Source organism: Peptoclostridium litorale DSM 5388 (assembly GCF_900141635.1).
Classification (GTDB): Bacteria; Bacillota; Clostridia; order Peptostreptococcales; family Peptostreptococcaceae; genus Peptoclostridium; species Peptoclostridium litorale.
In genome coordinates, this window is sequence record NZ_FSRH01000015.1 from 1 (window position 1) to 57,671 (window position 57,671).

Consider the following 57,671-nt stretch of genomic DNA (forward strand, 5'->3'; position numbering starts at 1 on the left):
AGAAACACAAACGCTTGCAAATTCAAATCCGCAAAATCCGAAATCCTCCTCCGGAGTGGATGCTGCACTGCGAATCTTCCTGATCCAATATCTTAGAGTACTGACCTTGATGTCATTTTTTTCGCACCAGGCTTTTTGAGTGAGATTGCTTGACTTGAAGTCGCTTACGCGGCTAGTCCAAATTTCTCTACTTTCATCTATTTTCATAAAAACACCTCCGATTTAATATCTTTGGTGTATTATCTCATTTCTTACTTTTGGAGTCCATGTGGGTTGTATTTGACGGATACTTCTATTTTGAAATTTGGCGGTTTTTGGGAGTTTTTGTCCCGGGTTTCACTTTGCAGGAATATTTTTATGTTACAGTTCCATTAAAAGTAAAGAAAAAAGTCGGTTTTTCCGATAAAATATATGTAGCGCATTTAATATAGATGCTGAAGGGGGGAGGGTCCGCAAAATGATTTGCGGACATGCCAAATGAACAATAAGAGACATGAATCAGATAGATCAAAAATTGAAACCAGGGACATAGCATGTTCAAACAGCCACAAAAGATGGGGCGGCATTATTTCAAACAGAGCCGCAAATGCGGCGGTTTCAATGGTGCTTGCAGGGGCCATTGCACTGTCCCCTATGGGAAGCCTTATGCCGTACTATATGGCAGACCTGGAAGGTTCAGCAGTATACGCCCAGTCCCAGACCTCGCAAATGAGCATAAAGCTTACGGGGCAGGACGGAGATGACGGTATAATAAACGACGCCGAGGCGGGAGTAAGCCGCGCGATGAGGGAGATGGCGCTGGAAATAGGCGATAATTTCGAGGAGAGCAGGAGCGGCTCGTCATCTGGAATAAGGATATACGCAAACGGAGCTGACGAGACATACAAGTTCGAAATCCAAAAGGACAGCGAGCTCGGAGGCAGGTTCAAAATAAAGCTCAGGGAAACCGCGGTGGGCTCTGAAAGCGCGTACAAGTTGCAGAAATTCGCCCTCTACACGCTGTACATACCGGAAGGCACGTTTGTGACAAAGTCGGGGGACATACCCTGCAGGGCCGTGTCCCAATCTTTCATAACGGACACTGACGAGGAGAGGATAAGCCCGACCATAAAGGCCTCATGGCCCAAGGACGACGACAAGAAGGTGGCGTCTGAAGGCGGCCTTGTGGCATTTGAATTCCCGTATGACGTTGAGTTTGCGGAAGGCACCATGGTGGTCGACGGTAAGCTCCAAAACGCATCAGACTTCATCCGCATAGCAACGACTCCAATAAGCCCGTACATACCTTCGTACAACATACCGCCGAGCTACGACCAGAGCGACTCGGCAGAAAACTTCAACGTGTACATACTGGGAAGGACACTTGTCATAGAGCCCAAGGTCGGCAAGCTGAAGGACTTTGCAAACTACACAGTGGAGCTTAAAAACAGGACCGTTTACTTCAAGGGGAGCGAAGCGGGCAAGAAGATATACAACACGTCTCCCGGAAACTACTCCGAGTGGACGGAGCTTGACTTTTCAACGGGCGACATGGTGGAGTCCTCATATCCCCAAAACGACCAGGAAGGGGTCCACGTGGAGCCGACTATAGAGATAGACTTCAAATACCCTGTGGAGTTTGTCGAAGAGTTTAAAAAGCTCGGCAGCATAAGACTTACTGAAGACGGGTCTGAAAAGATATCGCTTGGATACGAGGACATAAGGATAGAAAACGACGAGAAAAACAAAAAATACAAGCTTATAATAGACGTGAACGACGAGGGGGAGACCCAGCACAGGCTCAGGAGAAACACTCTTTACAAGCTTGCGATAGACCCCGACACTGTAAGGTTCAGGGACTACCCGATATACAATGAAATGACCGAGATTTCATTCATAACCGGAAGCGATGGGGAAAGCCCCCACGTCAGCGCGTACACATCTGGAATATCCGCAAATGACGACATAACAAATCCTGAAAGCGGCCTCAGGCCCGACGGCTCCATATACGTAATGATGGACAGGCCTGTTTCATGGGACAAGAAATTCGACCCTGAAAAGCTTGAAAAGGCGGTAAAGCTCTACAAGATTCCAAAGGCATCTGAAAAGGACTACGACAGCGAAGGAGTGCTTTCAGACATAAGGTTCGAGTATGAGTATATGGAAGACTACGGAATGGTGTTTGTGGATGAGCTCATGGAGGAGATCCCGCTTGAGTCGGTCGAGATTGGAGAGGCCGCGGGGACGCAAAACGCAATAAAGGTAACACCCAAGGCTCTGTCTGGCAAAAGGCCTGCCCTTGACCCGTTTTCGAGATACAAGATATTCATATCCAAAGAGTATGTAGAGGATGAAAACGGATACAACATGAAGGAAAACATAAGCGAGTACATATGGACCGGGGCGAAAAGCGATTCGTATTCCGCAGACTGGGACCTTTCGAAAATATCGGCAAGCTCCATAGAAAAGGGGGAAAGCGCCCCGTATACGGACCAGTACAAGCTCCACGGAGTTCCGGCGTACCTTCCTTACGAGGGAGGGGATGACAATCCTATAGTTCTGTACATAGATTCCAAGGCTTATTTGAACCAAAGCGAGTCACAGATAATAAACGTAAAGGGAGAGGGCTTTGCAAAGGACACTTTAAGGTCTATGGCTCTCGAAAATGTTCAGCTGAGAAGCGGATACTACCCTCTAAAGTCGAAGATACTCTACGAAGGCCAAAACATAGACACTATGCTTGCAGGCCAGCAGATGCAAATAGAGCTTGACGACGTTATAGCGGGCTCTGGAACTAGGTTTGAAAGCCAGACGCCTCAGACGGCCTCCGTGACTGAGGACGGCAGGATAAGGGCTCTTTCGGAGGGGAACGCGAGAATAAACGTAATAACATCCGGCGGAGAGCTGGCTGCATGGGTGGAGATGGAAATAAGCCAGACCGACGTATACGCAGAGCACATAAGCGTTGAATACGAGGGATCCGGGTCAAACCAGAAGACAAAGATTTCGATATACCCCGACAAGAAGCTCAGAAGCGGAACATCTTACATGCTCACGGTGCCAAGGGGCACATTCGTATCGGCCTGCGGGGAGGATGTCAAAGAGCTCCAGATAGAATTTGCAATTGCAGGAGACAGAAATGGAGAGGTTGGGATATACGAATTGCAGCCTTCCAAGATAAACTTCCTCGACATAGCTGCGGGGGAGGCGAAGTTCTATATAGAAGGGTACAACTTCTACGAGGCCGTTGACTCGGTGCTCATTTCCAAGAAGGACGATGAGAGCACAAAGTTCACGATATCCCAGGAGGACATATACTTCAAGAGCGTGAACAGGCTCGAAGTGGCCATAAGGGGAAGCGTGCGAGACGAGATACTCTCCGACAGGGGAAGGTACACCGGGCTTTATGGAGTGCAGCTCAGGTTCAAGGACGGAAAGGACTGCTCCAGCGCAGACGACGCACTTGAGCTTTCGGTTACAAACAGGCCTTATGTAAAGGAGAAATACCCGCTTGAAGACGGATTTGACGAGAAGGGCCTTTCACACCCGATAAAAGACGAAAAGACACAGGGGCTGAGCTTTGCAAGGGTTGTATTCGACGAGTCCATGGACAAGGTGTGGGTGAATTCGGACATAGGGCTTTCAGCGCTAATGCTCAGCAGCGTAAAGTCAAAGGGAAGCTCTACAAACCTTGTGGACATAAGCTTCATACAAAAAATAAAGGACATGGGGGAATACGACAGGCAGAAGGAGATAGAAAAATACCTCCTTATAAAGGACGATGAGAAAAAGACTGCTACGCTGTACATCCCGGTAAGAGGAATGCTTTCGGACACGGAGTACGAATTCACACTCAAAGAAGGGGTCATCACGAACAACCCTTCTGGAATAAGCGCCGACGAGGACGAATTCAACGAGCAGATATCGTGGAGTGCAAGGTCTCAGGGCGAGCCCGTGATAGGAAAGGTCATGATAGGAAGCGCGCCGCAGGACTATGACGACGACCAGCACATGCTCATAAGCGGAAACTTCGGACAGGACGCAAGGGTGTACTTCGGTGATGAAGAGGCGCAGCGCGTTGAGATTTCACAGGACGGAACCCAGATGAAGGTCTACCTTCCGCACGGTTCGGGAAGGCTCGACCCGGGCGTTTACGACGTTCGGATAGTGAACGATTCCAACCACGAATTCACGATATACTCGGGATTCACAGTGGTAAAGCAGACCGACCTTCAGGTGGGCTCCCAGGAGAGGGTCGTGGAGGAGGACTCCAAGGGAGACATAGTCCAAAGCGTGCTTTCAAGCCAGGGGATAATAAGGCTAAAGCCGAGCTATTCGGACGACAAGAGGCTAAAGCTAAAGGTATCCGAGCTTCTTTTGGACCCAAGGTCCGTGAGGCTGGAGCTTGACGCCGACGAGGGCGAAGGAATAGGCGAGCTTGAGCTTGAATACGACGATTCGAGGTCTGTGAAAATATACGGGCTTAGGCTTTTGGAGGATTCTGACGACATGCCCACAAGCATTTCAATAGGAGAGGCCGACCCGGCTGCAAGGGACATCGTAAGGAAAAAGATACTCATGCTCACGCCGAAATCGGAGTTTTTCCAGGTCAAATGCGAAAACGCCGGGATAGGCGGGGCCGACCTGGCAATCCCTTACACGGCATCGTATGGAAGGGACCTTATAGTGCTGAGGTACGACTTCAGGACAAGGGGAATATACGAGGAGATTGACGTCTACATCGACGAGTCCGAGTCGGTTGCGAAGGTCATGAGCGAAAGCCCAGGAGTATTCGTGGTAGTGGAGAAGAACTAGAGCGCGATATAAGCGTTGACGATAAAATCATGAGGCGGTGAAGACGTGTACGACAAAAATGACAGAAGATCATGCAATGCCCTGTTCAAAAGGCTCGTTGCGGCCATTCTCTCGATATCCATGGTGCTTGGAGTGCTGCCGTGGGATGAAATAGCGGGAATATACGCGTATGACGAGGAGAGCTACTATGTAAACAAGGTAATAGTGACAAAGATATACGGAAGCGGACTTTACGACGTGACCCACACTAAGATAGCCCTGAAGGGTTCAAACCTTAAGGACATATCCATAGTGGCCGAGACGTCTCAGGGTCTTAGGACGTACTCGAATCCGGAAATAAACACGTCGAGCGCCGTGGAATTCACAATAGACGGCAATGTCGTGGGAGAGACCATAACAGTCGGTTCGGCCGACATATCCATAGACCAGGCCAACATACCTACAATGTCCAAGATAGACAAAAGGGTGGTCAAGGCGGGCCAGGAAGGGATATCGATACAAGGTGCCAACCTCGACAGGGTGGGAACCGTTGATGAAGGAGTGTCATACGGAGCGTATTTCGAGGACAACTCGGGATCTTCAGGGCAAAAGAGCCTTCCGGTTACTTCAAACAGCGAGGGATCGCTTTCCACGGGAAGCATAAACGGAACTCTGGGCCTCCAAAACATCATATTCAAGAAGCAGTACTCCAAAGATGTCAACTTCAATAACGACAGCGGGACCAAGACTGTCGAAGTGACAATACAAAACACATACAACGACCAGTTCAGGCTTATAGACGGGATAACAATGAGCGGCCTCAACATGAACCCCAACAGGGGCCAGGTCAAAGACGACATAATATTCACAGCCGACAGCGGGCTTGACGATTACGACGTGTTCCTTATAAAGGACCTCACCGACAAGTTCACGGACTACAACAAGTGTACAGACCCGGTATTCAAGCCGGATGTCGACGAAAAGCAGACGCTTACCGTCAAGGTTCCAAACTACAAGCTTGGATATATAGAAAACGGCGAGTACTATGTCGTTATAACCAACAAGATTCCAACAGGGGCCGACCCGGAAAAGTCAATAAACAAGCAGTACGTGCTTTCGGAGAAGTTCACAATAATAGACGCCAGCCAGAAGATGAAGATACTTGCTCCGCTTCAGCCGGACAAGGGACCGGACTCTGGAGCTAGGGTCGAGGTATCGGGTGTGTTCTTCGGATCGCTAAACATAAGTGAATTCAGGCCGGTGAACAATAATATAACTGTCAAGGAGCCTTCGGGAATAGACGAGGAGATGACAGTCGAGTACTCCGCAGGGAAGTACAAGGAGCAGAATGTTACAAGCGCCAAAAGGACAATAAAGGTTCTTGTCGGAGGGGTGGCCAAATTCGCCAAAAAAGAGGACGGGAGCTCATACGAGTATTCTTTCGAGCCCCAGCTTGACAAGCTCACCATAATAACTCCCCAGGTCACAGACGCGGAGACCGACCCTGTAAAGGACGTTGTTGTGGAGACTGTTACCACAATAACCCTTGAAGGCGGGGAAAAGGTGATAATAAAGGAAAGGGCTGAGCTTGAAAAGGGGTATACGTACGAGCCGAGCAAGGTGACTCCTAATGTCTCGAGCATAACGCCTCAAAAGATTTATGTTGAAAAGGCCGCAGACGGATCATACGAGATAAACCAGGATACGATGGTTGCCGTTTACGGCTCAAGCATACTGATATACAAATACACAGACTCGGAGGGCGTGGAAGAGGTAAGGTATCCGATAGTGGAGCTTGGAGCGGATGTCAGGCTCAACAAGAACAACAACCTTGACGAGTCAAATCCAGAACTTTTCCTAAAGATTTTCGACAGCTCGGACAGAGAGCTTGATGGAAGCAGTTCAAGCCAGCTGGGCTCCAAGATACTTACGATAATACCGAAGGGAACCAAGGTTCAAAACCTCGGAAAGACTTTCATAAAGATAATAAACCCCGTGAAAAACGACGTCATAGAGGGCAGGTCGGGTTCGCTGCAGTATGCGGTTGAATTTGTAAGCCCTGACGTATCGAAGATGCCGGTTATAGAAAGCGTAACTCCAAACACAGTGACAACTGAAGGAGGAGAAGAGGTTGTAATAGAAGGTTCCAACTTCCAGGTAGGAGCCGTAGTTATAATAGACGGAAAAGAAGTTGCCGGAATTACGAGGCAGCAGGACGGAAGAAAGATTACTTTCAAGGCTCCAAAGGGCAGGGAAGGACTTACACAGATACAGGTTGTCAATCCTGAAGGCGGTATTGCGATAGCTGAGTTCAGGTATGTAAAGACCTATACGGACCCCAAGATAGTCAGCTTTTCGCCCAAAAAGGGATCGTCGGGAACCCTCGTGGTCGTAAAGGGTGACAACTTCGTAAAGCCGGACCCTACGGCGGGCGAGTCTGACATACTCAAGCTCGTTGGAACAAGGGTGCTTCTTGGAGGAAAGGACATAAACAGCTACAACAGGGACCCCGTTACAAAGAACATAGTCCTAAAGGGTTATGTGGCTCCAGGAGGGCAAAACGAAGATGAAACAGGAAAACTTGTGAGAATAGCCCAGGACACGCAGAAGCTGAAGCTTGAGGACTACTACCACAGCGTTGTGATGAAGGACACAGGCACGGGCAGGTATTTTACAATAGATTTCGACTCGAAAGGCGACGTTCAGCTTTCGAACGGAACAGAAAGATTCACAATATTCAAATCGGCTGATTCAATAAAGGCGAGAAGGGAGTCTGGTCAGGAATATGTGGTTTCCATAACCACAGATCCGGAAGGCGCAAACGACAGGAGCGACTACCTTGAGATGGACCTTGTCGGCAGCGAATCTGGAGCCGAATACAAGCTCAAGCTCATGACTCCGTTTACAGTCGATTCGGGTACGATGATAATAGACGGAGACAAGGTGAAGGTAAAGGGAATAGACGAGCTTTACTTCTGGGTTCCGGTGCTGGAGGCGGAAGGCTATTACGACCTTACAGTCCAAAACCCGGACACCAAAAAGGATTCAAAAGAGGGCCAAAGCGGATTCTACTACTACAAGCAGCCGTATTCGGACCCCAACATAACCCTGATATATCCAAAGGAAGGCTCCGTTGAAGGCGGATACAGCATAACCATAAGCGCCGACTCGAAAGACGGAAGGGAGTGCTTTGTCGACAACGGAGAGGAAAAGACAAGGGTCTTCATAAACGGAGTGGAAGTCGAATCGGACAATATAACCGTGTCGACTGACGGATTTTCAATAGACGCTGTGGTTCCCCCTCTTGGATTCGACCTGCAGCAAAAATACGGGGTAGGAAGGCTGACAGTTCCGGTGGTTGTTACAAACCCGGACGGAGGAACTGACGGCGTAGAAGAAGGATTCACATACGTGGTTCCAACTTCGCATCCAAAGATAACAAAAATGGTTCCGGGAGAAGGAAGCGCAGCCGGGGGGAACATCGTAGAGATAACCGGAAGCGACTTCAGATTCTTCGAGCCGTACACGGACTCGAACGGTGACGGGGCGTGGAACCCCGGAGAGCCGTACCTTGACCTCAACGGACACAAGGTAAACAAGACTGACTGGACAAAGCAGGTGGACGACGGAACTCTCGGACCTGACGATTTTTCTGGAAGAGACATTCAGTTTCTCCGTGAAAATCTTGAAGGCGAGTATGACAGCCTGATAAATCCTGTGCTTCCAAAGGTGTTTTTCGGCAAGAAGCAGGCCGAAATAAGCGAGCTTTCAGCCGGATACATAAAGATTACGGCTCCGCTTGGAACTCCAGGGAATGTCGATGTTTACGTTGTGAACAACGACTCTGGAATATCAAACAAGGCGACATACAAATACAGCTCTTCAAAGCCGGCCATAGACCAGATAATACCGGCGAAGGGTCCCAAATCGGGAAAAAACGACATTGAGATATTCGGAAGCGGGTTTTCAAGCAGCACTATAAGCGTATACGAAGAAAACGAGGCAGGCGAGATTTCAAAAGCGGACAAGAAAATGCCTGTCATAAGGTTCGGTGACGTGTCCAACAGGGACATCCCGAGAGACCAGCAAAACTCGGGAAGGATAGACAGCTCGAGAACCACTGTCGAGCTTGCGGGCGGACTCAGGATAGAGTATGACGGAAAGGCGGACAGGCTGAGCATTTCGTCTTCAATAGACGAAAAGACTTTCTCGGTGGAGCTTGAATATACAGACGACAAGGTCTACATCCCGCTTTGGCTGATGGAAGACGAGCATGGAATCCCGTACAGCGCGTATGAGATGATGAGCGTCGAGGTTACAGACAAGAGGCTTATCGTGGACAAGGGCTTCTCGCCTTGGGCCCAGATTGTGGACTCGAACCACATAGAGGCGAAGGCGGCTTCATACCACACCATAGGAGAGGTAAGCCTCAGGGTCATAAACCCTGACAAAGGGGAAGTCATAGGAAAGTACGAGTACAAGAATCCGGACAGCAGTCCCGAGATAATCAGCATCGAAAAGGATTCAAGGCCGCCCGAAAGGACTCTTTACGACTTCGGGGCAAACCAGAAGATGATAAAGCTTGTAAAAGTGACATACAAGGGCGGAAACACCATAACCATAACAGGAAGCGACTTCAGGGAGAGTGCAGGAGTGCAGATAGGCAATGTAGTCGGCATAGCGCCGTCGGACATAGACTACACCCTTCCTTCGAAGATAACATTCACAATGCCTTCTGTCAGCGAAGAAGAGGTGGGAAAACTCCTCAAGGTGATAGTGATGAATGAAGACGGTGCGAGCGCTTCTTCCGAAGACTCAAAGCCTGAGGCCATATACATCATGTTCATAAGCGGAGAGACGGCTCCGAAGGTTGAAAGCGTCAACCCTTCAAAGGGCTCAAGCATAGGAGGCGAAGAGGTCGTGATAAAGGGTAGCGACTTCAGGGCCGGAATAAGCGTGTTCTTTGGCGAGAACGCGGTAAGGCAGCAGGACATAACCCTCGTGGACTACAAGACGCTGAAGGTCATAACTCCTGCGGGAGCCTCGGGGACTGTGGATGTAAAGGTTGAAAACACCGACGGAGAGCTTGGGGTTTTGAGCGACGGGTTCACATATATAAGCAGCCCCATAGTTACCAATGTCTTAGACTTTGAAAAGCAAAACGAGAAAAAGAGAAACATAAACATAGACGGCGGCGAGGTGATACTCGTAAAGGGATCGGGATTCGAGGAGGGCTCGGCGGTATACTTCATGCCTGTGCTCGAAGAGCTTGAAGACGATGCCCAGGCGGACCTCTACATAGGGACGAAGGGATACAAGTTCAAGGACTCTGCGGAGGCCGCAAAGGTCGAGTACATTGACGGCGAGACCCTCAAGGTCACAACTCCTGAAGGAAGGCTTGGAGAAGGCGGCCTGATAGTCGTAAACTCCGACAAGGGTTCAAGCGAGATATACAGTGGAATAACATACGGCCTCGAGGAAATAGATGCGCCTGAAAACGCAAAGGCCGAGATAATATACGACAGGTATATAAGAATAACCTGGGATGAAGTCGACGGGGCGACAGAGTACGAGATATACGTTTCGGAAGACGGAGGCTCGTACAATTTTGCGGCGACCACGGGCGAGACGAGCTTCATATACCAGGACTTAGAGGAAAACACGGACTACAGGTTCAAGATAAGGGCCGTTGGAAACATTTCGACGTCAAACCCTTCAACTGAGACCAACGAGGTCACAACCGGAAGCGACGCGGGATACGAGGACAAGGACGGAGAGCTTGCCGAAAAAACAACCATAAGCCTCATGGGAGACTCGGTTCAGGTCGTTATAGGAAAGGACAGCTACAGGGACAAGACCGTTATAGACCTCACATCCACAAAGCTTTCGTCGGCGAAAAGGGCAGTGATAAGCATACCGCTCGAGGTTGCAAACTCTTCGAGGGCTGCCGACATAGAGGTCATAGGAAGGGATTTCGCGCTCCAGTTCAACCCCAGTGCATTCAGCCAGAGCGCAGTGGACGAGGACGGCGCAGGGGTGAAGTTCACCATAAGCCCGTCAAGCGAGGGTGCGGGCTTCGGGCAGACGTCGCTTTCAAATGAGTACGTCATGGAGGCGCTAGTGTACAGCGCAGGCTCTCAAAGCCAGATATACAATGCAAGCGGCCCTATAAGCCTGACAATGGACTATGACAGCGCAAAGTATGCCATGAGGAGGATGGAAAGCGCATATATAGCCTCTTACGACTCGTATTCGGGAACGTGGAGAAAGATAAGCGACGCGTCTTCGGGCTACTCGTCATCGGCTTCAGCCATTGTTTACAAGATGGGAAGGTACATGGTTGTAGGAGCGAGGCGCTAGTTCAAAAGCATAAAAGGCAGTGCATTATTGCTCGCACTGTGGAAAGGCATTTGCATTTCATTTGAATCGGCCCGCGAGGGCGGAATAACCGGCAATCACTTTTGCTTGGGATTTTCCACAGGCTCGCACAAAGACAACAAGGAAAAACATATTGAACCATATACAATTTTTTATAAGGAGGTGCTTTGGAAATGGCGGATTCAAAGGGTTTTAGAAGATTTATCTCATCAGCTGCCGTGCTGATAATGGCGGTTTGCATGCTGGCCTATCCTGTTGAAGGATTTGCCGCGGCGAAGGCGCCTGCGGGAAGCCTTGAAGGATTCATAGTCAGCATATTCGGGAACACTGTGACTCTTGAGGACTACGACGGGGACGTCCACACGCTCTTCACGGACGGGAAGACCCAGCTTTCGATGGACATGGAAACCGTCTACAATCTTTCGGAGTTCAAAAGGGGAATGGAGGTCTACATTGAATACAAAAGGGACACCATAACCTACATGGACGGATACTCCACCGAAAGCTTCGGGCAGATAGACGCAGGAAGCAGATGGAGAAGCGGGCAGGTCACAATGATAGACCGTGACAGGCTTGAGATAATGGACCTTCTTGGAAACAGGGAGATATACAGCATCAGCCCGGCCTGCATAGTGACAAGGGGCGGAATAAGCATAAGACGTGAAGAGATAGGCGAAGGAGACAGGGTAAAGCTCTATTTCGACACGTACGACACGATGACCGCCGGCAGGATTCAGGTCCAGGGCAGGTCGGTTCTGCTAAAGGGCATATACAAGGGCCAGCTGGCCATCTCGGACAGGTATGACGACTCTCTTTCATTCGAAGGGCTCAAGATGCTCAAAAACGGGAGCTGGGAGGATGCATATTCTTCCAACATGAAGCTTTCTCCGGACTCGAAGATATACATTTCGGGAAGCTCCGTAAGTCCTGAAAACCTGAAATACTACAGGGGAAAGACGGCATATCTTGCGGTAAAGGACTTTTTCGGATCGGACTCGGTGGAGAAGATGGTTCTAAAGGACAGGTTCGAAAGGCTGTATTCCGAGAGGATAGACGAGAAGAGCCCCTACAGCTCACAGGTGGAGCTTTCAAACAAGACGAACATAAACATAACGCAGGGAAGCATAGTGGTCAAGGGCGGAAGGCTTGTCGAGGATTCCACGATATCGCAGGGCCAGACAGCCCTCATAGTGGCGGATTCGTCGTATGCCGGCGAGAGCGCCAATGTGGTGATGGTGGCGGGAGAAGGAAACGCGCCTTCAGGGCTTAACGCAAGCTATATATACAGCGCAAGGCTTGGAATGGTTCTTCCCTACTCAGTAGAGACGGAAAACCTTTATGTGCTCCAAAACCACGACTGGGCGGCCATGGAAAACATGGCTTTTTACTACGACGAGGACACGTTCATATACGATGTGGACGAAGAAGAGGTGATAAGCGTTGAGGACTTCTCTTCCGGAAAATACGCCCCTGGAAAGGCCAAGGGAAAACATGCGTACATATACGGGGACGGGGACAGGATATCATTCATTTCAATAAAGGATGAAATGGACTCGCTCGGAGCGATAAGAACAACATCGGGGCTTGCGGACTCTGTATATGAAAGCTCGAAGACTGGCTGGATGGTGGAAATGAGGGATGCGAGCGACTACAGCGCAAAAAAAGAAAAGTGGATGCCAAAGAATAATTCTGTTAACATAATATTAGAGGACGCCCTCATAATAAAGGGCTCGAAAAGTATAGAGCCAGGGGATATTCTTCCGGGCGACAACCTTTACATTGTAAGGGATGGAGCTTTTGCCAGGGTCGTTTACATAAGGCCGTAAACCGACAAAAAAAGTGGAAAGGTGATTCGATGAAGAAAATTTTTTCAGCGCTAATTAGCATGTCTCTTGCATGCATGCTCGTCACCCAGAGCGCATTTGCAGTTCCGCCGGGGTTTTCAGGCGGAGTAAACAACGAATATGAGTACGAGGAAGTGCTTTTCATAACGGGAAAGCCCATAAGATTCGTGGGGGAGATAACGATATCGGAAAGCAAGAAGGACGAATCCGGAAAGCTTTCCTACAAGTTCAAGCTAGAGCCCAAGGACAGGTCAATAGACGCCAAGCTTTCAAGGTCCATAAGCATAGACACCCAGTACACAAAGCGTGATGACAAGGGGCAGACGATAGGGGACGCCGTGATAGGAAGCTACAGCGAAAAAATAGAAGTCGGCGAAGACAAATACGAGCTTGAGGACTTCCAGTTTTCAAAGTCTGACATAATAGACAACAGGGCGGCGTCGGATTTTCTTTCCGGGAACTTCAAGGGCAGAAAATACTACAAGATAAACAAGACGGAAGGCAGCGTGACAGTGGACATATCAGGCGGGGACGTGGGATATGAAAACTTCTGGGGAGCTACCGGAACAAACATAATAGACTACAAGATAGACTACAAAAGGACCATAGCCGGAGAAGACGGGGCGGACGACGAAAATGTCGACTGGAGCGGAACTGCAAGGGCGACGGTTTCGGACAGCACGTCGAAATCCCTCAGATACTCCGCGAACGAGGCTGGATTTTCAAGCTTCAACGGAGGCCATATGAGGGTTACAAACAGGGAAGTCACATCGAGATACAGCTACAGCCTCCCTGACATGGACGACGAGAGCGTTGGGATAGACCAGGGGGACGGCGAAAAGACCGCTCCGGACGGAGGAAGCGACACGGGAAGCATAGAGATTTCAAGGGAGATGTCTCCTAAAATAGAAAGGCTGATAGTCCCTAAATTCAGGGACCTTTCAGGCCACTGGGCGCAGTCGGACATAGAAAAGCTATATTCCCTCGACGTTTTGGAGGAGAGCGGGGACTTCTTCAGCCCGGACGTTCCTATAACAAGGATGGAGTTCATAAAGGGAGTGATGAAGGCCTGCAACATAAGGCCTGAAATGGAAGACGGCAAAAAGAGCAGCTCTAGGTCGAGAAGGCAGCCTGCCGAAGAAGCGGTGTTTACGGACATAGACGTGAAGGACGAGGACTACGCGTATATAAAGGACGCCTACCAAAAGGGAATAATAAAGGGGGAGCAAAGCGGAAAGTTCTATCCCGACAGCCCCCTTACAAGAGCCCAGGCAGTCACGATACTGATAAGGGCGCTTGGGTTTGAAAACAAGGCTCCTACCCCGGGATACTACAGCGGCTTTTCAGATGACAGGCAGATACCGTCATGGGGAAAGGCCAGCATATACATGGCCAGGGAGATAGGGCTAGTTCAGGGCGACGAGCAGGGAAGGTTCAATCCGAATGCCGTAATGACAAGGTCTCAGGCCAGCGTCATGATAGTCAGATTCCTCGAATTCCTCCAGAGGGACCTTCAGAGGGACTACAGGGAGAACATAGTATATTACAACTAAAGACAGAAAATAAAAATTTATACAGTCAATATGGAACTCAAAACGTTGGAATACAGCGGAAATTGTGGGATGGCTGAAACATATTACAAATAATGGATGTGACAAAAGACCTACATTTCTGCTATAATATAGCATAAATAATACAAAATTGAACATCAAGTGAATTATATTTGCATTCCCTGCCAAAGGAGAGGCTCAGGCCCCTTTTGGCAGGGAATGTTTGCGTTTTAGGGGGATGTCGAAAAAAGCTGCATAATATCAAATGCTGTACAGAAAAGTAAAACATTGGAATATGCTGGCGAACCCCCCTGCAAAGGCTTTGCGGCGGGACTTTACGAATCTGATGTAAAAACATTGAAAAAAAGAGAAAAAATGTATTGCGCTAAAAATAATTAATAAGGAAGGTGTGGCGATTTGGAAGAGACTATTGATATCAGGGAATACTTCGAGATGGTGAGAAAGAGGATTTGGATGATAATCGGGATATCGGCGTTTTTCATGGCTGTCAGCGCTGCGGTCAGCTTTTTAGTGCTGGAGCCGGTATATCAGACGAGCACGACCCTGATGGTGAACAAGGCTAAAGACGACATAGACAAGATAATAGACTATCAGGATGTCATGCTCAGCCAAAAACTTGTCAACACATACGGGGAGATAGCCAAGTCGAAGGTGGTAATGAGCAAGGTGGCGGGAAAGTTGAATCTTAAAATGAGCACAGGACAGCTCATGGGCAAGGTCAGCGTCACTCCTGTGAAGGACACTGAAATAATGAGAATAACAGTTTCGGACAATGACCCTGCGCTTGCCGTGAGCATTGCGGACATCACTGCCGACGTGTTCATGGAAGAGGTCTCGAGGATAATGAATGTTGAAAACATCCAGATAATAGACAGGGCTGAAGTGCCTGCAGGGCCTGTAAAGCCGAATAAAAACATGAACGTGGCGATAGCTGGAGTTTTGGGAGTAATGCTCGGGCTTTTCATAACTTTTATGATCGAGTATCTGGACAACACAATAAAAACGCCTGAAGACGTCGAAAAAAATCTGGGGATACAGGTTATAGGAATGATTCCGGTGTTTGAACAAATAGAAAAATAGGAGGGCAATATGAATCTGCTAAATGAGCTTATAGTTTATCAAAAGCCGAAGTCGCCAATATCGGAGGCTTACAGGAGCCTCAGGACCAACATAGAATTTGCGAACGTGGACAATGACAAGAAGCTGATACTAATAACCAGTTCCAAGCAGGCGGAGGGCAAGTCTACGACTGTCGCAAACCTGGCGGTGACAATGGCCAACATGGGCAAAAAGGTTGTGATTGTGGATGGGGATCTTAGAAGGCCCAGAGTCCACAAAATTTTCGGACACACCAAAATAGGGGGGGTGACGGAAATACTTCTGAGCCACTGCAGCTATAAGGGATGCGTCAAAAAGACCGAAGTGGAAAATCTCGACATAATAACGTCGGGGCAGACTCCGCCGAACCCTTCAGAAATGCTAAGTTCAAACAGCATGAAACAGATTCTTGAAGAGGTGAGAAACGACTACGACTATGTTTTCATAGATTCGCCGCCCGTTGCCGCCGTTGCGGACGCCGTCATACTGTCTGGAATGGCGGACGGGGTCGTGCTGGTTTGTGCATGCGGCCGCGTGGAGGTGGACATGGTTAGAAACACCCTTCAAGCCCTTGAAAACGCAGGGGCGTATGTAATCGGAAGCGTGATAAACAATATAGATGTGCATGACAAGAAGTCGGGTTACTACTATTATTCTCCATCTTATTACGGATACTGCGAAGATTCAAACGAAAAGAGAAAAAGGAAAAAGCGAAAAAAAAAACAAGCCCAGTCAGGGCTGAAGGCGGCGTCGGGAAATGATTGATATGCACTGCCATATACTTCCCGAAGTGGACGATGGATCAATTAGCATTCATGAAACCATAGAGATGGCGAAAATAGCATATGCAGATGGAATAAGGGAGATAATAAACACATCGCATTTTCACAGCGAATCTGACGATGTGACGGGACTCGAGCTTTTGAAGACTGCAAAAATGGTAAACGAAGCACTCGAAAAGGAGGGGGTGGGAGTCAGGGTGCACGTTGGAAATGAGCTTTACTGGAATGAAGGGCTAATGAAGAATCTGGACAGCGGAGGTTTTTACACGCTGGCGAAAAGCGACTACGTGCTTGTCGAATTTCGTCCGGACAAAATCCCCCCCGACATTGAGGACGTGGCGTATGAATTCATTATAAGGGGATACAGGCCCATAATAGCCCACATAGAAAGATACATCCAGGTGGTAGATGACATAGAAGTTGTGGCAAAGCTTATAGATTCGGGATTTCTGATACAGATGAATTCAAGGCCCATAACGCTTGGGACGGGGGGCAGGGTCGAGAGCTTTTGCAGGGAGGCCCTCGAAAGAAATATGGTCCACTTCGTGGCAAGCGACGCCCATGACAGGAGCATTAGGACTCCGAGTCTTGCCGCGGCGTATGAAAAGGTCAAAGCCATAACGGGAGAGGAAATTGCCAGGGAAATATTCTTGGCAAACCCTGAAAAGCTCCTGAAAAACGAAGATATAGATCCTTTTGAAATAATCGGGCAAAAAAAAGGGGGACTGAGGAGGTTTTTCAAAAGACACAAAAAGCAAAAGGGAGGTGTCCTTGTATGAAGCTGAATTTAAAAGCATGGAAAAGGCCGAAGCTGCTGCGGTTATATACAGGTGCATTAACTACGGGCGAAAAAATGAAATTCAATACAAAAATTAAAGGGGGGGCAATCAAATGAAAGAAAAGCTGACTGCCGTATTTCTACTTCTTGTAATGACGATTCTCACTCCGCTTTCGGAGTACGGTGCATACGCATATGACAGCAACTATATATTCGACGCAAGCGCAAGCCTTTCGGATTCAGACAGGGCGAAATTCTTCAGGATAATAGCAAACGCCATATCGGACGATTACACCAGCGAGATACGGGATGCGGTTTCAGACATTTCGTCTTCGGGAAAAGAGGTTTTGGAGGAAAACGGCTTCATAAGCGGATCGAATGTTGCCCCCATGGAAGAGGTGTTCCTGGCCATAAGCCAGATAATGGATCCCGGGGGAGACTACAGGGACGGATATGACGGAGACAGCTTCTTCTGGGTCGGCGTGGACATAGGAAAAGACGACGACAGCTCAAACGAGGCCAGGAAAAAATGCATAGAGATAAGCGAATACCTTTTTGAATCGCTTCCGGGCGAAGTCAAAGAAGGGGACTTCGCCCGCTACGGAGGGACTGCGGAAGGAGGAAAGCTTGTAAGGGACATACTCACAGAGACATTCGGGCAGGGGGACATATGCTCCAAATACTACAAAGGCAGCGGCAGATTTGAGATAGTGCTTCCGGACAATTTCCTCGAAAGCGCAAACAGGGCGCTAAAGCAGGACGTGGACGATCCGCTTGTGCTGGATTTAGATCATGAAGAAGCCATACAGGCGTTCATAGACGTGTTCAACCAGAAGATAAACGACAACGGCGACGCCCTGGATGCAAAGGACATAGCGGCAAAGCTTCAGATTGTCGAGATAATAGGCGGAGGGTCTTCGGGCGGGGACCACGGAGCAGTAGCCGAGGACAAAGAGGAAGAAGGCATAATAACGAAATGGGAGGATGAAGATTCAGCCCATGTACAAAACAACGTAGGCTTTGTAGTTCAAAAGGACACAAGCAGCGAAACCCTCAAAGTGAATGTTGACGAGGAACAACTCGAAGACGAGGTTGCAAGGGTGATTGACACAATGGCGGCCCAGGAGCAGCAGGGAGATCTGCAGAGTCAGGGAGAACTGTTTGTGGACCTCGGAAGCGTAGAAAACGGACATACCGAAATAGGAATACCTGTAGGTGCGCTGGAGGCTGCTCTTGAAAGCGATGTGAGCCTCAGGTTCAAGGGGAACAACGTTGAAATAATAATGCCTGTTGAAAACGTGGACAGGGACTCGACAGTAATGAGAATGGAAGTCGACAAAGAGGAGGACACTGCGAAGCTGGCGGACAGCATTGCAAGGACGCTCCAGCAAAACGAAAACATGCCTCAAATAAAACAGGCCATAACACTTAACCTGTGCTGCGTGCATGCCGGCGGGCACGAGGACATGATGAGCAATTTTGAAAAGGAGATGGACATAGAGATAGACCTTTCTCACACGGGAATAGACCCCAAAAGGGCGGTTCTCGTAAGCGTATGCTGTGACGACTCAAATGAGCAGGCTATGGAGATAGTGGGAAGCAAGATAGTGGGAGGAAAGCTTGTGGCCCACGTATCAAGAGCAGGAACGTACGCCCTTATCCAAAGGGACCTTCACTTTGCGGACGTTCAAGACCACTGGAGCCATCAATATGTAGACTCGCTGGGATGCAAGGGAGTGCTCAGCGGATACAGCGGCGGATCGTTCAATCCTGACGGACTTGTAACAAGAGCTGAATTCGCCAGGATGATGGTTATGGCGACAGATTGCAGGCAGGCGGAAGGAGCAGACTTTAGCGACATAGGCAGCCACTGGGCGAAGGAATGCATAGAGACCGCACATGCAAATGGTTTCATAAAGGGATATGACGATGGAACGTTCAGGCCTGACAAAACCATATCGAGGGCTGAAATGGCGCTCATGGCGGCAAGGGCTGTAAAGGCCAAAGAAAACTATGTGGATGTTCCAGAGTTTAAAGACGGCGATTTGATTCCGGCATGGGCAGACACAGGAGTGGAAAAAAGCGTGGGAACAGGCCTTATGGAAGGCGATACAAAAGGACTGTTCAACCCTCAGGGCTATACGACAAGAGGAGAAGCTGCAGCTGTAATATACAGGATTTTCTACAAGGACATATAGAGATTGGAACAAGCACGAAATCCATATTGGAAAATGACTTTGAGCCCGGCCGAAAGGCCGGGCTTATTAATGTAAAAAAAGATTTTTTTACACATTAATCCCAAAATTCACATATTTATGAATAAAAGACATGACGATTCGACATATTTTTATAAAAACATGTCATAAATTGAGCATTAATGTGCTTAAGTCTTGAAAAATATAGGGATATATGGCAAAATAATAAGGACCGTGAAAAAAATGAGTAATTAAATGTAAATATTATTAAAAAAATGAAAAATACATTTGAACATGTACATAATTGTGAATATAAAGTTGCAGAAATTCCTTCCCGACGTAGTAATAAAATACGTCGGGAAGGAATTTCTGCGTTATGGGCAAATGTCGAAAAAAAACACCTGCTGTCAAAAAGATGATACAAAATACCTTTTTAAAATTTGAAACAAAACTAGAATTTGATTAAAACTTAAAACACGGCGTAAAAATATAAAAAGCGAAGGATGGTGCAGGACTTGGAAGTGGAAGAAACTATAGACATAAGGGAAATTTTAGGACTCATAAGAAAAAGAATAGGAATGATAGCGCTTATAACGTTGCTGGCGACTGGCATAAGCGCCGCAGTGAGCTTTTTCGCATTGACTCCCGTATATGAGACGAGCACGACGCTAATGGTAAACAAGGCCAAAGATGACGTGGACAGGGGTATAGACTACCAGGACGTAATGCTCAGCCAAAAGCTTGTAAACACATACGGGGAGATAGCAAAGTCGAAGGTAGTGATGGGAAAAGTCATAAAAAAGCTTAATCTCGACATAAGCACTACGCAGATTGCAAACAAGATAAGCATAACCCCTGTAAAGGATACGGAGATAATGAGAATAACAGTATCTGACAGCAGCCCGGCACTTGCTGTCAAAATCGCCGACACCACCGCACAGGTTTTCATGGAAGAGGTGTCGAGAATAATGAATGTGGACAACGTCCAGATGATAGACAGGGCTGAAACTCCTGCGGATCCGGTGAAGCCGAGAAAACTCATGAACGTTGCAATAGCAGCCGTGCTGGGATTGATGATGGGGCTGGGGCTGGCATTTTTGATAGAATTTTTGGACAATACCATAAAGACTCCCGAGGATGTCGAAAGACATATGGAAATGCAGGTTATAGGAATGATTCCCGTATTCGAGCAGATAGAAAAGTAGGAGGCCGAAAATGAAAAGACTAAAAGAGCTTATAGTGCACAGGAAACCGAAATCCCCGGTTTCGGAAGCGTACAGGAGCCTTAGGACAAACATAGAATTTGCAAACATAGACAAGGACATCAAAAGCATAATGGTCACAAGTTCAAAGCAGGGGGAGGGAAAGACCACAACCATATCGAACCTTGCCATAACAATGGCGAACATGGGCAAAAAAGTTGCCATTGTGGACTGCGACCTCAGAAAGCCCAGAATACATAAGATTTTTGAAGTTTCAAACATAGGAGGAATGACAGACATACTCCTTACGCACAGCGACTACAAAAGATATGTCAAAAACACCGAAATAAGGGGGCTCGACATAATAACGGCGGGAAGGATACCTTCAAATCCGTCTGAGATACTCGCCTCAAAGAGCATGAAAAAACTCCTTGGAGAAATAAAACAGGACTACGACTACATGTTCATAGACGCGCCTCCCGTTGCAGTAGTCACGGACGCGGCCATACTGTCTTCGTATATAGACGGGGTTATACTGGTTTGCTCGTCGGGAAATGTCGAAATAGAGCTTGCAAAAAGCTCGAAGGCGTCTCTTGAAAAAGTCGGAGCCAACATGCTCGGAGTGGTGCTGAACCAGCTGGATGTGGAAGGGAGAAGCTCGTACTATTCATACTACTACCGCTACTACTCCGACGACGAAAAGAAAAGGGTCAAAAAGAGAAAGGGCAGCCCCGAAGCGGCGATTCAGCCCAATGAGCCCAATTTGAAGGTGGCCGGAAATGATTGATATGCACTGCCACATACTCCCGGGAGTTGACGACGGGTCGAAAAGTCTTGAAGAATCCGTGGAGATGGCCAAAATCGCATATGCAGACGGGATAAGGCACATAATAAACACATCCCATTACCATACCGAGGCCGACTATGTCACGGGGAAAAGGCTCCTTGAGATCGCATCCGAGTTCAATGCGGTGCTTGGAAATCTGGGGATAGGGGTAAGGGTCCAGGTTGGAAACGAGCTTTACTTCAATGAAGGGCTGATGAAGGCTTTGGACGAGGGGGGCTTTTACACTCTGGCGGGCAGCAGATACGTGCTTGTAGAATTTCGTCCCGACAAAGTCCCCGAAGACATCGCGGAGGTCGCATACGAATTCAGCATAAGGGGATATGTCCCCATAGTGGCCCATGTGGAAAGGTATGCCCAGGTGCTGGGAGATATGGGCATGGCGAAGAGGATGATAGAGGCTGGATTTTTGCTCCAGGTAAATTCAAGATCCCTTTTGGGCAAAAGGGGGACACCTGTATTTGATTTTTGCGAACATGCGGTCAAAAACAGGATGATTCACTTTGTCGCAAGCGACGCCCACGACTCCAGAGTCAGGACTCCCAAGATGAGCGGCGCCTATGAAAAGGCAAAAGAGCTTGCCGGGGAGGACATCGCGAACGAGATATTCATATCAAACCCTCAAAGAATACTAAAAGACGAGGAAATTGTCCCTTTTGAAATAGTGGAGCATCAAAAAAAGGGTCTGATTGCAAGGCTGTTCAAAAGAAAATAAAATCAAAAACTAATAAAGAGGTGGATTTATGAAAATAAGAAAGATTGTTTCAGTGGCTCTTGTGGCCGCGCTTGTAGGAATGGGATCGACATCGTTTGCATCGTCAGACGTTGACTTTAGCTATCTGCTGAAAAAAATAGGGGATACTGAAAACCAGGAGAAAAAAGAGCTCGGAATAGAGATATTCAAGGAGTACATGGAAGGCGACGATCCGGATGTTGACGGCCTCAAAAAAGCCGTAAGGATGGTTACAGACAGCGAAACGAGGAAAAAGCTTGAAGACAAGGGATACGACTTTGACGAAATCCTTTCCGAGATGGACGTCATGAAGGACATGTCTTCATCGGACATAGACAAGGTTATAGTGGCCATGGAGACTAACGATTTCAGCGAGGTCGAAGAGATTGCCGAAAAATACTATGAAGAGGATAATGGCTCGTCGGGGTCAGGCGGAGGATCAGGTGATAAAACATCAGAAGATTCTGAAATGATAGGCCAAAAGGACGAAAAAGCGGTGGAAGAAGCCGTGAAGGAAGAGAAGGCATACAAATTCTCCGACATGGAAGGCCACTGGGCGAGAGAAACCGTGGAAGAACTTGCTTCAAAGGGGATAGTCAATGGAAAAAGCGAAGGAATTTTCGATCCCGAAGGGCCGGTTACAAGGGCCGAGTTTGCATCGCTTGTAGTAAGGGCGCTTGACATAAAGCCTGCCGAAGGTGCGGAGTCTTTAGCGTTTTCGGATGTAGAACAGGGAAGCTGGTACCATGAAAGCGTTGCGGCCGCATGGTCAAACGGAATAATAAACGGATATGCGAACGGAAGGTTCGCGCCGTCTGACGTTGTCACAAGGGAGCAGATGGTCAAGATAATAATAGAGGCCATGAAATCCAAGGGCATGATCGAGGAGTCTCAGATTGCACAGGATGCACTGGCAGGCTGTGCCGATGCAGATCTCATATCCGACTGGGCAAAAGAGAGCATGAAGTATGCTGTGTCGATGGGGCTGATAAAGGGAGATCCAAACTCCAACATCAATCCTTCGGCGGGAGCGACAAGGGCTCAGTCCGCTGTCATGATATCGAGGATACTGAAATAATTATGCAGTCTTAAAATATCTTTTAAAGGCCAAAATCAAACAGCATGGTGAAATATGCATGCGGGCTGCCCCTGGGAGAGATACGCCCCGGGAGCGGCAGCTTGCGCGAAGCACAACCCATTATTTTGCTTAGCAGCATATATAAAGAACAAATGGCTTTTAAAAGATTTTGAGAATAAATATTACTTAAATTCCATAAAAAACAAGGGGGATAGTTATGAAAAAGAGATTACTGGCAATTTTTTTATCAATCGCACTTATGCTCTCGCTTTCACCAGTGGGAAGCAGCTATGCTGCGTACAGTGACGACTACAGCTACATAATAGGGAAGCTGGGAGACCTTAGCACCAAAGAAAATTCTATGCTGCTAAGCCTGGTTATGGCCATGGTTCAGCATGACTACGGCGATGAAATCGATTTGGCGCTGTCTAAACTGACAGACGATGAAAAGCAGCTTCTTGAAGAAAATGGTTTTGACAAAGCGGCTATACAAGATGTATTTTTGGCATTCAGCCAGGTCATGGATCCGGACTCAGAAGATGAGTATAGAAGCGGATACGACGGAGAAAGCATGCTTGTGCTAGTCAACAAAATCAAAGATGGCGGAGACAATCTGGACGAATACAAGCAGGAGCTTGTAACGGTCTATGAATTCATGTTCGATGCGCTTCCCGACGAAGTTGTAGAGCAAGATTTTTCGGGTTATGGAAGCAGAATGGACAAGGCAAGGGTGTTTAGGGACGTACTTAAATCAGTATATGATGAAGGTGACATATGTGCGAGATACTATGAAAAAGACTCTCGTTTTGAACTGGTGCTTCCTTCGGACTTCATTTCAAAAGCAAACGACGCTCTTGATGTGAGCGGGGTTGAAAAGCCTATTGAACTGACACAAGACCATGCCGGGGCAATAGGAGCCTTTCTTGATGTTTTGAGCCAGAAAATAAACGCAACGTCAAAATATGCAGAAGATGCAAAAGCTTTGGCGGACAAGCTGGGACTGCTTGAAACAGTAACAGGAACAGTAGACAAGGTTGTTGATGTATTAAAAGACGAGCCTAAAGAAGTGGTTTTCGGCGAAGGTTCAACGGCCAAAACCATAGAACTTGACTTTTCAAACTTCACCGGCATTTCAGGTCCCGTAAAGGTTGAAATGAGCAACGTAGAGGGAGAAATAGACCTGGGAGCAGGCATGGAGCCGGCTGGCCCGGTAATAGATTTCGAGCTCAATCCAAAGCCTACTGGAGGTACAGCAAGGATAGGAATAGAGCTTGACAGCACGGCATCTACAAGCAAGTCTGCAATATACTACTACAACCCTGAAACAGGCAAATGGGAAAAACAAGAAGAAGGCAGCGAGGTTAAAGACGGCATAGCTTACGCTACCGTAAGCCACTTCTCAATATACGGGGTGTTCGAGGACACATCGTCAGGTGGAGGAATCACGCCACCAATACCACCTGTTGAAGAAGACAAGGATGCTCCGACAGAAGTGAAAGTGTCGGCTTCAAAGGTCACAGACAGCAGCGTAACCCTTTCGCTTTCGGCAAAGGACGAGTCTGGAATAGCGAAATACTACATCTACAGGGACGGAGTTGCGGTTGGAACAAGCACGTCTTCAAGCTACACTGACAGCGGCCTGCAGCCTGATACGACATACAAGTACAAGATAATGGCTGAAGACACCAAGGGGAACAAATCGGACTTCAGCTCGCAGGTAAGCGTGAAGACTGAAAAGGAAGAAGCGCCTGAGCCTGAAGACAAGGAAGCTCCGACAGACGTGAAAGTGTCGGCTTCAAAGGTTACGGACAGCAGCGTGACACTTTCGCTTTCGGCAAAGGACGACTCCGGAATAGAAAAATACTACATCTACAGGGACGGCAAAGAGATAAAACAGACTGCAGCCGGCACTTATGAGGACAATGGGCTGCAGGCTGAGACCGAGTACTCATACAATATAAAGGCTCAGGACAAGGCGGGCAACATGTCTGGCTTTAGCTCGCAGATAAAGGTTACAACGCTCAAAAAAGGAGAAACACCGCAGGACAAGGAAGCTCCAACGGATGTAAAAGTCACTTTGAAGAAAAAGGATGACGACACGGTTTATCTGAACCTTTCGGCAAAGGACGAATCCGGAATAGCCAAGTACCACATATACAGGGACGGAAAGAAAGTGGGAACTTCGGCAAAAGACACTTACAAGGACGAAGACCTCAAGGCGGATACGAAGTACACATACAAAGTAAAGGCTGAAGACACGAAAGGAAATGTTTCAGACTTCAGCAGCGAGCTGTCTGTTACTACCGACAAAGCCTCATCAGGAGGCGGCGGAGGCGGCGGAAGCTCCTCTGGCGACTCGGACGAGACGGATGACAAAGACAGCATAAATAAAAAGGAAGACAAGGACAAGGTTGAAGTCGAAGACAAGATAGACGAAGATGCGATCAAAAAAGAGGAAAAGGACGGAAAGACAGAAGTTGTCATAGACGGGGACAAGCTTGAAAAAGAAGTGGACAAGATTGTGGACGCCATAGACGACATAAAGACGGAAAAGGGACAGGAAAAGGGAGGAAAGATAGTTGTAGACCTTGGAAAGGTCAACTCTGAAAACTCCCACATAAGCATACCTGTAAAGGCAATAGAAAAGGCGAAGGGCAAGGGCGTTGAAGTGGTGTTCAGGGCAAACGACATAGAAGTGAGCCTTCCTGCCGACAACCTTGTTCAAAAGGCCGACAGCGTGAAGCTTGAAATCAAGGAGATAAAGCAGACTCAGGACATGATGGACAAGATACAAAAGAGCCTTGAGCCTGGAATGAAAGCTCCTAAGGTCGCGAAAATAGTATCGTTTGAACTTTACAAGGTGGACGCTGGAAAAGAGGAGAAGATAGACTCTTCTTTCAAAAAGAAAGTCAAAGTCCAAATAGACATATCTGACATGAATGTCGACAAGGACAACGCAGTGCTTGTATTCGTGGACGACGAGGGTAAAATGACAATAGTCGGAAGAAAGGTAGTAGACGGAAAGATAGTGGCAGAGCTTGAACACTTCAGCTACTATGCGGTAGTGGAGAGAGATGTCGAGCTTTCAGACGTTTCGGGCCACTGGGCTAAAGACTACATCTTCTCGATGGCATGCAAGGACATAGTAAGCGGATATGAAGACGGTTCGTTCAGGCCTGAAAACAGCGTTACGAGGGCGGAATTCGCAAAACTGATAGTGGAAGAGATGGAACTTGAAATTGAATCTCCAAGTGGAAGATTCAGCGATTCAAACGGCCACTGGGCTGAAGGCTTCATAGAAACCGCATACAAAAACGGAATACTAAGCGGATATGAAGACGGCACGGTAAGACCTGACGAGAAGATAACCAGAGCTGAAATGGCTGTCATGATATCGAGAGCCACAGGTGAAGACTCGGATGGAAAATCAGTGAATTTCAAGGATGAAGGCATAATACCGAATTGGGCAAAAAGCGGAGTGGAAAAAGCCGCGAAGCAGGGTCTGATGAAGGGCGACCCTAACATGAACTTCAACCCTGGAAGCTCTACAACAAGGGCACAGGCGGCAACGGTTATATACAGGCTTTTCAACAAGCAAGCATAAAGTAGTCGGCGGTCCGGCCCTTTGGCCGGACTGCTTTTAAAAGGCGATATGACATTTTCAAACCGCCTTTTAAAAGCAAAACCTCAAAATTAGTGAAAGGAATGGATTGAAAGGTGAAAAAGAAAATAATTGCAGCACTTTCCATAGCCCTCCTTGCGGCTGCGTTTTTGATAATGTGTACAAAGCCGGGGGAGATAGCAAGATATGCCGTTGTCACAATGACAAGCAGCAGCGAGCAGGAAAAAGAGGACATAAAAAAGCTTGAAGACGAGCTTGAAAAGCAGATCCAAAAGGCACAGGAGGAAATCGAAGCCCAAAATTCAGGCGAATCCGGGGAAGGCGAAGCGGCAAGCTCGGCGGAGACGGGACAAGAGGGCGCAGAAAAAGGCAGCAAAACGGGCATTGAGGAGGGAAAGCAGGAGCCGGGCGATAGGGAAGTAAAAGGCGGCTCCAAAAGACATAAGATATCGAGGGGGCAAATAGAAGAAAAATACAGGAGCATAGTGGGGGCCCTTCGGGTGGCGTCATACGCCCACATAAACTCCCTAATAGGCCAGGCGAAAGGCGAATACCTTTCATATCCGGAAGATCAGAGGGAGGATGTCAAATACAAAATAGGCCTTAAATACTTCAAAATAGCAAAATCGGCAGAAAAAACGTGCGACAAAAAATTCTATTCCATAATGGAGCAGTTCGAATCCGAGCTGGAGGGAAACGGATACGACGCAGACATTGTCGAAAGGGCAAAAGCTCAGTATGAAGCCGAAAAAAAAACAAAGAGGGAAGAATACCTTTCTAAAATGAGCAGCTAGGGGACAAAAATCGCTAACGATTTAAAATATAAAGCAAAAAAATATTTACATGGCTCGGGAGAAATATAGGTCTAAATGTCGCAATAAGGTGTATTTTAACGAACGAAAGTCCTGTTTGAAGCGTTGAAAATACAGGATTCCAGGGGTATAATTAAAAATGTAAAGATATATACTTCAGTTCGGAAATAAAAGGGTTAATTCGAAAGGGTGATTATTTTGATTGAAGGAGGTATTACACGAACGACAAGCCGAAAATATTTTTCATCTAGAAAGCTTGTGCTTCTCATAGTGGACATCATACTCATAAACGTGTCGGCCTATCTCACGCTGAATCTGCGGTTTGATTTTGACATCCCAAAGACATACATTGGAATATACGAAGAAAGCATGCTCAGGTACACGGCAGTGGTTATAGTCACATACTATGTGTTCAAGGCGTACAAGAGCCTTTGGAGGTACGCGAGCATAGAGGAGCTTCTTGCGATAGGAGTTGCATCCGTGGTGTCGATGGTTGCGCTGTACGGGATAGACGTGTCGCAAGGGCAGGTGCTTCCAAGGGGATTCTACTTCATAAACGCGCTGGGACTGATGTTCTTCTCGGGAGGGGCGAGATTTTCATACAGGGCTGCGAGAAGGGTGAAAAACCGCCTTTCCTTCAACAGCTGCCAAAAGAGAGTGCTGATAGTGGGAGCCGGAAAGGCCGGATACACTGTGGTAAAGGAGCTTCACAGAAACCCCGAGCTTTCGATGGTTCCGGTCGGAATAATAGACGATGACAGGGAAAAGCTCGGAAGGAGCGTAAGGGGAGTCCCGGTCATAGGAGACAGGAGCGACATAGTAAGTCTTGCACGGGAAAAAAATGTAGACGAGATACTCATAGCACTTCCTTCCATATCCAGGGAGGAGAGGAGCTCAATAATAGATATATGCAAGGAGACGGACTGCAAGCTCAAGACACTTCCCGGAGTGTTCGAACTCATAGACGGAAAGGTCGACATAAAATCCATGAAGGACGTGGATATAGAGGACCTTCTGGGAAGAGACCCCGTGAGGCTTGAAATGGAGCAGATAACGGGATACCTCAGGGGCAAGACCATACTTGTGACCGGAGGAGGGGGGTCCATAGGATCGGAGCTTTGCAGGCAGATCGCGCCTTTTTCCCCCCAGAATCTTATAATTTTGGACATTTATGAAAACAATGCGTACGAGATAGAGCAGGAGCTAAAGCGCCAGTACGGGGAAGTCCTGAGCCTTGAGACAATAATAGCCTCGGTGAGGGACCAGGGCAGGATGCGGAAGATATTCGAACAGTACAGGCCTGACGTGGTGTTCCACGCGGCGGCCCATAAGCACGTTCCGCTCATGGAAAAGAGCCCGCTCGAGGCGGTCAAAAACAACATATTCGGAACGCTAAATGCGGCAAGGCTTGCGGACGAATACGGATCCGAAAAGTTCGTACTCATATCCACTGACAAGGCCGTAAACCCTACGAACATAATGGGGGCTTCAAAGAGGGTGTGCGAGATGATAGTGCAGACTCTAGACAAAAGAAGCGATACCGAATTCGTGGGAGTCAGGTTTGGAAACGTCTTGGGAAGCAACGGAAGCGTGATACCGCTTTTCAAAAAGCAGATAGCAGAAGGCGGGCCGGTCACAGTTACACATCCCGACATAATAAGGTACTTCATGACAATACCGGAGGCCGTGCAGCTTGTGGTTCAGGCGGGAGCAATGGCGAGCGGAGGGGAGCTATTCGTACTGGACATGGGGGACCCTGTGAAGATTGCGGACCTTGCGAGGGATTTGATAAGGCTTTCTGGGCTCCAGCCCGATGTCGACATAAAAATCGAATACACGGGACTAAGGCCCGGAGAGAAACTGTACGAGGAGCTTCTAATGGCCGAAGAGGGGCTTACCGACACAGCCCACGACAAGATATTCATAGGGCAGCCTCTTGAAATGGATCCCGAAAAGCTCACAAAGGAGTTTGAAATACTCTGGACCATAGTCCAGAAGGAGGAAAGCGCCCTGCTTGACGTAGTTATGAAAAAGCTCGTTCCGACTTACAGGAGGAATGAGGCGGGCAGGAAAGAGTGTGTGGGGTAAGATGGAAAGTTAAGGCGGGAAAAGATAAAAAAACTGGGCGAAAGCCCAGTTTTTTGACTAAATGAATGACTGTAAAAATAAGGATGGATGGGCTGGATATTCAGAAGAAAGCGATACTGGAGATGGTGGTTCATTTTTATGATTGGATGGTTAGGCCGAGGTGAGTATTTTTGTAGGATTACAACTATATACAGTGTGTAAATTTTAGAAAAGTTTGGAGGGTGGTTTAATGAACAGTTACCAGACAATTAAGAGAATCATGGATTTTATATTGTCGTTGATAGCAATGATTGTTCTTTGTCCTGTGTTTCTGATTATAGCTGTTTGGATAAAGACGGATTCAAAGGGGCCTGTGTTCTTCAAGCAAAAGCGTATTGGCAAAGATAAGAAGCCTTTTTATATATTGAAATTTAGAACCATGAGAACGGACACACCGAGTGATATGCCTACACATATGCTTCAGAATCCAGATACATTCATCACTAAGAGTGGGAAGTTTCTTAGAAAGACAAGTCTTGATGAGTTACCTCAAATTATAAATATTATTAAAGGTGAAATGAGCATCATAGGTCCAAGGCCAGCTCTTTGGAATCAGTATGACTTAATAGCTGAAAGAGACAAATATAAGGCTAATGATATTTATCCCGGACTTACTGGTTGGGCACAGATAAATGGCAGAGATGAACTTCTCATTGAAGTTAAGGCAAAGTTGGATGGGGAGTATATTAGCAGAATAGGATTTTTTATGGATGTTAAGTGTTTCTTTGGGACTATTATTAGTGTATTAAAAAGTGATGGGGTTGTTGAAGGTGGAACCGAAGCGGGAAGTAAGAAAGAAGCTGTTAGTTAGGAGACTATATTGGAATGAAGAAAATACTTATTACAGGAGCTAATAGTTATGTTGGTACAAGTCTAGAAAACTGGTTAGAAAAAGAGTGTGATAAATATAAGATAGATACTGTTGATATGAGGGATGAGAAGTGGAAAGAAAAGGACTTCTCGAAGTATGATGTTGTATTTCATGTGGCTGGAATAGCTCACGTTTCATCAGATCCTAAGATGGAAGAACTATACTACAAAGTGAATAGAGATCTTACAATTGAAACTGCTGAGAAGGCTAAGGCAGAAGGTGTAAAGCAGTTTATTTTTATGAGTAGCATTATTGTATATGGCGATAGTAGCAGGAGTAAGAGAGTTATAGATAAAAATACATTTCCAACGCCAAGAAACTTTTATGGTAATAGTAAGCTCAAGGCAGAGGAAAGCATCAAGCATTTAAAATCTGATAATTTCAAGATTGTGGTGTTAAGACCACCTATGATTTATGGGAAAGGTTCAAAGGGAAACTACCCTAAATTGTCGAAGGTAGCTCAGAAAACACCGCTGTTTCCTGAAATTAACAATGAACGCAGTATGCTTCATATAGACAATCTTTGTGAGTTTATAAAGGTCATGATTGATCATGAAGAGACAGGGTTGTTCTTCCCGCAGAACAAAGAGTATGTAAAGACAAGTGAGCTGGTTAAAACGATCGCAGAAGTGCATGGAAAGAAGATATGGATGACCAGATTGTTTAATCTTGTTTTGAAATTGATGTTTGGAATCAGGACTGTGAATAAGGTATTCGGCAATTTAGTTTATGAGAAGTCCATGAGTGAATATGATAAGGCGAATTACCGAATAAGATCATTTAGAGAATCTATTGAGTTGACGGAGAGTGTAGATTGATGAAGACAAAATATAGTGTATTAATGTCAATATACAAAAAAGAAAAACCCGAGTACTTTGTTCAGAGCATAGAAAGTATGATCAATCAGATTCTCGAGCCAGATGAGATTGTTATAGTTAAAGATGGTGAATTGACAAAGGAATTAGAAGAAGTAATAGAACAATATGTAGATAATTATCCAAGTATGTTTAACATTGTACCTCTTAAAGTAAATATAGGGTTAGGGCGAGCATTGGATGAAGGCCTAAAGCATTGTAGGAATGAACTTGTAGCAAGAATGGATACAGATGATATTTCGTTACCTGAACGTTGTAAGCTACAAGTTAAGCAATTTAATGAAAACCCCGAACTATGTATTGTTGGCACAATGATTGATGAGTTTTATGATGAACCTGAAAATATAATTTCCTCTAGAGTTGTACCGACAACAAATGATGAGATATATAAATTTATGAAGCGTCGAAGTCCTTTTAATCATCCAACTGTGATGTACAAAAAAAATGAAGTGATTCGATGTGGTGGATACGGAAAAATGAGAAGAAAACAAGACTTAGATCTGTTTTCTCGCATGATTAATAATGGGTGCGTTGCTCAGAATATTGACCAATCACTTTTATTGTTTAGATCAAATGAAGATAACTTCAAACGAAGAAAAAGCTGGTCGTATTGTAAGAGCTATATAGAAGTTCAGTTTGAAATATGGAAAAGAGGCCACTGTGGTTTTAATGACTTAGTTTTTGTTACCGCAGGACAGTTAGTAATGTTTTTAGCTCCGATGGGACTGCTTAAGAAAATTTCTAACAAATATTTGAGAAAAAAAGTTTATTGAATATCTGATAAAAGGGGGTATGAAAATGCAAGATAAAATAAAAGAAATAATTAAAGTTATTATAAGAAACCCCAAAAGGTTAGCTGTATGTATTATTGATAACAAGTATTTTAAATGGATATCTGATGAGAAATTTATTAGATTTGTTTATTATTGTAGAACAGGAAAAAAACTTAATTTAGAAAAGCCTAATACTTATAACGAAAAACTACAATGGTTAAAATTGAATGATCATAATCCGAAATATATAAAACTGGTGGATAAATATGAAGTTAGAGAATATATAAGAAAAGAGATAGGGGAAGAGTATTTAATTCCTCTTTTGGGGGTTTACGAAAAATTTGAAGATATTGATTTCAAGAAACTACCAGATGAATTTGTAATTAAAAGTACACATGATTCAGGGGGAGTTGTTTTATGCAATTCTAAATCTGAATTTAATATTTCAAAAGCAAAAAAGAAAATAAATAGGAGTCTTAACCGGAATTATTACTACAAGGGTAGAGAATGGCCATATAAAAATGTAAAACCAAGAATCGTATGTGAAGCTTTAATGATTGATGAATCTGAGAAAGAATTAAAAGATTATAAGATATTTTGCTTTAATGGTGAACCTAAAGCAATACAAGTTGATTATGATAGATTTACTAATCATAAAAGAAACATTTATGACATCGATTGGAACTATATTCCGATGACTTTACATTATCCTACAGATCCGACGGTACATATTAAGAGGCCTTCTAAATTAGGCGAAATGTTAGATATTGCAAAGAAATTATCCTCTGGATTTCCACATGTACGTGTGGATTTATATTCAATTGCAGATAAGATATATTTTGGAGAATTAACATTTATACATGGTTCTGGTTTTGAAAAGTTTGATCCAGCTGAGTTCGATGAAAGATTTGGGAAATGGATGAGTTTACCACTATGACTTGTATCAGTAATATAAAAACTTATGAATGTTACTTAAAATAAACTAATAATAAGGAGTTAGCTATGAGAATTGCCTTTTTGGGAGATATTGGATTCTTGGGGGGTTACACATTTAATAATAACGGGGGCGAAAAGTTAAAGTCAATTGCTAAATTGCTTTCTAGTTATGACTATGTTGTAGGAAATCTAGAAACACCTTTTACATCTAAAAATCAAACAGTGGTGCCTAAATCTATGCATCTTAAAGCTGATAAAGATAATATTGAGTTATTAAAATTGTTAAATGTTAAAGCGGTGACATTGGGGAATAATCACATATGTGATTATGGAATTAAAGGTTTAGAAGATACGATAGCTGTATTAGAAAAAAATAATATAGATTATTTTGGTGTTAATAATAAAAATTTAAGACTTAAATATAATGGAAACAAAATATCGTTTAGTGGTTTTTGTTGCTACAGTGCAAATGGTTCTAATTACATAAATGGAAAAGGTGTTGGGATTAATGCTTTGACAAATAAGAATATCACTCAACAAATGGAAAGTGATGAGAAAGATAAGTATTTAAGTGTATTAAGTTTACATTGGGGAGATGAACATACAAATTATCCAAATAAGAATCAAATTCAATTGTCTAGAAAAATTGCTGAGAATAAGAATATTATAATTCATGGCCATCATACACATACAATTCAAGGAATTGAACAAATACATGGATCATTAATCGCTTACAGTTTAGGCAACTTTTGTTTTGATGATTGCACTTCACCTTTTGTGAAAAATTTTACTGTAAAGAAAAATGAGGACAATAAAGAATCATATATTTTATCGATAGAAATTGAAAATAATTCAATAGTTAAATACGAAGCAATCGGTATATATGATAGCGAGAGAGGAATAGTTTTAAAAGATAATTCGAGAAAAATTGATTTAATTTCTCGGGAAATTAAAAATTATAATCGTGAAGAATATGAAATAATGCGTTCTAAGCAAATATCTGACACTCGCAAAGAAAAATTTGGGAAAAGAGATTTTAAATGGTTAATGAGTAAGATGAATTATTATTCAATTGGTTCAAGATTAGGTACATTTTTAAATGCTAAAAGAAGCAATAAAGTTTATAAAAATGGTTATTAAGGATTTTAGCAATTTGAGGAGGAATATGTCATTGAAAAAGACAATTGTTTATATAGGTGATTTTCTTTTTCCGCATGGCAATGCTGGTGGACAATTAGTGTTTGCGAATGGAAATGTTTTTAAGGAAATGGGTTATAATGTTATATTTATTGGGAATTCAAAAACAATTGATTCCAATATAAAACTTTCTGATACAGAAAAAGAAATCTCAGGATTCAAGAGTTATACAATACCTTTTAAAAAACAGATTTCTGATATAAAAAATATTAGTAAAATTAATGCACAGATTATTAATTTGTTTAATTCATATAATGATGACATTAAAGCCGTGATTTGTTACGGATCACCAACATTAGCAATCACCATTTTATCTATTAGGAATTGGTGCAGAAAAAATAATGTCCCTTTTATTGGGAACCTTGTTGATATATCAGCTTTATCACATGGTTCTATACCTAACAGAATTTTGAAATGGACTGACAAGACCTTTTTACGTTCAATATTTAAGTATAGTTCTGATGGAGTAATTGCAGTGAGTGATTATATTAAACAGTATTTTGAGTATGGAAATAAAGCAATGATTATTTTGCCACCATTAGTCGTTACAGAGCGCCTGCCTCAATATATTTATAATTCAAGAGATAAACTTAATATTGTGTATGCAGGTATCCCATTTCCGGTTGATGGTAGAAAAGTTGATGAATCGTCATATAAGGATAGACTTGATATTACCATCGATCTCTTGGGGGAAGTTTGCAGAATCAACAAAAAATTCACATTTAATATATATGGAATCACAAAAGATGAATATTTAGGGGTTGTTGGAAAACATAAACAATTATTAAGTGAGTTATCTGACACTATACTTTTTCATGGAAATACTAAAAATGAGGATGTTCTTCGAATTATATCTAATGCAGATTTTACAATTAACTTAAGGAATGTAAATAGAATGACAACAGCTGGTTTTTCCACTAAATTTGTTGAGAGTATTAGTTGTGGTACGCCTGCAATTACGACCAATACAAGTGATTTATCAAAATATTTAATAGACGGTAAGAACGGCTTTTTTATTAATATTGATGATAGAAAAGAAGCTGTGAATAAACTTCAGGAAATATTGAATTTGAATCCTGAAAGAATTCAACAAATGAAAAAACAATGTTATGAATCAAGACTATTTGATTATAGGAGATATACAGATGAAATGAAGCAGTTTTTAGATTGCATAACTAATAACAAATAAATGCTTAGAAAATATAGTAAACTTTTCAATAAAAAATTCGAGGAATGATATGAATATGAGTAAAGAAATTGAATACGCTTTTTTAGGGGGAATATTTCCTAAAGACCTACAAAGCGAAGTAAAAGAGAAATCAATAGGGAATATTCAGTATGCAGCAAACACTCTACAATGGAATTTAATAAATGGTATAGAAAGCAATATTTCTGGGCCAATTAAATTATTTAATAGAATGTTTATCGGTTCTTTCCCAAATAAGTATAAAGATTTTTATATCAAAACAAAAGTTTTTAGCCATGAAGAAGGAGCTTGTGATATAAACATTGGTTTTATTAATGTTTTGTTTATAAAACAGCTACTAATACCAAAGGTTGCCAATAAATACTTGCTCGATTGGATAAATGATAATAATGACAAAAAAAAGGTGTTATTTGTATATTCGAGCAATTTTTTAGAAAGCATTACATTTGTAAAAAAGATAGATTCTTCAGTACATATATGTCTTATACTCCCTGACTTACCGTCTTTTATGAATATGGATAAATCCAATAGTATTCTTTATAAATGCCTTAATCGTTCTAACCAGAAAGCACTATTAAATAATATTAGGTATATAGATAGCTTTGTTATTTTAACTGATCAAATGGCAGAGGTACTAAGTATCAAAAACAAGAAACCTCATGTTGTTATTGAGGGGATGGTTTCAGATAGTAATAGCGATATCAATCAAAATGATAATGATATAAAAGTAAATACAATATGCTATACTGGGACGCTAACAAAAAAATATGGAATAATGGATTTAGTTAAAGCATTTCGGTTAATAGAGAATGAAGAATATAGACTTGTAATTTGTGGAAGTGGCGAAGCAGAAGCGGAAATTAAGAAAATTGCCTTAAATGATCCTAGGATTGAATATAAAGGAATAATTCCACGTGAAGAAGCTATAAAAATACAAAAAAATTCAACAGTTCTGGTGAATCCTAGGAAGAACAATGAAATTTATACAAAATATTCTTTTCCCTCGAAAATAATGGAGTATATGATAGCTGGAAGACCTATTGTTTGCTATAAATTAGATGGTATGCCAGATGAATATGACGATTTTTTAAATTATGTTCATGATAACTCAATTGAAAGCTTAAAAAATAAATTAGTTGAAGTAGTTTCTATGAAACAAGAAGAACTAATAAACCAAGGTATTAAGAATAGGAATTTTGTTCTAGAGAATAAGAACAACAACATTCAAGCGAAAAAAATTTTACAGATGATTGATACTACTCTTATTAAGTAGTAAAAAAATTAAATGCTGAATTGAGCGATGAAAGAAAAGTAGGTATGAATAATGTTACTATATACAAGTTTGATTTTTGTAATACTGATATATGGACTTTTTGAAAAAAAGAAATCACGGATAGCTTTACCATCAATATCAACAGTTAAAACTAAAAGGTATTTAAATGTAAATAATTTGTTTTTGCTTTTAATTTTCACGTTGATGTTCATTTTAATCGCATTTCGGGGTGATTTTTCTGCAGACTATATAAATTATGAGACACATTATCAAATTGCAAAAAAAATATCATGGAATAATATTTTTAGAAATGGGTTAAGAGTAGGAGGAGCAGGAGATGTTGAATTTGGGTTTTATGTTTTGATGAAAACCATCGGAACATTTACATCAAATTCAATTTGGTTATTTAGTATTGTTGCGTTACTTACGATTTATCCGATTTATATAAGTGTGAGGGATGAGTCAGAAATACAATGGCTTAGTATGCTATTGTTTATTGTGTTTGGATCATTTATTTCTTCTTTCAATGTTATCAGAGCAATTTTAGCATACTCGATTTTATTTTATAATCGTCAATATATATATGATAAGCGATATTTTAGATATGTTGTAATAATATTATTATCAAGTTTTATTCATTCTAGTTCACTTCTAATGATTGTGGTTGTGTTATTAGATATGCTAAGGTTGAACAATAAGATTTATATCTTCTTATGGTTACCATTATCTCTAATTATATTTATTTTTAGCCATAAACTAATATTGCTTGCAGATGGCATTTTATATGACAGCTTTTTTTCGGAAATCTATCAACATGGCATTAGTAAAGTGAGTTACGGGAATATAATCGCACCGGCATTACTTGGTATTTTCTTTATTGTAGGTAGCTTATTGATAAATAATGACGATAGAAAATATAAGATTGGTTTAATAACTACATCTTTATGGATCTTTTTTAGAATAAGTATGATAAATTTCTCTTTGATGAGGCGCTTTGCAGATATGATGTCACTCTATATGATTATATTTCTTCCATATATGATAACTAGATTGCCATTAGGCAAAAGTATAAAATTAACCACTAAAATAGTTTTAGCAATGGCAACAATAGCTTTATTTTACTATACAATGAAAGATTCTCCATATAATTCATATTATTTTATTTGGGATAGATGATTATTTAAAGTGTTATAGATGAAAAATTAGATGAGGAGTTTTTAGATGAAGAGAATCCTAAAAAGAGTGATTTTTAATTTGATAGACCGACAAAAATTTTACAAGTATAGGCGGTTATTAGCAAAATTATTATCATTTAAGAAAAATATTGTTACTAAATTTGAAATTGACTCTTATGGCGATAATGAATCGGATACTTTTTTTGGCTATTATGATATTAGCCCTTTTCAAAATGACAAATTAGCTTATATTTCGGTAAAAAAAGATGAAAAAGAAGCGGATATAATTATCAGAGATATTGAGACAGGAAAAGAAAAAACAGTTGGAGCAACATCTGCATGGAATTGGCAGCAGGGTTCTAGACTTCGATGGGTTCCAAATAGACAAGACCATGTTATATATAACGATTTTGAAAACAACCAATTTGTTACAAAAATCGTTGATATTTCGAGTGGTGAAATAGCGGTTAAACAATGGCCTTTTTATGATATTGATTATACTGGAAGGATTGGAATAACTCTTGATTTTTTAAGGTTAGGAGTTATGCGTCCCGGATATGGTTATACAAATTTACCATATGTAGAACCGCAATCATTAAATGATGAAGGGATAACAATTGTTGATTTATTAGAAGAAACTACTAAGAAGGTTATAACTTACGAATTGATATCAAAGGTTATGGGCCAAAATGAGAATACTAACAACTATGAAAATAGTTATATAAATCATTTATCATTCTCTCCATCAGGTAATAAATTTTTGTTTTTTTGGATTCAAATAGCTGAGAACAATATTCATAAAGCAAATCTTCTGGTTTATGATATTGAAAAAGCAGAATTAACTGTATTAGAAAAGGAACTTTCAGTATCGCATTATGATTGGATTGATGATGAATCAATTGTGGTCACTGCATATGACAAAAATAGAACATGTAGATACTATATTTATAATGTTAATGGCGAGAGACAAGATTTTATGCATGATATTCTTGTTGGGGATGGACATCCTACATGGATAGGTAATGGAAAAGTGATTACTGACACATATGTAGACAAAAAGGGATATCAGAAAGTCTTGTTAATTGATATTAACGGAGAAAAGGTTGATCAGTTAGTTGATATATACAGTACTCACAAACATGTAGGAGAGAGAAGATGTGATTTGCATCCTAGAGTTGATGCGGAAACCGAACATATCTGCTTTGATGCGGATGTGAATGGACATAGAAAGTTATACTTGTTGAAAGGTTGGGAGTAGGTATGAGTGAATTTGCAATTATTATTACAGCATATAATAGACCTAGGGCTCTTAAAAATTTATTGGATTCTCTAGTGAATATTAGGTATGATAAGCAAATTAAAATAGTGATAAGTATTGATAATAATGGCACAGAGGAAGTAAATCGAATTGCTAATGAATTTGTTTGGACTTATGGAGATAAAGAGGTTATAATCCATAATCATAAATTGGGGCTTCGTAACCATTTTATATGGGTTGGCGATCAAACAAAAAAATATGAAAATGTAATTTTTTTAGAGGATGATTTAATTGTTTCACCGGAAATGGTTGATTTTTCTTCTAAGGCTATTGAGTACTACAAAGATAAGCGTGATGTAGCTGGAATTTGTTTATATAATCCAATATTATGTGAATTTAACGGCTGCAAGTTCTATCAAAATCAAGATGGGTACGATGTTTATTTCCTCCAACACCCGTATTGGGGTAATGTTTGGAGTAAAGAGAAATGGGATGATTTTAAAGATTGGTTACCATCTTATGCACATAATCCGGATATAATTCCTAAAGCCGTTTCAAATTGGAAAGAATCATCGTTTAAAAAAGTATATATACAGTATTTGGTTGAAACAAATAAATATATAGTTGTACCTAGAATATCATTAGTTACTAATAACGGAGAAGCAGGGCTTCACAACGCGGATGGTTTATATCAATATCAAACAGTATTGATGAATGAGAGTACAGACTATAGATTTTGTGATTTTAATTCATCTAAGGCAAATTATGATGTTTACATGGAGATTACTACTGAGATATTGAAGAAATATAATAGCGATTTAGGGCAGTATGATTTTGAGGTTGATTTAAAAGGAAACAGACATCAATATACAAAAGAATATGTTTTAACTACAAGACCGACCAATAATAAATTAATGACTTTTTCATCTCTTATGAAGCCAATGGAAAATGGTGTGATTTATAAATCAAAAGGTGAGGGTATAACCTTATGCAAGGCAGAGGATGTAATTATAGATAATAATTATGATGATTCTAGGTTATTTGTAGATGTAGATATGAATTACCACGTAAGAATAAAAACAGCAATACTTATGTTAAAAGCTGCATTATTAAAGAGAATACGGAGAATATTTTAATGAGGGCAAAAAGATTAATAAAGAATATGGGCTTTTATTTTCTGGGAACCTTTTCTACGAAAATACTGCAATTCCTTTTTATACCTTTATATACAACATATATCATAACTTCAGATTTCGGTTATTATAATCTAACGATATCAATTATAAGCTTGGTAATACCATTATTGTATCAATCAATATGGGAAGGTATTCTTAGATTTACGATAGAAGATGAAAATAATAATTATAAAATTTTATCAACTACAAATATATACTGTGCTGGGACAACTGTAATATATTCGGTAATATTTGTAGTGTTAAGCGTAGTAATAGATATTCAATATGGGATTTTAATTTTGGTGATGGGATTAAGCCATATGGGGGTTTCGTATTGGCAGTTTGCAGCAAGAGCGCTAAAGAGAAATAAGATTTTCGCTTTTTCTACGGTTGTAAATTCAGTTGTAACAATTACATTAAATTTATTTTTGATTATTGTATTGAAATGGGGGTTATTGGCACTTTTTATTGCAAATACAGTTGGTAACTTATCAATGGTCGTAATCATTGAAAGTAAAATCAAGTTATTTAGTAAAACTAGAAAAGAAGGCTTCGATTCTCAATTGTTAAGATCTATACTAAAATACTCATTACCGCTTTCAATTAATGCATTGTCTTGGTGGCTTATCACATCTTCGAATAACTTAGTTATTTCTAATAGGATAAGTATTGATGCTAATGGAATTTATGCAATGGCAAGCCGTTTCGGGTCTATAATGACACTAATCACTTCTGTTATAAATATGGCTTGGCTAGAAGAAGCTTTTAGAACATACGGTGATAGTGATAAAGATCAATATTTTAATGGAGTACTCAATATATTAACTAGGATTGTTTTCAGTGGTGTAGCTGTGTTAATACCCGTAACATATATATTTTATCAATTTTTTGTTTTTGGTGACTATTATGATGGTGTATATCTAACTCCTATTATCTATTTGAGTGCGGGGTACTCTACTTTGGCAAGCCATTTGGGAAGTGGATTTTTAGCAAGAAAAGAAAGTGATATCATTTTTAAGACAACATTTATTGGAGGAATAGTTTCAGCCGTTGGAGGATTTGTTTTAGCAAAATCATTTGGAGTCATGGCTGTTGTTATCACTTCATTAGTTGGCTACATGATAATGTATTTAATTAGGATACCACTATTGAAAAAGAGAATGGATTTAAAAATTGACTTTATTACCCTAATTGGTTTAACTGGGTTTAATATATTGGTAATGGTTGCAAGTTCTATACAACCAAGAGTTTTTATATATCAATTGATCATATTTGTCTTAGCCTTGTTCATAGTGCTAATAATCAATCGAAAAGAGATTTTAATGGTTATTAGTAAAATAATCAATAGAGATAGTCAAAAGAAAATAGCTAACAAATAAAGTGAATTTAGCATAAAAGCGAAGAAAATGGAGGATAAATTCAATGTTTAAAGGAAAAACACTATTAATTACTGGTGGCACAGGATCGTTTGGTAATGCTGTTATGAAAAGATTCTTAGATACTGATATAAAGGAAATTCGTATTTTTTCTCGAGATGAGAAAAAGCAAGACGATATGAGAAAACTTTATAAGAATGATAAACTAAAGTTTTATATAGGAAATGTACGAAATCTTGAAAGTGTAAAGAATGCAATGCATGGTGTGGACTACATATTTCATGCAGCAGCGCTTAAACAAGTACCTTCATGTGAATTTTTTCCGCTTGAAGCAGTGAAGACAAATGTTCTTGGTACAGACAATGTTCTTTCTGGTGCTATTGATATGGGAGTAAAAAAGGTCATTTGTCTTTCTACAGATAAAGCAGCCTACCCAATTAATGCTATGGGAATTTCAAAGGCTATGATGGAGAAAGTATTTGTTGCTAAAGCAAAGACTGTGGATTCGGAAAAAACCCTTATTTGTGGTACCCGATATGGAAATGTAATGGCATCAAGAGGTTCTGTTATTCCGTTATTTATTGACCAAATTAAGAATGGACAGCCTTTAACAGTAACGGACCCGAACATGACTCGTTTCTTGATGAGCCTTGAAGAGGCTGTAGAATTGGTTGTTTTTGCATTTCAAAATGCAGAAGTTGGAGATATTATGGTTCAGAAGTCACCAGCATCAACGATTGGAGATTTGGCACAGGCAGTAAAAGAACTTTTCAATGCAGACAATGAAATTAGAGTAATTGGTACACGACATGGTGAAAAACTATATGAAACTCTTCTTACAAAAGAAGAGCATGTTGTAGCAAGAGATATGGGTGGTTTTTATAGAGTTCCTGCTGATAAAAGAGACCTTAACTATGATAAGTACTTTGTGGAAGGAAATCAGAAGCTCTCTTCAGAAGATGAGTATAATTCACATAATACTGAAAGACTTAATGTAGAACAGATTAAAAAGAAGCTATTACAGCTTGATTATGTCATAGAACAATTGGAAGGTTGGAATAGATAATGAAAATATTAGTCACTGGGGCAAAAGGTTTCATAGGTAAAAATTTAATAGCAGAACTAAGAAATAGGAAATACAATGATATCTTTGAGTATGACAAAGAGACCAATCCGGAATTTCTTGATGAGTATTGTAAAGAAGCAGATTTTGTTTTTCATCTGGCAGGTGTAAACCGTCCTAAAAAGAAATCTGAATTTATGGAAAGCAACTTTGGATTCACCTCAACGCTTTTAGATACGCTCAAAAAATATATGAACTTCTGCCCGGTGATGATTTCATCTTCAATTCAAGCTGAGATAGACAATCCTTATGGTGAAAGTAAAAAGGCTGGCGAAGACCTTCTGTTTGACTATAGCAAAGAAACAGGAGCTAAGGTACTTATCTATAGATTCCCGAATGTATTCGGTAAATGGTGTAGACCTAATTATAATAGCGCCATAGCAACATTCTGTCACAATATCGCACACGATTTACCAATTAAAATTAACAATCCAAGTGTAATTATGAATCTTGTTTATATAGATGATGTAGTAAATGAGCTTATCAACGCACTAAAAGGTAATGAAAATAAAGAAGACGCATTCTGTGTAGTTCCAGTAGTACACACTATTAAATTAGGTGAAATAGTAGACTTAATTGACTCGTTCAAGAAGAGCAGAGAAGAACGATTTATTCCAAATATGTCTGATATTTTCATAAAAAAACTTTACAGCACATATCTAAGTTATTTGCCAGAAGATCAATTTAACTATGATTTGAAGATGAATGTTGATCAAAGAGGATCTTTTACAGAGTTTATAAAAACACCTGATAGAGGACAAGTATCTGTAAATATTTCCAAGCCCGGAATTACAAAAGGAAATCACTGGCATCATACAAAAAATGAGAAGTTCCTTGTAGTAAGCGGTAAAGGTGTTATTCGTTTTAGAAAAATAGATTCTGATGACGTATTAGAGTATTTCGTGAGTGGAGAGAAAATGGAAGTTGTAGACATTCCGACAGGTTATACACATAATATAGAAAACCTAGGCGATACTGATATGGTGACAATTATGTGGGCCAATGAAGCTTATGATCCAGAGAAACCTGATACTTACTTTTTGGAGGTATAACTGATGAAGAAATTAAAAGTCATGACGGTTGTAGGCACTAGGCCAGAGATTATAAGACTGTCAGCTGTTATTAATAAATTAGATGAATCAGAAGCAGTAGAGCACATTCTTGTTCATACAGGACAGAACTATGACTATGAGCTTAATGAAGTGTTTTTCAAGGACTTTAATCTTAAAAAACCGGATTATTTCCTAAATGCCGCGACTGGTACTGCCGTAGAAACTATAGGAAACATTTTAGTGAAGATCGATCCTATTCTTGAGGAAGTTAAACCAGATACATTCCTTGTATTAGGAGATACGAATAGTTGTCTTTGTGCTATTGCGGCGAAGAGAAGGCACATACCAATCTTCCATATGGAAGCTGGTAATAGATGCTTTGACCAGCGAGTGCCAGAAGAAACAAATAGAAAGATTGTGGACCATACGGCAGATATTAATCTGACCTATAGTGATATCGCAAGAGAGTATCTTTTAAGAGAGGGACTACCTGCTGACAGAATCATTAAAACGGGAAGCCCAATGTTTGAAGTGCTAAAGTCAAGAGAAGACGATATTGAAAAGTCTGATGTGTTGGAAAGACTTAATATAGAAGAAGGTAAGTATTTCGTTGTGTCTGCTCATAGAGAAGAGAATATTAGCTCAAACCAGAACTTCGTGGATTTAGTAGATAGTTTAAATACGATTGCTGAAAAGTACCAGATGCCTTTAATTGTTAGCACGCATCCAAGAACAAGAAATATGATTGAAGCTAAAGGAGTTTCATTTAACTCATTGATAAAGACCATGAAGCCGCTTGGTTTTAATGATTATGTAAAGCTTCAGAAGTATGCAAAAGCGGTTCTTAGTGATAGTGGTACAATTAGTGAAGAATCATCAATTCTTAGATTTAAAGCACTTAACATCAGGCAAGCTCATGAGAGACCTGAAGCCATGGAAGAAGCTTCGGTTATGATGGTAGGACTTAAAAAAGAAAGAATTCTTCAGGGACTTAAAGTATTAGAAACCCAAAATAAAGATACCTTAAGGTTAGTAGCAGATTATAGCATGCCTAATGTATCTGATAAAGTGCTGAGAATAATGCTATCTTATACAGATTATGTAAATAGAGTTGTTTGGGGGAAATAGTATGAAAATATTAATAACAGGTGCAGCCGGTTTCATCGGCTTTCACCTATCAAAAAAATTACTTGATCAATCTTATCAAATAATTGGGATTGATAACTTAAATGAATACTATGATCCAGAGTTAAAAAAGTCTAGACTTGAAATTCTAGGAAAGTACAACAACTTCATATTCCAAAAAGTTGATCTTAAAGATAAACAAGCAGTAGACAATATCTTTGAAATTTATCAGCCTACGCATGTAATCAACCTGGCGGCTCAAGCAGGTGTAAGATATTCTATAGAGAACCCGTATGCTTATGTGGACTCAAATTTAACTGGATTTATGAATATCCTTGAGGCCTGTAGAAATCTCCCTGTAAATCATCTACTTTATGCTTCTTCAAGTTCAGTTTATGGTGGTAACAAGGTAGCACCATTCTCTACGAATCACAACGTAGATCATCCAGTTTCTCTTTACGCCGCAACGAAGAAGTCCAATGAATTAATGGCCCATACTTATAGCCATCTTTACGGGATCCCAACCACCGGACTTAGATTCTTTACAGTATATGGCCCATATGGAAGACCTGATATGGCTTACTTCTCATTCACAAAAGATATCTTAGCAGGAAAGACTATTAAAGTATTCAATCACGGTAAGATGGAGCGTGATTTTACTTACGTCGATGATATTGTCGAAGGAATTGTAAAGCTAATTGATAAAGCGCCTGTAGCTAACAAAGAGTGGGATGAGAGCAAAGATGATTTGAGTACAAGCTTTGCGCCATATAAAATTTATAATATTGGAAATAACAACCCAGTGCCATTGATGCGATTCATCAATGCTTTAGAATCGGCACTTGGCAAAAAAACTGAAAAAGTTTACATGGATATGCAGCCTGGAGACGTTTTAAGGACATATGCTGATGTCTCAGACCTTGAAAGAGATATTGATTTTAAACCAAACACAAGTATTGAAGAAGGGCTTGGTAAGTTTGTTGAATGGTACAAAGAGTACTATAAGATATAATATTCAGACTGGAAAGGGGTATAACAGCGATGAAAATTACAGTGGCAGGAACTGGATATGTAGGATTATCCAATGCAATCCTATTAGCTCAGCACAATGAAGTTATAGCACTTGATATCATTCAAGAAAAAGTGGACATGGTTAACAATAGGAAGTCTCCGATAGTGGATGCGGAGATTGAGGAATATCTGGCTATAAAGGAATTGAATCTTAAAGCTACAACTGATAACTATACAGCATTTAAGGATGCTGAATATGTTATCATCTCGACACCAACAAACTATGATCCGGAAAAGAATTATTTCAATACGAGAACTGTTGAAGCTGTTATAGCTAATGTGCTAGCAATCAATCCAGATGCAACTATGGTGATTAAATCAACAGTACCTGTTGGATATACTGAAAAAGTTAGAGCAATGTTTGAAACAGATAACATAATTTTCTCTCCGGAGTTTTTAAGAGAAGGAAAAGCCCTGTATGATAACTTGTACCCATCTAGAATAATCGTTGGAGAACAGTCAGAAAGAGCTAAGAAGTTTGCAGACCTTTTAGTGCAGGGAGCAGTTAAAAAGGATATTCAGGTTCTCTTTACTGAGCCAACAGAAGCTGAAGCAGTAAAGCTTTTTTCAAATACATATCTTGCAATGAGAGTTTCGTATTTCAATGAGCTGGATACATATGCAGAAGTAAGAGGCCTTAATACTAAGCAGATAATAGAAGGTGTAGGGCTTGATCCTAGGATAGGAAACCACTATAACAACCCTTCATTTGGATATGGCGGATATTGTCTACCTAAGGATACAAAGCAGTTGAGGGCTAATTATGCAGATGTACCGAATAATATTATAGGTGCAATAGTAGATGCGAATAGAACAAGAAAAGACCATATAGCGGATATGATTATTAAAAGAAATCCAAAGATTGTAGGTATTCATAGATTAACGATGAAAACTGATTCTGATAATTTCAGAGCTTCTTCTATTCAAGGGATAATGAAGAGAGTAAAGGCTAAGGGGATAGAAGTCGTTGTTTATGAGCCTGTGCTAAAGGAAGATGAATTTTTCAATTCTAGAGTAATAAGAGGTATAGATGAATTTAAGAAAATATCAGATGTGATTGTTGCAAACAGACTATCTGATGACGTTAAAGATGTTGAAGAAAAGGTTTATACGAGAGATTTGTATTGTAGAGATTAGAATTTCATTGTCATATATAAAAAGTTAAGCCCTTTTCCGCAAGGTTTAGGGCTTATTTATTAAAGTCACGAACTTACGAACTTATTGACAAGGATACAATGCTTGTCGTAGGAGATATTAGTTTTTAAAGATACGAGGGAGATTGACATGGATAAGTTTATTAAAAAGTTTAAAAAAGGCACGCAGTATGTAAATGTTGTGTCAGCAGTTACCGCAAATGAATTAACTAGTGTCAATGGAGTTAGTGATGATTACCTAAACAAAAAATGTGTCAAATTCATTCCGGCCAGCGGTGCTGCAACTAGAATGTTCAAAGATTTGTACGGATATTTGCACAGTGAAACAGAAAAGGATTCCATTGATAGTTTTTTTGATAATCTTAAACAGTTTGCATTTTATGATGATATAAAAGAATTAATTGATTCCAAGGGAATAGACAAAGACCAAATAAATGGGCGCACTGAAATTATTTACAGTATATTAAACGATAAATTGAATTACGGGGATCTGCCTAAAGCTCTCATCAAAATGCATTCATATGGAGTTTTTTCAACAACCCCTATTGATGAGCATATTTATGAAGGAGAGCATTATCTAAATAGAGATTACGTAAATTTGCATTTTACCATATCAAAAGATCATGAAGAATTGTTTAACAGATATGTCGACAAAACATTAAAAGATAAAGAGCACGTCAATATTACATATTCTTTTCAAAAGAAACAAACAGATACGTTGGCAGTTGATATGGATAACAATCCGTTCCTTCTTGAAAACGGAGATGTATTGTACAGGGCAGGCGGGCACGGTGCGCTGATAGACAACTTGAATGATTTGGATGCTGACATTATTTTCATTAAGAACATCGACAATGTCTGTCATAGAAGTTATGTGGAAGATACTATTGATGCGAAAAGAAAGCTGGCGTCTGCTGGACTTGAAGTAAAAAAGCAAATTGACAGGTATATTCTGGACATACTGTCGGATGATTATGACTTGAATGAAATAAATGCATTTATGAAAGAAACCCTGAATATAGTCTGCAAGAATGAACTGACAAAAGACAGGGCATTGTCACTGCTTAACAGACCTCTTAGAGTTTGTGGAATGGTTAAGAACCAGGGAGAGCCGGGCGGAGGACCATTCGTTGTCGACAATGGAGATTACCACGACCTTCAGATATGTGAAAAGTCGGAAATTGATTTGAATGATGAAGTAAGCGCCGGGATTTTAAGTTCATCACAATTTTTCAATCCTGTTGATCTGGTGTGCTTCGTAAAAGACTACAAGGATGAAAAGTTCAATTTACTGGATTATTCTAACAAGGAAAGATATTTTATAAGTGAAAAGACATACAAGGGAAAGAAATTGAAGGCGCTGGAGCATCCGGGGCTTTGGAATGGTGCAATGCATAATTGGAACACCTTGTTTGTTGAAGTTCCCCTTTCTACATTCAATCCGGTTAAGACTGTGAATGATCTATTGAGGGATGGGCATAAGTAACTGGCAAATGTGGAGAAGGAAAACAAATAGTACATAAAGGAGTAATAATAGATGGACTCATTTTTGAGGGAGGTCCTGAACTTTCTGACAATAGAGCTTGCAGTGCTTCTGACTGCGGCTCTTCCTATTATAGAACTAAGAGGGGCGATTCCAATAGGTATATCGCTGGGATTATCCCCTGTTAATGCGGCTGTTATAAGCTTCGTTGGAAGCATGCTACCAGTGCCGGTGCTGCTTTTCGGGATAAGGCCTATGTTCACGCTTTTAAGAAGGAAAAAGCCTTTTAGCGACATAGTACAAAATCTGGTAAGCAGGTCGCTTGCCAAAAGTCATAAGATCCAAAGATATGGTGCGATTGGACTTGTTCTTTTCGTTGCAGTGCCACTTCCAGGAACTGGCATATGGACAGGAACTCTTATAGCTGCACTTCTCGACATGAGATTCAAATGGGCTTTCCCAGCGATACTGGCCGGCAACGCTATTGCTGCCGTTGCTGTGATGGGTCTTAGCACGGGCGTTATAAGTGTTATTGGTGGATAAGGGATGATGTTATTGAAGAGTAAAAAAATGATTTTATATTGGGGAGCTGTCCTCCTTTGGATGCTCCTGATTCTATCTTTTTCAAGCGACACCGCTGTTGTTTCGGATAGAAAGAGCAGCATGGTGCTTGAAAAGGTAGAGCCAGTAATAGAAACGGTCGAGAAAAGCATTCACGTGGAACTTATAGAAAATAGCAAGCTTCATTTTTATGTTAGAAAGAATGCCCACATGTTCAACTACTGTGTGCTGGCAGTATTGATATCCTTGGCGCTTAAGGCGTCAGGCGTGAATGGACATAGGCGCTATTTTCTTGCATACATTATGGCCACGCTGTTTTCAATGCTGGATGAGTACTATCAAACGCACATACCCGGCAGGAGCGGTGAAGTGCGGGATGTGTTCGTGGACAATGTAGGAGTCTTGGTTGGGTTGATGGTTATTTGGATAATAAAAAAGAAGGTCACGATTAGCAAATTTAGATGTAAGCGTAAACTCCAGCACACATACCAAAGCACTGAAAAATATAGTAAGATAAACAAAAACACCATCCAAGCGTATCAATATCAAATTTCGCAAGGATGGTGAATATTTTTCTACTATTTATTATTTTTTTTTATTATTGTCAGATTCAAGCCTAATTTCATCTGGTATTAATTTTGACCACGGCAACAAAGCGTCCAACGCTTCTATATTTTCAACATCTGTGTTTGAAAAGAATAGGAGCCAGGCACCAACTTAACAACTTATTCTGTTCGATGAAATCTGTTGATGGATGGTAATATGGAGAATCTGAGTCAGAGGATTCTCTGTTTTGACGGCTTACTGCCGGGTATTCGAGCTGGGTTGGTGAAGAATAGTAGCCAGGCAACGAAGCTTTATCAGGTACAAATTTAACATAGAGCAGCAATATAGGAAGCAATTACCCTTATCATGAAAATGTGGGTAAAAAATCGAAAAAATTACCCGTATTTCATTGTGGACGGAAGCAACTACCTATATAATATACATATAAGAAAAAATAGGAGTTGTGAAATAATGAATGATGCTTTGCAAAAGTTACCACCTAATGTTGAACTTGAAACAAAACCTGTATTGAAACAATTGACCAGATCACACAGAGCTTTGGCTGAACTTAAGGGCTATGCAGACATGATACCGAATAAGAATATCTTAATAAATGCCATAACAATTAATGAAGCTAAAGATAGTTCGGAAATAGAAAATATTGTAACTACTCATGATGAATTATTTAAAGTAATGAGTGGAGAAAATTACCAGTCTCCTGCTGCTAAGGAAGTTGTTAACTATAGAACTGCTATTTGGCATGGATATAATTTAATAAAAGAAAAAGAATTTTTATCAACTAACATGATTATAGAGATACAAGGGCGTATTGAATCTAATCGAGCTGGTATTAGGAAATTGCCAGGCACAGTACTCAAAAATGAAGCTACTGGTGAAATTGTATATACACCGCCTAGTGGAGAACAAGAGATACTATGTCTTTTGACTAATTTGGAACAGTACATAAATAACGACCATGATAATATTGATCCCCTTGTAAAACTTGCTATAATCCACTACCAATTTGAATCCATACATCCTTTCTACGATGGGAACGGGAGAGCAGGAAGGATAATTAATGTTTTATATTTAGTCTTAAAAGAATTGTTAGACAGTCCAATTTTATACCTAAGTAAGTTTATTATTAGAAATAAATCTGCTTATTATAGATTACTTCAAGATGTAACAGTTAAGGGAAAATGGGAAGAATGGGTATTGTTTATACTTCAAGGAATAGAAGAAACGGCAAATGAGACGTTAATTTTAGTAAAAGAAATAAATAAACTATTAGAAAATACAGCTGAAGAAATTAGAAGCAATCTTCCGAAAATATATTCAAGAGAATTAGTTGACCTATTGTTTTATGAATTTTACACTAAGATTTCGTACATTGAAGATGGGATTGGTGTGTCAAGAAAGACAGCATCCAAGTATTTATCTGAGTTAGAGGAAGAAGGTTTTTTAGTGTCCGAGAAAATAGGAAGAGAAAGAATATATCTTAATAAAAACCTATTTGAAATAGTTAGAAAAGCTGGAAATAGATAGACTGAAAATGTGAGTTAATTGGAAGGGAATACGGGTACAATAGCCTCAGGGGGTGGGGTATCATGGCGAGAAAACCAAGGATAGAATATAATGGGGCTATCTACCATGTGATTCAAAGGGGTAACAACAGGGAGTACATATTCGAGGATTCGATGCACAAGGGGTACCTCAAAAGAATAGGAGCCAGGCACCAAGTTAACAACTTATTCTAAAGAGCAGTTAGTGCAGTAAGTTTTTCGCCGTTATATTTTAGATAAAATTAAAATAATAGAGAGACGAGTTTTCAAGGTATCTGACAAATGTTATAGAAAAAGAAAACAAATAGTATATACATAAAGGAGCAAAAATAGATGGACTCATTTTTGAGGGAGGTCCTAAACTTTTTAACTATAGAGCTTGCAGTTCTTTTGGCTGCGGCTCTTCCCATAATAGAGCTAAGAGGTGCAATACCAATAGGAATATCGCTTGGACTTTCCCCGGTCAATGCGGCAGTGATAAGCTTTGTAGGAAGCATGCTTCCTGTGCCGGCGCTACTTTTCGGGATAAGGCCTATGTTCACGCTACTTAGGAGGAAAAAGCCTTTTAGCAATGTTGTGCAAAGGCTTGTAAGCAGGTCTCTTGCAAAAAGCGGAAAGATTCAAAAATACGGGGCGCTTGGACTGGTGCTCTTTGTAGCGGTGCCGCTTCCAGGAACTGGCATATGGACCGGCGCTTTGATAGCCGCATTTTTAGATATGCGCTTCAAATGGGCTTTCCCGGCGATACTGGCTGGTAATGCCATTGCCGCTGTTGCGGTTATGGGTCTTAGCACTGGGGTTATAAGTGTTATAGGCGGATAAAAGAAAAGAATAGGAGCCAGGCATCTGTCGAGGACGGTTTGAAGGCAGGCCTTTTTCCCAAGTGCAAATGGAAGTTAATTGGAAGGGAATACGGGTACAATAGCCTCAGGGGGTGGAGTATCATGGCGAGAAAACCAAGGATAGAATATAATGGGGCTATCTACCATGTGATTCAAAGGGGCAACAACAGGGAGTACATATTCGAGGATTCTATGCACAAGGGGTACCTGATAAAGATAATCAGGGATATCAAGGACGTTATGAACTTCAACATCTTTGCATATGTGCTCATGGACAACCACTACCACCTGATTGTTCAGACTGTTGACTGCGCCTTAAGCACCCTGATGCACAGGATAAACAACCGCTACAGCAAATACTACAACTACAAATCCAAAAGGAGCGGCCATGTGTTCGAAAACCGCTACAAGGGGATTCTTGTGCAGGACAAGTCGTATCTGCTGGGGCTTATCAGATATATACACTACAATCCGGTGAGGGCGCATATGTGTAGCAAGGTCGCAGATTACAAGTGGAGTAGCGACGTCTTCTACAGGAGAAACATGAAAAACATCGTGGACATAGAATTCGCCCTCGACATGCTTTCGCCTGATAGGATTGCCGCCATAAGAAAATACATTGAGCTTATGGACGGCATAGATGAAATGTCCTCAGAGGAGATTGGCAAGGCAGAGGCAATCGGGGATGAGCAGTTCAAGGAGAATATCGCCCAAATACCAGTATTCAAAGCGCCGCCGCTTGAGAGTATACTGCTTGAGGTTTGCGGATGTGAAAAGGTGGCGCAGATGATAAAAGGCGGCTCAAGAAAGCGAAGTCTAACCAGATTTAAGATAGACTATATACTCAGGGCCAAGGAGCACGGGTACTCATATCATCAGATTGGAAGCGGCATAGGCGTTACTGCCAGTGCAGTCATGAACATACTGGAGCGCAACAACATAACTTACATGGGGTGAATAGAGATATTGAATGAAGAAGCACTTTTTGGTATTGTAGAATAAAGCCAAACGGTGCTTTTTGTAATTATGACAGGCTGGATTGGCTTGGTCTTTTACTATGAAAGGGATTGATCACATGGAAACCCGATACGGAATAAGCAAGAAAAATTTTTATGAGATAATAGATGTTTTAAAAAATTATTCAGAGATTGTGGAAGAGGCTATTTTGTTTGGGTCTAGAGCAAGGGGGGATTTTAAGCAGACTTCGGACATAGATATTGCAATAAAGTTCAAGAAGAGTCCCGAAAAGATATACAGCATAATGGAGGATATTGAGAGAAGGAACATAATCTACACAATGGACATTATAGACTACGACAAGATTTCCAATGAAAAGCTGAAAGGATATGTGGACTCTGAGGGTGAAATCATATTTTTGTCGGATGAGGAGGGAGGGTTTTTGTTGAATATAAACAAGCTCAAGTACAAGCTGGACGATTTGAAGAGGGCTTTTAACAAGCTGAAGGAAAGTGCAAATAGGGATCCAATTGAGGATGATATTGTCATAGATGCTACAATCCAGAGGTTTGAATTTACATATGAGCTTTCATGGAAGCTTATGAAGGCATATTTGGAATATAACGGCAATATGGAAGCTACAAGCCCCAGAAGGGCAATAAAGGAGTCTTTCAAAGAGGGATTGATAGGAGACGGGCAGGTTTGGCTTGAAATGCTCCAGGATAGAAACAGGACATCGCATACTTACGATGAAGAATGTGCAATGGAGATTTTCAACCACATAAGAAATTCTTATATTGACGTGTTCGAAAAGCTGATAGGCAGCCTGGAAGAGGAAATTTTGCAGTGAAACAGGAATAGGATACTGGCGCGAACTTTGGACTTAAACGGCATGGCATATGGGTAGAATAACTTACTGGCTAGAAACAATATTGTTTGAAAAACGGTATATGCGGAACATGTGAAGCAGGTGCTTATGCACCTGCTTTTTTGAAGCTTTATTTTGGTTTCACATGCCAGAGCCCTGCGCGCAGACTGACTTTGTCACACATTTCCAGGTTGAAAAGGGTCTCTTCTATTTCGGATACCGTATATTTGCCTGAGAGCATTATCGATATCTTGTCGGAGCTGTATGCGGATTTTGAAATTACGTTCAGTATTTCCGACTCTACTGCGCTCTGATCCCCAGCCTGTGTTTCGGCTCTGGAAGATTCGTAATTTGCAGCGGGTCGGTTTTGGAAGGCGTAAACTCCCTCTATGAGCTGTTTTTTGTTCAGGTAGACTTTGGCGCCGAGGAGAAGCAGACTGTTGCTTCCCGCGCTGCTTTTTTCGTATATCCTGTCGGGAAGCGAAAGGACCTCTTTTTTTGATTTGAAGGCGTACTCGGCGGTTATTAGCGCGCCGCTCTTTTGGCCGGCCTGGACAACGAAAACCTTTCGTGACCAGGAACTCATGAGAAAGTTCCTTCTGGCGAACTGCCTGTAAAACGGTTTTGTGCCAGGCGGATGTTCGGATAGTACGGCTCCGTTTTCAATTATGGCTCTGTACAGGGGCTCGTGTTCTGTGGGATAGCAAATGTCCGGTCCGCCTGCCAGAAAAGCGAGAGTGTAGCCTCCCGAATTGAGGCAGGCAGTGTGGGCGTATCCGTCTATACCCTTGGCCAGCCCGCTTATTACGGGAATGTTGTTTTGAGCCAGAAATGATGCGGCCTCGCATGCAACGTCTTTCGCATAATCGCTGCATCTTCTCGATCCTACGATTGCTATCCCCATGCTGTTTGGAATTAGAGTCCCCCTGTAGTAAAGGAGTATGGGCATTTTGGTTGAAGCTGCCGCTTCAAAAGGATAAAGCGGGTTTTCGAATGTCAAAATGCGCACTCCGGATTCACTGCAGCGATGGAGTATTCTTTTTGCCGGATCAAGGGCGTTTTGGGCTTTCGAACCGGCACATACAAGCTCAGCAGCCTTTTTGGAAAGGCCGCATACATGTTCAAGCTCGCCTGCTGATGCATTGTATATGTTAAGCGATGAGCACATTTTTTGAAGCATATGCCTTTGAGTGACCGGGCCTACGCCCTTTAACAGTGTGAGCCACACCATATATTCATTTTTGTCCAAGCCTATACCACCACCATCCCGTACTCTTCCTTTTCAAGATCTCTGGACATCAGTGCGTTTACGACGTCTTTTTTCCTTATATTTTCGCAGCCTTCAAAGTCGGCGAATGTCCTTGCGATTTTCAAAAACTTGTAGTATGTCCTTGCACTGTATTTGTATTTGTCGTACGCTTTTTCGAGTATTTTCACGGATTCACTGTCAAGCGAGCAGTGCTCCTTTATGAGACTAGGCGTCATTTGCGCATTGCAGTTGATTCCGCTGAAATCCGCGTATCTTTTTTTCTGCATGTCCCTTGCGAATTCAACCTGCTGTTTGAGCTGGGCTGAACTTGTTCCGGGAGAATAGCTCGAAAGGTTCAAGAAGTTGACCTGGTTTACGTATTTTTGTATGTCTATCCTGTCCATTATGGGGCCCGAGAGCTTCTGCCTGTATTTTAGTATTTCATAATCTGTGCATTTGCACCTTTCAGACCCGTAGTAGCCGCAGGGACACGGGTTCATTGCAGCTACAAGCATGAAATTGCATGGGTATCTGTGGGTGTATCTCACTCTGGATATTGTTACGATTTTGTCCTCCATGGGCTGCCTCAGGGAATTGAGCGTGTTTTTACTGAATTCGGCTATCTCATCGAGAAACAGTACCCCGTTGTGTGCAAGTGATATTTCACCGGGCTTTGCGTCATTGCCGCCGCCTATGAGCGAGTTTGTGGATGCGTTGTGGTGGGGCGACCTGAATGGCCTGCTTGTTATGAGCCTTCCCCTTTCCTTCAAAAGGCCTGCTACGGAATATATCTTTGTGACTTCAAGGGCCTCTTCCTCGGCCATGCCGGGCATTATAGTGGGGATTCTCTTTGCTATCATGGATTTGCCGCATCCAGGAGCTCCTGTCATGAGCATGTTGTGCCCGCCCGCCGCGGCTATTTGTATGTATTTTATAAGAGAGTCCTGTCCCCTGACTTCGTTGAAGTCGTCTTGGACGGTTTGCGGACTGGATTTTTCGTTTTGACTGGTGTTTTCGGTGTCCGTGCTTTTTCCATGAAGAAAGTCAACCACTTCATTTAGGGAGCGAAGCCCTATTACGGTGATACCCTTTACTAGAGATGCCTCGTTGAAGTTTTGTACGGGGACTATGAGTTTTTCAATGCCGCTGTTTTTTGCCGCAATGGCCATGGGAAGGACACCGCTGCACGGCCTGAGCTGGGAAGTGAGGGAAAGCTCGCCTATGAATGCGAACTTTTCAAGGCCTTTTCCGCCGGGAATGTTTATCTGGCCGGCCCTTTTCAAAAGTCCCACTGCCATTGCCAAGTCGAAATTCGACCCGCTTTTTTTCATGTCGCTGGGAGCGAGGTTTATTACGATTTTTCGGTTTGGAAACTCGTATTTGGCGTTGACAATCGCGGTTTGGAGTCTCTCCTTTGCTTCGCGTATTGCCGTGTCCCCCATGCCTACTATCGTTACCCCCGGCATGCCCGGTATTATGTCGGTCTCTATGTCGACGGGATAGCCGTCGACTCCCATTATGGAAAAGCTTTTTAATACTGTAGCCATGTCATCACCTCTTGTTTTGGGAAAATGTATATGGAATAGAGTGGACCTATTGGATTATTTTACCCAATAAAAGGTGTGGAAATTAAACATATGGTAAAATATATAATGAAAGCAAATGACTGGGCATATAGGGTGTGATTTGTGTTATAGCTGTGAAAGGGGATTAACGTGGATAAGTTTATTGAAAAGTTTAAAAAAGGTACGCAGTATGTAAATATTGTGTCAGCCGTTACCGCAAATGAATTAACCAATGTCAACGGGGTCAGCGATGAGTACCTGAGCAAAAAATGTGTTAAATTTATTCCGGCTAGCGGCGCTGCAACCAGGATGTTCAAAGATTTGTATGAATACTTGCACGACAATACGCAAATGGATTCCATTGAGAGATTCTTTGACAATATTGAGCAGCTTGCGTTTTATGAGGATATAAAGGAATTCGTTGATACTGGGGGAATGGACAAAAATCAGATGGATTGGCGGACTGAAATTATTGACATTATATTGAACGGTAAATTGAATTACGGGAATCTGCCTAAGGCCCTTATAAAGATGCATTCATATGGGGATTTTTCAACGAC

43 protein-coding genes (1 of these 43 running past the window's edge) are annotated in these 57,671 nt (G+C 41.9%); 40 read left to right on the forward strand and 3 right to left on the reverse strand.

Annotation, left to right across the window (positions count from 1 at the left end):
- On the reverse strand, positions 1-207 hold a 207-nt coding region (gene tnpA / locus BUQ87_RS12570; protein WP_416389733.1), incomplete at its 3' end, for an IS66 family insertion sequence element accessory protein TnpA.
- 270 nt (positions 208-477) lie between these two features.
- Between tnpA and BUQ87_RS12575 the strand changes: the two genes are divergently transcribed.
- The 39 genes from BUQ87_RS12575 (at position 478) to BUQ87_RS12760 (ending at position 54,279) form a co-directional block, all read left to right on the forward strand.
- Positions 478-4,794 (forward strand): hypothetical protein, encoded by a 4,317-nt coding sequence (locus tag BUQ87_RS12575; RefSeq protein WP_038266585.1) that lies wholly within the window; start codon positions 478-480, stop codon positions 4,792-4,794.
- Between the two features lie 45 nt (positions 4,795-4,839).
- Complete coding sequence (locus tag BUQ87_RS12580; RefSeq protein WP_052636229.1) at positions 4,840-11,133, forward strand: IPT/TIG domain-containing protein; 6,294 nt, start codon at positions 4,840-4,842, stop codon at positions 11,131-11,133.
- 191 nt (positions 11,134-11,324) lie between these two features.
- Entirely contained in the window at positions 11,325-12,977 is a 1,653-nt protein-coding gene (locus BUQ87_RS12585) for a hypothetical protein (RefSeq protein WP_038266581.1), read from the forward strand.
- A 29-nt stretch (positions 12,978-13,006) separates the two neighbouring features.
- Positions 13,007-14,548, forward strand: a complete 1,542-nt coding sequence (locus BUQ87_RS12590) for an S-layer homology domain-containing protein (protein ID WP_038266580.1) — start codon at positions 13,007-13,009, stop codon at positions 14,546-14,548.
- A 414-nt stretch (positions 14,549-14,962) separates the two neighbouring features.
- A complete protein-coding gene (locus BUQ87_RS12595) occupies positions 14,963-15,646 on the forward strand; it encodes a YveK family protein (protein ID WP_038266578.1) in 684 nt (227 codons plus the stop codon).
- A gap of 9 nt (positions 15,647-15,655) precedes the next feature.
- A complete protein-coding gene (locus tag BUQ87_RS12600) occupies positions 15,656-16,429 on the forward strand; it encodes a CpsD/CapB family tyrosine-protein kinase (protein WP_038266574.1) in 774 nt (257 codons plus the stop codon).
- Positions 16,422-17,225: a tyrosine-protein phosphatase gene (locus tag BUQ87_RS12605; RefSeq protein WP_052636226.1), complete on the forward strand. Its 804-nt coding sequence runs from the start codon at positions 16,422-16,424 to the stop codon at positions 17,223-17,225. Before BUQ87_RS12600 ends, BUQ87_RS12605 begins: the two co-directional genes overlap by 8 nt.
- Before the next feature lie 112 nt (positions 17,226-17,337).
- Positions 17,338-19,422 (forward strand): S-layer homology domain-containing protein, encoded by a 2,085-nt coding sequence (locus BUQ87_RS12610; RefSeq protein ID WP_038266572.1) that lies wholly within the window; start codon positions 17,338-17,340, stop codon positions 19,420-19,422.
- A gap of 518 nt (positions 19,423-19,940) precedes the next feature.
- Positions 19,941-20,624 carry a YveK family protein gene (locus BUQ87_RS12615; protein ID WP_242943844.1) on the forward strand — a complete coding sequence of 228 codons (684 nt, stop codon included), beginning with the start codon at positions 19,941-19,943 and terminating at the stop codon, positions 20,622-20,624.
- A 10-nt stretch (positions 20,625-20,634) separates the two neighbouring features.
- Positions 20,635-21,408 (forward strand): CpsD/CapB family tyrosine-protein kinase, encoded by a 774-nt coding sequence (locus BUQ87_RS12620; RefSeq protein WP_074210114.1) that lies wholly within the window; start codon positions 20,635-20,637, stop codon positions 21,406-21,408.
- Positions 21,401-22,180 carry a tyrosine-protein phosphatase gene (locus BUQ87_RS12625; RefSeq protein WP_038266569.1) on the forward strand — a complete coding sequence of 260 codons (780 nt, stop codon included), beginning with the start codon at positions 21,401-21,403 and terminating at the stop codon, positions 22,178-22,180. Before BUQ87_RS12620 ends, BUQ87_RS12625 begins: the two co-directional genes overlap by 8 nt.
- Positions 22,181-22,208: 28 nt before the next feature.
- Positions 22,209-23,276 (forward strand): S-layer homology domain-containing protein, encoded by a 1,068-nt coding sequence (locus BUQ87_RS12630; RefSeq protein ID WP_038266567.1) that lies wholly within the window; start codon positions 22,209-22,211, stop codon positions 23,274-23,276.
- 217 nt (positions 23,277-23,493) lie between these two features.
- Positions 23,494-26,880: an S-layer homology domain-containing protein gene (locus BUQ87_RS12635; protein ID WP_038266565.1), complete on the forward strand. Its 3,387-nt coding sequence runs from the start codon at positions 23,494-23,496 to the stop codon at positions 26,878-26,880.
- Positions 26,881-26,993: 113 nt separating this feature from the next.
- A complete protein-coding gene (locus tag BUQ87_RS12640) occupies positions 26,994-27,692 on the forward strand; it encodes a hypothetical protein (RefSeq protein WP_038266562.1) in 699 nt (232 codons plus the stop codon).
- Positions 27,693-27,908: 216 nt separating this feature from the next.
- A complete protein-coding gene (locus BUQ87_RS12645) occupies positions 27,909-29,798 on the forward strand; it encodes a polysaccharide biosynthesis protein (protein ID WP_038266560.1) in 1,890 nt (629 codons plus the stop codon).
- Between the two features lie 229 nt (positions 29,799-30,027).
- Positions 30,028-30,648, forward strand: coding sequence for a sugar transferase (locus tag BUQ87_RS12650; RefSeq protein WP_038266557.1), 621 nt, complete (start codon positions 30,028-30,030; stop codon positions 30,646-30,648).
- A 14-nt stretch (positions 30,649-30,662) separates the two neighbouring features.
- Positions 30,663-31,526 carry an NAD-dependent epimerase/dehydratase family protein gene (locus BUQ87_RS12655; protein ID WP_038266555.1) on the forward strand — a complete coding sequence of 288 codons (864 nt, stop codon included), beginning with the start codon at positions 30,663-30,665 and terminating at the stop codon, positions 31,524-31,526.
- Entirely contained in the window at positions 31,526-32,356 is an 831-nt protein-coding gene (locus tag BUQ87_RS12660) for a glycosyltransferase (protein WP_038266645.1), read from the forward strand. Before BUQ87_RS12655 ends, BUQ87_RS12660 begins: the two co-directional genes overlap by 1 nt.
- 25 nt (positions 32,357-32,381) lie before the next feature.
- Positions 32,382-33,293: an ATP-grasp fold amidoligase family protein gene (locus BUQ87_RS12665; protein WP_038266554.1), complete on the forward strand. Its 912-nt coding sequence runs from the start codon at positions 32,382-32,384 to the stop codon at positions 33,291-33,293.
- Positions 33,294-33,358: 65 nt separating this feature from the next.
- Positions 33,359-34,432 (forward strand): CapA family protein, encoded by a 1,074-nt coding sequence (locus tag BUQ87_RS12670; RefSeq protein ID WP_038266551.1) that lies wholly within the window; start codon positions 33,359-33,361, stop codon positions 34,430-34,432.
- A 31-nt stretch (positions 34,433-34,463) separates the two neighbouring features.
- The gene (locus tag BUQ87_RS12675) at positions 34,464-35,678 is read left to right on the forward strand and encodes a glycosyltransferase family 4 protein (protein WP_038266549.1); all 1,215 of its coding nucleotides are present in this window, start codon (positions 34,464-34,466) and stop codon (positions 35,676-35,678) included.
- A gap of 55 nt (positions 35,679-35,733) precedes the next feature.
- The gene (locus tag BUQ87_RS12680) at positions 35,734-36,969 is read left to right on the forward strand and encodes a glycosyltransferase (RefSeq protein ID WP_207647194.1); all 1,236 of its coding nucleotides are present in this window, start codon (positions 35,734-35,736) and stop codon (positions 36,967-36,969) included.
- A 69-nt stretch (positions 36,970-37,038) separates the two neighbouring features.
- Positions 37,039-38,145, forward strand: a complete 1,107-nt coding sequence (locus tag BUQ87_RS12685) for an EpsG family protein (RefSeq protein WP_159434334.1) — start codon at positions 37,039-37,041, stop codon at positions 38,143-38,145.
- Positions 38,146-38,190: 45 nt separating this feature from the next.
- Complete coding sequence (locus BUQ87_RS12690; RefSeq protein ID WP_038266542.1) at positions 38,191-39,402, forward strand: hypothetical protein; 1,212 nt, start codon at positions 38,191-38,193, stop codon at positions 39,400-39,402.
- Positions 39,403-39,404: 2 nt separating this feature from the next.
- On the forward strand, positions 39,405-40,538 hold the full coding sequence (locus BUQ87_RS12695) for a glycosyltransferase family A protein (protein WP_038266539.1): 1,134 nt from the start codon (positions 39,405-39,407) through the stop codon (positions 40,536-40,538).
- Positions 40,538-41,956, forward strand: a complete 1,419-nt coding sequence (locus BUQ87_RS12700; RefSeq protein WP_038266537.1) for a lipopolysaccharide biosynthesis protein — start codon at positions 40,538-40,540, stop codon at positions 41,954-41,956. Before BUQ87_RS12695 ends, BUQ87_RS12700 begins: the two co-directional genes overlap by 1 nt.
- 43 nt (positions 41,957-41,999) lie before the next feature.
- Positions 42,000-43,019 (forward strand): polysaccharide biosynthesis protein, encoded by a 1,020-nt coding sequence (locus tag BUQ87_RS12705; RefSeq protein WP_038266534.1) that lies wholly within the window; start codon positions 42,000-42,002, stop codon positions 43,017-43,019.
- Positions 43,019-44,128 carry a capsular polysaccharide biosynthesis protein CapF gene (locus BUQ87_RS12710; RefSeq protein WP_038266532.1) on the forward strand — a complete coding sequence of 370 codons (1,110 nt, stop codon included), beginning with the start codon at positions 43,019-43,021 and terminating at the stop codon, positions 44,126-44,128. Before BUQ87_RS12705 ends, BUQ87_RS12710 begins: the two co-directional genes overlap by 1 nt.
- A gap of 3 nt (positions 44,129-44,131) precedes the next feature.
- Positions 44,132-45,256 carry a non-hydrolyzing UDP-N-acetylglucosamine 2-epimerase gene (wecB, locus tag BUQ87_RS12715; RefSeq protein ID WP_038266529.1) on the forward strand — a complete coding sequence of 375 codons (1,125 nt, stop codon included), beginning with the start codon at positions 44,132-44,134 and terminating at the stop codon, positions 45,254-45,256.
- A 1-nt stretch (position 45,257) separates the two neighbouring features.
- Positions 45,258-46,265: an NAD-dependent epimerase gene (locus tag BUQ87_RS12720; RefSeq protein WP_038266527.1), complete on the forward strand. Its 1,008-nt coding sequence runs from the start codon at positions 45,258-45,260 to the stop codon at positions 46,263-46,265.
- A 29-nt stretch (positions 46,266-46,294) separates the two neighbouring features.
- Positions 46,295-47,461, forward strand: coding sequence for a nucleotide sugar dehydrogenase (locus tag BUQ87_RS12725; RefSeq protein WP_038266524.1), 1,167 nt, complete (start codon positions 46,295-46,297; stop codon positions 47,459-47,461).
- Positions 47,462-47,608: 147 nt separating this feature from the next.
- On the forward strand, positions 47,609-48,964 hold the full coding sequence (locus BUQ87_RS12730) for a DUF4301 family protein (RefSeq protein WP_052636220.1): 1,356 nt from the start codon (positions 47,609-47,611) through the stop codon (positions 48,962-48,964).
- A gap of 51 nt (positions 48,965-49,015) precedes the next feature.
- Positions 49,016-49,504, forward strand: coding sequence for a COG2426 family protein (locus tag BUQ87_RS12735; protein ID WP_038266521.1), 489 nt, complete (start codon positions 49,016-49,018; stop codon positions 49,502-49,504).
- A 12-nt stretch (positions 49,505-49,516) separates the two neighbouring features.
- Positions 49,517-50,089: a VanZ family protein gene (locus tag BUQ87_RS12740; RefSeq protein ID WP_159434335.1), complete on the forward strand. Its 573-nt coding sequence runs from the start codon at positions 49,517-49,519 to the stop codon at positions 50,087-50,089.
- A 390-nt stretch (positions 50,090-50,479) separates the two neighbouring features.
- Positions 50,480-51,613, forward strand: coding sequence for a Fic family protein (locus tag BUQ87_RS12745; protein WP_242943842.1), 1,134 nt, complete (start codon positions 50,480-50,482; stop codon positions 51,611-51,613).
- Positions 51,614-51,675: 62 nt separating this feature from the next.
- Positions 51,676-51,825: a hypothetical protein gene (locus tag BUQ87_RS15445; RefSeq protein ID WP_200774470.1), complete on the forward strand. Its 150-nt coding sequence runs from the start codon at positions 51,676-51,678 to the stop codon at positions 51,823-51,825.
- Between the two features lie 138 nt (positions 51,826-51,963).
- A complete protein-coding gene (locus tag BUQ87_RS12750) occupies positions 51,964-52,452 on the forward strand; it encodes a COG2426 family protein (RefSeq protein WP_038266516.1) in 489 nt (162 codons plus the stop codon).
- Positions 52,453-52,574: 122 nt separating this feature from the next.
- On the forward strand, positions 52,575-53,429 hold the full coding sequence (locus tag BUQ87_RS12755) for an REP-associated tyrosine transposase (protein ID WP_052636214.1): 855 nt from the start codon (positions 52,575-52,577) through the stop codon (positions 53,427-53,429).
- A gap of 100 nt (positions 53,430-53,529) precedes the next feature.
- Positions 53,530-54,279: an HI0074 family nucleotidyltransferase substrate-binding subunit gene (locus BUQ87_RS12760; protein ID WP_242943843.1), complete on the forward strand. Its 750-nt coding sequence runs from the start codon at positions 53,530-53,532 to the stop codon at positions 54,277-54,279.
- Positions 54,280-54,427: 148 nt separating this feature from the next.
- Here BUQ87_RS12760 and dprA read toward each other — a convergent pair whose 3' ends face one another.
- Both dprA and BUQ87_RS12770 read right to left on the reverse strand, forming a co-directional pair.
- Complete coding sequence (gene dprA / locus BUQ87_RS12765) at positions 54,428-55,546, reverse strand: DNA-processing protein DprA (protein ID WP_052636212.1); 1,119 nt, start codon at positions 55,544-55,546, stop codon at positions 54,428-54,430.
- 2 nt (positions 55,547-55,548) lie between these two features.
- A complete protein-coding gene (locus tag BUQ87_RS12770; RefSeq protein WP_038266511.1) occupies positions 55,549-57,093 on the reverse strand; it encodes a YifB family Mg chelatase-like AAA ATPase in 1,545 nt (514 codons plus the stop codon).
- A gap of 168 nt (positions 57,094-57,261) precedes the next feature.
- On the opposite strand from BUQ87_RS12770, the gene BUQ87_RS12775 reads away from it, so the two are divergent.
- Positions 57,262-57,671, forward strand: partial view of a DUF4301 family protein gene (locus BUQ87_RS12775; protein WP_052636210.1) — the beginning only. 952 nt of this gene lie beyond the right edge of the window; 410 of the gene's 1,362 nt are visible here — the first part of the coding sequence; it begins with the start codon at positions 57,262-57,264; its stop codon lies off the right edge, out of view.

Excerpts from the sequence above, each read along its gene's own strand:
- BUQ87_RS12575 (WP_038266585.1), top strand. The coding sequence starts at position 478 with ATGAACAATAAGAGACATGAATCAGATAGATCAAAAATTGAAACCAGG.
- BUQ87_RS12585 (WP_038266581.1), top strand. The coding sequence starts at position 11,325 with ATGGCGGATTCAAAGGGTTTTAGAAGATTTATCTCATCAGCTGCCGTG.
- BUQ87_RS12590 (WP_038266580.1), top strand. The coding sequence starts at position 13,007 with ATGAAGAAAATTTTTTCAGCGCTAATTAGCATGTCTCTTGCATGCATG.
- BUQ87_RS12600 (WP_038266574.1), top strand. The coding sequence starts at position 15,656 with ATGAATCTGCTAAATGAGCTTATAGTTTATCAAAAGCCGAAGTCGCCA.
- BUQ87_RS12605 (WP_052636226.1), top strand. The coding sequence starts at position 16,422 with ATGATTGATATGCACTGCCATATACTTCCCGAAGTGGACGATGGATCA.
- BUQ87_RS12610 (WP_038266572.1), top strand. The coding sequence starts at position 17,338 with ATGAAAGAAAAGCTGACTGCCGTATTTCTACTTCTTGTAATGACGATT.
- BUQ87_RS12620 (WP_074210114.1), top strand. The coding sequence starts at position 20,635 with ATGAAAAGACTAAAAGAGCTTATAGTGCACAGGAAACCGAAATCCCCG.
- BUQ87_RS12625 (WP_038266569.1), top strand. The coding sequence starts at position 21,401 with ATGATTGATATGCACTGCCACATACTCCCGGGAGTTGACGACGGGTCG.
- BUQ87_RS12630 (WP_038266567.1), top strand. The coding sequence starts at position 22,209 with ATGAAAATAAGAAAGATTGTTTCAGTGGCTCTTGTGGCCGCGCTTGTA.
- BUQ87_RS12635 (WP_038266565.1), top strand. The coding sequence starts at position 23,494 with ATGAAAAAGAGATTACTGGCAATTTTTTTATCAATCGCACTTATGCTC.
- BUQ87_RS12650 (WP_038266557.1), top strand. The coding sequence starts at position 30,028 with ATGAACAGTTACCAGACAATTAAGAGAATCATGGATTTTATATTGTCG.
- BUQ87_RS12655 (WP_038266555.1), top strand. The coding sequence starts at position 30,663 with ATGAAGAAAATACTTATTACAGGAGCTAATAGTTATGTTGGTACAAGT.
- BUQ87_RS12660 (WP_038266645.1), top strand. The coding sequence starts at position 31,526 with ATGAAGACAAAATATAGTGTATTAATGTCAATATACAAAAAAGAAAAA.
- BUQ87_RS12665 (WP_038266554.1), top strand. The coding sequence starts at position 32,382 with ATGCAAGATAAAATAAAAGAAATAATTAAAGTTATTATAAGAAACCCC.
- BUQ87_RS12670 (WP_038266551.1), top strand. The coding sequence starts at position 33,359 with ATGAGAATTGCCTTTTTGGGAGATATTGGATTCTTGGGGGGTTACACA.
- BUQ87_RS12680 (WP_207647194.1), top strand. The coding sequence starts at position 35,734 with ATGAGTAAAGAAATTGAATACGCTTTTTTAGGGGGAATATTTCCTAAA.
- BUQ87_RS12690 (WP_038266542.1), top strand. The coding sequence starts at position 38,191 with ATGAAGAGAATCCTAAAAAGAGTGATTTTTAATTTGATAGACCGACAA.
- BUQ87_RS12695 (WP_038266539.1), top strand. The coding sequence starts at position 39,405 with ATGAGTGAATTTGCAATTATTATTACAGCATATAATAGACCTAGGGCT.
- BUQ87_RS12700 (WP_038266537.1), top strand. The coding sequence starts at position 40,538 with ATGAGGGCAAAAAGATTAATAAAGAATATGGGCTTTTATTTTCTGGGA.
- BUQ87_RS12705 (WP_038266534.1), top strand. The coding sequence starts at position 42,000 with ATGTTTAAAGGAAAAACACTATTAATTACTGGTGGCACAGGATCGTTT.
- BUQ87_RS12710 (WP_038266532.1), top strand. The coding sequence starts at position 43,019 with ATGAAAATATTAGTCACTGGGGCAAAAGGTTTCATAGGTAAAAATTTA.
- wecB (WP_038266529.1), top strand. The coding sequence starts at position 44,132 with ATGAAGAAATTAAAAGTCATGACGGTTGTAGGCACTAGGCCAGAGATT.
- BUQ87_RS12720 (WP_038266527.1), top strand. The coding sequence starts at position 45,258 with ATGAAAATATTAATAACAGGTGCAGCCGGTTTCATCGGCTTTCACCTA.
- BUQ87_RS12725 (WP_038266524.1), top strand. The coding sequence starts at position 46,295 with ATGAAAATTACAGTGGCAGGAACTGGATATGTAGGATTATCCAATGCA.
- BUQ87_RS12730 (WP_052636220.1), top strand. The coding sequence starts at position 47,609 with ATGGATAAGTTTATTAAAAAGTTTAAAAAAGGCACGCAGTATGTAAAT.
- BUQ87_RS12735 (WP_038266521.1), top strand. The coding sequence starts at position 49,016 with ATGGACTCATTTTTGAGGGAGGTCCTGAACTTTCTGACAATAGAGCTT.
- BUQ87_RS15445 (WP_200774470.1), top strand. The coding sequence starts at position 51,676 with ATGGCGAGAAAACCAAGGATAGAATATAATGGGGCTATCTACCATGTG.
- BUQ87_RS12750 (WP_038266516.1), top strand. The coding sequence starts at position 51,964 with ATGGACTCATTTTTGAGGGAGGTCCTAAACTTTTTAACTATAGAGCTT.
- BUQ87_RS12755 (WP_052636214.1), top strand. The coding sequence starts at position 52,575 with ATGGCGAGAAAACCAAGGATAGAATATAATGGGGCTATCTACCATGTG.
- BUQ87_RS12760 (WP_242943843.1), top strand. The coding sequence starts at position 53,530 with ATGAAAGGGATTGATCACATGGAAACCCGATACGGAATAAGCAAGAAA.
- BUQ87_RS12770 (WP_038266511.1), bottom strand. The coding sequence starts at position 57,093 with ATGGCTACAGTATTAAAAAGCTTTTCCATAATGGGAGTCGACGGCTAT.